We start from the raw sequence: 43,900 nt of genomic DNA, 5'->3' as shown, positions 1-43,900 counted from the left end.
CACAACTCGTCGGGCACCAATCGTCGCGACAACTCGTCCATCACAAGTCATGATCATGCTCGCACCTCAACCGCCATCCAAGTGAGACACGCTCTAAGCCGATTTCTGGGAATGTCGACAAGAGACTTGCCTTGTGCATCCGCGGTGCCGTCCTGGATGACTGCGACGTTGCCTTTGGCCGTGGCAGGTACCTCGTGCTCTCTGCCGGTCAGTGCGGCTGGGAAAGATCGCCGGGCCGGAAGGCGTCCGCTGTGGTGCTTACTGGCGTGTCGAGTTCGTTCTTGTGCTCGCGCGGGTAGATCCAGCGCAGCGAGGCCGTCGAGCCCGCTCCGGAGAAGCCTCGTTCGTAAAAGATCTTGCCGTCGCTTTGGTAGCCGGAAATCGAGTAGTGGTCGCCTTCGTCCTTGCGGTAGGTCACGCGGCCGCCATTTGCTTCTGCTTCGGCGGCTGCCTCGGCCAATGCCGCTGCGGAGGTTCGGCCGCCTGAGTTGGTGCCCCAAACGGTGAGGGTGGCGTCGAGGGCGGTGTTGGTGAACGTCATTCCGTCGCCGTTGTCCGGGCTGTAGGACGCGGCGGTGTAGCCCGGCGGCACGCGTGTCGTGAAACCGAACCGGGGGTTGGTGTAGGTGTTGCTGACCGCCGGGGAAGACGCGGAGGTTGGTGGGGGCGGGGACGAGGAAGCTGTTGTGGCGCCGAGCATTGTCACGAGTTTCGGCTGCAGCAGATCGGAGATTTCGGCGTACGGAACGGTCACGGTTTCTTTCCCCGCCGCCGTGATGCAGCCGAGGTCGTACCACAGGATTTCGAATTCGGCCCCGGCCTTGGTGAATCCGATCGAGGCTCCCGGAACGTGACCGCGGCCCGGGACCTGGTCGGCGGCGTCGATGGTGGCTTTCCGGCCGTTCTCGTCGACGGACGCCAGCTGGCAGAAACCGTTCCTGGTGTGCGGTTCGATGCGGTCGGTCAGCGTTTTCATCCCGGCCGCGGTCAGCGCTTCGGGCCGGAACATGTCCTGGGGGCCGAGCGGGTTTCCGGTGGTGAGGTCGACGGTGACGGTTTCCGGGAACCGCCACGTCGTGTGCCCCAGCACTTTCGAGTCGAGGTCGTGGTCGTAGCGGACGGAAAGCAGGCTCGGGGTCTGCAGGAGGATTCGCGCGGTCGATCGCGCGGCGGGCGTTTCTCCTGATTCGGCGAACTGCTGCTGCCAGTCCGGATAGGCGCGTGCGTCGCGGATGGCCTTCAGCCGCTTGTCGATCGGGGCGCGCAACGCGTCGTTGATGCGCTTCCGCACGGCGGCGTCCGGCCCGCCGGAGACTTGCGGGTACTGGAGGCTGTAGGTGATCGGCTGGGCCTGGTCGCGTCCGGAATCGGTCTGCATCGCGACGGTGAGCGCGGCGGGCGCGGGCGGGTCGTCCTGGCGGTTGAAGACCAGGATTCCGCCGGTGACCAGCGCGCCGACGACCACCAGCACGGCGACGACCTTGCCGACGATCACCGCGGTCGCGCCTGCTCCGGTGCCGGTGGCAGGCACTCCCGCCGCCGCCACCGCGCCGGCTCCGACCGGTGCGGCGGCCGTGCCCGCGGTGGTCAGGAGGGCTAACGGGGTGAGCGCGGTCAGGGCGGCGGCCGAGGCGGCCAGGCGCTTCCAGCCGCGTTTCTCCCAGTCCTTTCCGTAAGCCTTGCGTGCGACGGTTTCCAACTCGGCCACGAAAGCGTCCGCCGTGGACGGTCGCCACGCCGGATCCTTCGCCATGCCACGGGCGATCAGCGGACGCAGTTTGTCGGGCACCGTGTCGAGCGGCACTGGAGCCATCTGGTGCAGCGAACGCAATTCGTCAGTGGTCGTGGCCTCGAACGGCTGGTGTCCGGTGATGCATTGGTAGAACACGCAGGTCGCGGCGTACACGTCGGTGGCGGGCTGGCCTGGCTGCCCGGCCCACTGCTCAGGTGCCATGTAGGACGGGGAACCGGCGGTCAGTCCGTTGTGTCCGTCCAAAGTGGCCAGTCCAAAGTCGACCAGCTTCGACTGGCCTTCCCTTGACACCAGGACGTTTCCGGGCTTGTAGTCGCGATGGACGACTCCGGCGGCGTGCGCGTCGGCGAGACCGAGCAGCGAACCTTTGAGAATGGCCAGCGCGGATTCGGGGGCGAGAACGTTTTCCGTCGCCAGGAGCGCGCGCAAGGACACGCCGGGCACGGCCTCCATCACCAGCGCCGCTCCCTGCGGCGTCTCGATGAAGTCGAACAATCGCACGACATGCGGGCTTCGAACGCCGGACAGCAGCCACGCCTCGCGCCGGAACCCGGCGGCGAGGTCCGGGTCGGCGAGGTACTCCGCGAGGAGGTACTTGATCGCCACCATACGGCCGGATTCCTGGTGCTTGGCCAGCACGACGCGCCCGAAGCCGCCGACGCCGAGCACGTCGACCTCGGTGAACCCGGGCACCTGCCAGGTGTCGCTCATCCCCGCCGCTTCCCCTCTCCGCGAGGCCGGTCGCGGTCGGCGAGATCGTACTCCGGAAATGTGGCATCGGGTGTGGAGTTGTCACATTTGTGTTTCGGTCGAGGGAAGCGCGGGGTCCGGACCGTCTGGGTGCGGTTTTCGCGGATCGGAGGGGCTCGGCAGGCGCGTTCCGGCTGATGTTTCGCAGAGCGGGGGCGTCACACTTGCGGCTCGGGCGAGGGGTTCAGCAGGCGTATTCCCTGTTCGGTCGTGCGGTAGAGGACCGCACGACCGGACCGCTGCCCGGCGACCAGGCCGCTGTCGCGCAGGACTCGGAGGTGTTGCGAAACCGCGCTCGGCGACACGTGCAGGGCTTCGGCGAGGTCGGTGGTCGTGGCGGGGGAGCGCAGGGTCTCCAGGAGTTCGGCCCGGCGCCGGCCCAGGAGGCGGACCGCGGGTGCGGCGGGACGGCGTTCGGCGGCTGTCCACAATGCACCGCTGCCCCGGGCCGGGTAGCGGATCGTGGTCTGGGTGGTGGTGTGCAGTTTGATCATCACCCACGGCGGGCCGAGCACGACGGGCGAGAGCACCAGCCCGCCGGCGGGCCGTCCGGGCGAGGGCCGGTGGTCGCCGTCGAGAGTGAGATGGCCGCTGGACCAGTTCAGTCCGGTGTGCAGGTCGGCGAACAGGTGGCCCGCGCCGCCGTCGGCCCATTGTTTGGCTCGGTAGGCGATGTCCGCGTCGAGGACGGCGCGCAGCCGGGCCCAGTGCGGGGCGATCAGACGGTCGTGTGCCTGGCGGAGTTCCCCGGCGATCGCGCGGAGCCCGGCCGCGGGATCGGCGGCGAGTGCCCGGGCCGGGGCGGGCAGGCGGTCGCCGAAGACGCCGCGCAGGCTGCGCCGGACCTGGCTCGCGGTGGTCCGGCGCATCGCGGCCAGCGCCTCGTCGATCGTGCTCGCCGCGCGGGCCGGGGCGGGCAGCAGGAACTGCGGCCAGCTGGTCCGGCCGGTGACGAGCAGCGGCCAGGTCCAGGCCAGGTCCAGCGGACGGGCGGCGAGTTCGTTCGCGGCCCAGCGGGTCCAGCGTCCGTGGCGGGCCGGGCCCCAGCGACCGGCCAGGGCCTGCAGGCCGGAGACGGTCTCGGACAGCGGCGAGACGGCGAGCCTGGTGGCGGCCAGGTCGTCGGTGCTCAGGTCGAGGGTCAGCGACACGTCGCGATTATGCGGCACTCGGCGGTGGTCCGGGGGAGATCGGCGGGCTTGTCCGGCCGGTGGGGGTTGTGGCGGACTTGCCTGTGTGGTGTCTCCGCGGTGCGGCGGGTTGTTCGGCGGGAGCGGTGGGTTGTTGAGTCTGCGCGTGTGGTGTCTTCGTTGCGCGGCGGGTTGTTCGGTGGGAAGTGGAGGGTTGTCGAGCTCGCGCGTGCGGCGTCTCCGTTAGGCAGCGGGTTGTTCGGCGGCAAGTGGTGGCTTGTCGAGCCTGCCTGTTCGGAGTCTCCGTTATGCGGTGGGTTGTTCGGCGGGGAGCGGTGGGTTGTCGAGCTTGCGTGTGCGGTGTCTCCGTTGTGCGGCGGGTTGCTCGACGGGAAGCGGTGGGTTGGTCGAGCCCGTGCGGCGTCTCCGTTATGCAGCACTCGGCGGTCGCTCAGCCGAGCGCGTTCGGCTTGCCGAACCACCGGGCGAGATGGTGGTCGAGATCTTGCTGGTCCTCGCCGACCCAGGCGACGTATCCGTCCGGGCGCAGCAGGACGGCCGGAGCGTCCAGGGCCGCGGCGGAGTCCGTGACTAGGTCGACTCGGTCCGCCCAGCGGTCGGCGTTCAGTCGTTCGGTGCGGTCGAGCACCAGGCCTCGGCCTTGATGGAGGCGGTCGTAGAGGCGGCCTTGTTTCAGGTCGAGGTCGGGGAGGCGGCGGCCGAGCAGGTCGGGGCCTTCGCCGAAGTCGTAGCGGAGGTCGATCGCGGTGATTTTCCCGATCAGGCGGCGGTTGACTTCGTCGAAGTCCATCAGTTCGGCGAGCAGCCTGCGCACGGCGCGCGGGCCCGCTTCGGCGGACGACAGTTCCATCTGGGCGCGGGTGTTGTCGAGGACGTCCGCGGCGACCGGATGGCGTTCGGCCTGGTAGGTGTCCAGCAGGGGGTCCGGGGCCCAGCCGCGGACCTGCGCGGCGAGCTTCCAGCCGAGGTTGAACGCGTCTTGCACGCCCAGGTTGAGGCCTTGCCCGCCGGTGGGCGGGTGGATGTGCGCGGCGTCGCCTGCCAGCAGCACCCGGTCGATCCGGTACCGCTCGGCCAGGCGGGTGGCGTCGCCGAAGCGGGACAGCCAGCGCGGGGAGTGCACGCCGAAGTCGGTTCCGGCGATGGCGTGCAGCTGTTGCTTGAAGTCCTCGAGCACGGGCGGCTCAGCGCTGATTCCCGCGGCCGGGACCACTACGCGGTAGACGCCCTCGCCTACCGGGCTCAGCATGAACCGCTTGTCGGTCTCGCGGATCTCGGCCACCTTGGCGGCGATCTCCTCCTGCGGCGCGGTCGCGGGCATCTCGCCCATCAGGGTTTCGGTTCGCGAGGGTTCGCCGGGGAAGCCGACGCCGAGCAGCTTGCGCACTGTGCTGCGCGCGCCGTCGCAGCCGACGAGGTATCGCGAGCGCAGCCGTTCGCCGTCGGTGAGCTCGACGGTCACGCCGTCCTCGTCCTGCTCGAAACCGGCGACCGCGCGGCCGTGCCGGACCTCTGCGCCCAGCTCGATGGCGTGGTCTTCGAGCAGACGGACGACGACTGGCTGCGGGATGCCCAGCAGGTAAGCGGAATCGAGGCCCTCGGGCGCGGGTTTGGGGATGCCGGCGAAGATGCCGCCGACTGGACGCTGCCGTCCGCGTTCGAGGACCCGCTCCAGCAGCCCGCGCATGGCGAGCTGTTCGAGGCTGCGGATGTGCAGGCTGACGATGCGGGCGAGCGGGAGCGGTTCGGTTTCCTTCTCCAGGACGAGGACCCGCACGCCGTGCAGCCGCAGCTCGGCGGCGAGCGTCGCGCCGGTCGGTCCGCAGCCGGAGATGATGACGTCGATCATGAACCACCCGTTCGTTCGGTTCCTGTGGTCGCGGCGTGGCTGGTTGAGGCGTGTCGGGCCGATGGGGTCGCGGTGCGGTCGGTCGCGGGCCGGCTTGTGGTGGTTCGTCCGGTTGTTGTGGGTGGGGTTGTGGGACGGCTGGTTGCGGCTTGGCTTGCGGTGGTTCGCCTGGTTGTCGCGGTGCGGTTGGTTGCGGGCTGGCTTGCGGTGGTTCGCCTGGTTGTCGCGGTGCGGTTGGTTGCGGCTTGGCCTGCGGTGATTCGTCTAGTTGTGGCGGTGCGGTTAGTTACGGCCTGGCTAGCCGTGGTTCGCCTGGCCGACGTCATATGCGGGGCCGCGGTGCGTTCGGCCGCCGGGCCGGGGTGCGCGCGGTTGGCGTGCACCCGCCCGTCGTGCGCCTCGCTCCTGCGTGCCCTGCTGCGGTTCGCCTGGCCCAGGTACTCCTTGCCCCACCCACTCAGCCGGGGCGTGCGCGGCGGCAGTCGCGCGCTCGGCCACCCGTCCAGGTCGGCCGTGCGGCCGCGGACGGACGCTTCGGGCTGATTCCGGATTCGCGCAGGACTTGGCATCGGCGGGTCAGTCTGCGGCGCCGGAGATCCCTCGGCAAGCGAAATACCACGACCGCCCGAACCACCACACCACGAAACATTCGATGTAGCCCCAGCCTACATGATGGCGAACACATGTTCGAGCCGGGAACCATCCCGGGCCATGAACGAACGCGACTCCCGGGCCAAGCTCCCCGCCGCGTACTGGCGGTTGTGGTGGGCCTCGGCGGCGGACAACGTCGGCGACGGGGTCTTCGCGGCCGCCGTTCCGCTGCTGACGGTCACGCTCACCCGTGATCCGGTGCTGGTCTCGGTCGTCTCGGCGGCGACGTACCTGCCCTGGCTCCTGCTCTCCCTGCCCGCGGGCGCGCTCGTGGACCGGCGCGATCGGGTCGGGCTCTTGTGGCGGTCGCAGGCGGTGCAGGCGGCGATCGTCGCGGTGGCGGCGGGGCTGATCTGGCTGGGGCGGATCGACATCGCGGGTCTGGCGGTCATGGGGTTCGCGCTCAGTGCGTGCGAGGTCGTGTTCGCCAGCGCTTCGCTCGCGGTGGTGCCGGACCTTGTCTCCGAGACGCAGCTGCACCGGGCGAACGGCAGCCAGTACGCGATCGCCAATGCCGGGCAGTTGTTCGTCGGGCCGCCGATCGGGAGTCTGCTGTTCTCGGTCGCGGCGGCGTTGCCGTTCGGCGTGGACGCGGTGTCGTTCGTGGTGTCCGCCGTGTTGCTGGCGACCCTCCCGCGACACCCGTTGCCGCAGATCGCCAGGCCGCCGAACCGGGTCGCGGTGGGGGAGGGGGTGCGCTGGCTCGGGCGGCACCGGTTGTTGCGCACGTTGGCCGGGCTGCTGGCGGTGAACACATTCTGCTACCAGTTCGGCAACGTCGCAGTCGTGCTGCTCGCGACGCAGATCCTGCACGTCAGCGAGCGCGGTTACGGCGTACTGCTCGCGGGGGCGGCGGTCGGGAGTGTGCTCGGCGGGATGGTCAACGCGCGGGTCGTGGCGAGAATCGGGGCGCTGCAAGCGTTGCTGACCGCCTTGATCGCCAACGCGGTGATCTTCGTGCTCATCGGCACCAGCCCGAACGCGGTCGTTCTCGGTGTCCTGCTGGGGGTCAACGGATTCGCCACGACGCTCTGGAGCGTGGTCACGGTCAGCCTGCGCCAGCGGGAAGTGCCGACGGAGCTGCGCGGGCGGGTGCACAGCGTCTACCGGATGCTGGGCTGGGGATTGATGCCGCTGGGGTCGCTGGCCGGCGGGCTGGTCGCGGACGCGTTCGGCGTCCGGGCCGCCTATCCGGTGGCTGGCGCGGTGCGGGGGATCGCGTTGGCCGCCGCGTTGCCGGTGCTTCTTTCGGCGATGCGGGCCGGGAAGCCCGCTGAGTGACGGGCGTGCGGTAAATGCGGGGAAATGTCCTCAGTGGACGTATTCCGGCATCGCATGGGCCGAGAGTCAATCATCGGGCAACCGACCGTATGGTTTCCTTTACCGTCCTTTTTGGAATAGTCCTCTTATTGGCAGTTCGCCGACAACGGGCATTTCCTGCGCGCCGCAGAGAAGGCGGTTCCGCTGTTCGGTTATTGGTCGGGGAGAGGCTGCAACGTTTCGGACGGCGGGGGCGACTGTGCGGGCGGAGGTGCTTGTGACGGAATCGACAGAGGCGCTGCGGACTCGGGCTGGGCCGGAACACGGGAAGAGCGGCCGCGGGAGAGCGAGTTGCCGCATCGCGAGAGCTACTGGCGTCGCGCGCCATTCGTGTGGTCGCCGGACGGCGGTGAATTCCGCTCGGCGGGAATCCTCCGGAACCTTCCGGTGATCGGCTGAGGTTTAGCGGGCGGATTCGCGGATTCCCTGAGATCGACTTGTCGTGCTACCTGTCGGGAGTCTTTTAGGCGACGGGCGACCGTGATCTTTTCCCCGGATGCGGCCGAATCCGGGGCAGCGGCCGTGATGTTGCTGCGGTCGGGGTAACGGCGACCGCCGTTGGCACCACTTCTTTGGTGGTGATCGTCGATTCGGCGGCCCGCGAGACAGCGGGTTTACGCTGGTCGGCGCAAGGGGAATCGGTGCGGTGCGCGGGGTGAAGATCGTCCGAATGCGAAGGTGGATCATCCGCTTATCTGTGTGTTGCCCCGAGGTGTGAGTCCGTTGTTCATATTTTAGAATGGTCTCGGCAATGTGTGACGCTGGGTGTGAAGCGGCGTATGCGGGAGTCCTTCGTTTGGCGGTTGCTGGAGCGCGACGGCGCTAGGCAGGGTATGGATTCCAGCGCGGGTATGGGCTTGATGGCGTCCGCGTTGTGCTGGGGCTAGTGCCGCGCGAGCGGGGGGCAATTCCTCGAGCGGCTCCTACGAGTATTCGAAAGGCCTGGTCATGCACTCCCGGAAAGAAAGTTTCGAAGTCCCGAGACCGCGCCCGGTGCCTGGCGCCGGCAGTGCGGACCGGCTGGCCGCGGTGCTCGCGCGGCTGGCGGCGCGGCATCGGGTGCCGGGAGCGCAGGTCGCCGTCTGGTCCGCCGGCGAGACCGCAATGGTCCAGACCGGTGTCGAGAGCCGCGGAGTGCCGATGCGGGAGGGCTCGCGGGTGCCGATCGGCTCGATCACCAAGGTGGCGACCGCCACGCTGGCGATGATGCTCGTCTCCGACGGCGACCTCGAGCTGGACCAGCCGGTCGGCGAGGTGCTGGGCGACCCCGGGATTCCCGGAGCGCTGACCCTGCGCAGGCTGCTGAGTCACACCAGCGGGCTGCCCTCGGACCCCGCCGACGCCGCCGGCTCGGCCCGGAAAGAGGTGCGGTCCGCGGAGTTCGTCTGCGAGCCGGGGACCGCCTTCTCCTATTCCAACCTCGGCTACGCGCTGGTCGGCCAGCTGATCGAAGAGGTCACCGGGATGGGCTGGCGCGAGGCGGTCGAGTCGATCCTGTTGCGGCCCTTGGAGATCGAGCCGGTCTACGTGGACAGCCCGGGCATCGCGACCGGGCACGCCCGCGACGGCGGGCGTCCGCTCGCGCAGGTGCTGCCGCCGATGCTGGACCCGGCGGGCGCGCTCGCGCTCAGCGCCCGCGACCTCGTCGCGCTCGGGCGGGTGCACCTGGGCAAACCGGGGCTGCTCGACGTCGTGACCGCCACTGACCTGCATCGGCCGGTGCCGGCCGCGGAACCGTTCGGCCTCGCGGACGGCTGGGGGCTGGGGCTGGCCTGCTTCGGCGACGAGGAGTTCCGCTGGCTCGGACACGACGGAACGGCCGACGGCACCTCGTGCCACCTGCGGATCGACCAGGCCGGCGCCTGCGTGCTCGCGCTGACCGCCAACGGCGCCGGCGGCACCGACCTCTGGCACGACCTGGCCGGCGAACTGCCGGAATTCGGTCTCCCGCCCCAGCGCGCCCAGGCCGCGGATTCCTTCCCGATTCCGTTTCCAGAAGACGATTTCGGCAGCTATCGCAACGGAGCGATCGGATACACGATCCGGCCGGACACCCGCGGCGGCGCGTGCCTCGACGTGGACGGCGACGTTTTCCCCGAACTGACCCGGTACGCCGACGGCACGTTCACCGTCCGCGATCCGGCGACCGCCCGGGCCACCCCCTGCGGCCGGTTCCGCGGCGAACCCGGCGCGGCGGCCGCCGTCGAGATCGGCGGCCGGCTCGCGCGGCGGTGCTGAGCGCCTTCGAACCCCTCGTCCCCACCCGCGCCAGGCGGGATCCCTTGGTGTGCCCGGAAGGTAGCGAAAGACGATGACCGCCCAAGACATTCCGGCCGAACCGGACGCAGCCGCCAGCCTGCCGGAGCTGTTCGCCGCACAGGTGCGGTCGGCGCCGGACGCGATCGCCGTGGACGGCGCGTCGGCCCGGCTGACCTACGCCGAACTGGCGGGCGAGGCAGGCAGGCTGGCCGCGTACCTGATGCGGCTGGGGCTGCGCGCGGAGGATCGGGTCGGGGTGCTGGCGGAGCGGTCGGCCGGGCTGGTCGTCGCGGAGCTGGCCGTGGTCGCCGCCGGCGGCGCGTACGTGCCGCTCGACCGGCGCGCGCCGGACACCCGGTTGCGGACGCTGCTGGTCGAGTCCGGGGTGACGGTGCTGCTGACCGACGACCCGGTCCGCGCCGCGGAAATCCACAGTGGACAGATCGCGGTGCTCGGGCGGCCGTTGCCGGAAGCGGACTTCCCTTCGGCGGCAGTGCGTCCGGACAACCTGGCGTATCTGGTGCACACGTCCGGCTCGACCGGAAAGCCCAAGGGGGTCGCGGTCCGGCATCGCGACGTCGCGGCGCTCGCGGCCGACCGGAGATTCGCCGGGGACGCGCATCGGCGGGTGCTGTTGCACTCTCCGGCCGCTTTCGACGCCTCCACCTATGAGATGTGGGTGCCGTTGCTGACCGGCGGCACCGTGGTGGTCGCGCCGCCCGGGGACCTCGACGTCGAGAGCCTCCGCGAGGTCGTTTCCCGGTACGACATCGGTGCGGTCTGGCTGACAGCGGGCCTGTTCCGGGTCGTCGCGCAGGAAGCCCCGGACTGTTTCCAGGGCGTGCGAGAGGTCTGGACCGGCGGCGACGTCGTCCCGGCCGGTGCGGTGCGGCGGGTGCTGCGCGCCTGTCCCGGCGTCACCGTGGTCGACGGGTACGGCCCGACCGAGACCACCACCTTCGCGACGGCGCACGCGGTCCAGTCGGCGGACGTGACGGCCATGCCGATCGGCCGCCCGCTGGACGGCGTCCGCGCGTATGTGCTGGACGACGCGTTGAATCCGGTCCCGTCCGGGGAGCCCGGCGAGCTGCACCTGGCGGGCGCCGGGCTCGCGCGCGGGTACTGGGCGCGTCCCGGGGCGACGGCGGAGAAGTTCGTCGCCGATCCCGGCGTGCCCGGCGAGCGGATGTACCGCACCGGCGACGTGGTCCGCTGGAACGAGCAGGGCGAGCTGGAATTCCTCGGCCGCACCGACGATCAGGTCAAGATCCGCGGTTTCCGGGTGGAACTCGGCGAAATCGAAACCGTGCTCGCCGCGGACGGCACGGTCGCGGAGGCCGTGGTCGTCGCGCGGGAGGACGGGCCGGGGACGAAGCGGCTGGTGGCCTACGTCGTATTAACGCCGGGAGCACCGCGGAAAGACCTGAAAGCCGTTGTCGCGGCGGCATTGCCGAGCTATCAGGTGCCCTCGGCGATTGTCGTGCTGTACGAGCTTCCCCTGAGCGCCAACGGAAAGGTCGACCGGAAAGCGCTGCCCGCGCCGTCGATCGAACCGGAAGGCATCGAGCCGAGAACGGACACCGAACGCGCGGTCGCCGAGATCCTCACCGAAGTGCTGGGCTTGGACCGCATCGGCGTCGAGGACGATTTCTTCGCCCTGGGCGGCGACTCGATCCTGGCCGTGCAGGCGTTGTCCAGGTTGCGCCGCACGTTCGGCGCGGATCTCTCGGCGCGAGCGCTGTTCGACGCGTCCAGCGTGGAAAAACTCGCGCAGGCCCTGGAAAACGGGCCGCGCGCCGAGCAGGCGATCCCGGTCGCGCCGCCGACGGGGCTGCTTCCGCTGTCCCCGGCACAGCGGCGATTGTGGTTCCTCGACGAAATGACCGGCGGCAGCACCGAGTACAACACCGGCGTTGGGATCCAGCTGTCCGGCCCGCTCGACCTGACCGCTTTGCGCATCGCGTTGGCCTCCCTGTGCGCCCGGCACGAATCGCTGCGCACGACCTTCGATTCCGTTGCCGGGCAAGGGATGCAGCGGATCGCGCCGACCGGGGAAATCCCGTTGCGCACAGCGGAGTCCGCCCCGGACGACGAGACGCTGAAGGCCGCCCTGAGCGAACCGTTCGACCTGCGGACGGGACCGTTGACCCGGGCCGTGCTGTTCCCGCTCGCCGCGGACGAGCACTTGCTTCTCCTGTGCCAGCACCACATCGTCACCGACGGCCGGTCGATCGCCGTGCTCACCGAAGAACTCCTCGACCTGTACGGCGGCAAGGCCCTTCCCCCGCTGCCGCTCGGCTACCAGGACTACACCCGGTGGCGCTTGGCGTCCGAACGTCTCGACCAGCTCGGCTACTGGCGCGAGACGCTCGACGGCCTCGAACCGCTCGCGCTGCCGACCGACCGTCCCCGGCCTCCGCAGCGCACCACCGAAGGCGCGGTGCACCGGCACGACCTGCCCTCCGACCTGGTCCGCCGGGTCGCGGAAGCGGGCCGGGCGCAGGGCGCGACGCTGTTCATGACCCTGACCGCGGCTGTCCAGGCCGTCCTGTCCGCTTACAGCGGCCAGCGCGACGTCGCAGTCGGCACGGCGGTGTCCGGCCGCGACCGGGCCGAACTGGAGCCGCTGACCGGATTCTTCGTCAACACGCTCGTGCTGCGGTCCTCAGTGGACGGTGCGCAGCCGTTCGACCGTTTCCTGTCGGAGTTCCGCGAAACCGTGCTGGCCGCGTTCGCCCACGGTGACGTCCCGTTCGACCGCGTCGTAGAAGAAGTCCAGCCCGAACGCGACCCGTCGCGGACGCCGCTGGTGCAGGCTGTCGTCGTCCTGCAGCGCCCGCTGGTGTCGGAGCGCACGGTCGCCGGGCTGCGGGTCAGCGAATACGCGCTGCCCCGGCCTTCGGCACGCTTCGACCTCGTAGTGGAGTTCTGGCCGGAACCGGACGGCCTGCGCGTCACCGTCGAGTACGCCACCGCGCTCTTCGACGCCGCCACCATCGAACGTCTCGCGCAGAGCCTGGAAGTGCTGCTCGCCGGGATCGCCGCCGACCCGGCGCGGCCGGTGGGCGACCTCCCGCTGCTCACCGCCGAGGACCGCCGGTTCCTGCTTCCCGGCCCGCCCGAAGGCACGCCAGCCGAGACGGTTCCGGCACTGTTCGACCGATGCGCCGAGCAAAGTCCGGACGCCACCGCGCTGGTGTGCGGCGACTTGAGCCTGAGCTACGCGGAGCTGCAGTCCCGGGCGAACCGTCTCGCGCGGCACCTGATCCGGCGCGGCCTAAGGCCAGAGGAACGGGTGGGCGTGTTGCTGGACCGTTCGGCCGACCTCGTCGTGGCCGTGCTGGCGATCCTCAAGGCCGGTGGAGCCTACCTGCCCCTGGACCTGCGCGCCCCGGCCGACCGCCTGCGCCGCGTCCTCGACGGAGTGTCGCTGGTACTCACCGACCAGACCTGGCACGACACAGCGGTCACTGTCCACAAGGGAACGTCGGTGGTCGTGGCGGACGTCGACGAGCCGCCCACCGCGCCGGAAACCGCGCTGAGCCCCCAGAACCTGGCCTACGTCGAGTACACGTCGGGCTCCACCGGCGTCCCGAAGGGCGTGGCCGTGCGGCACGCGGACGTCACGGCCCTCGCGACCGACCCGTGCTTCACCGGCCACGAGCGGGTCCTGCTGCATTCCCCGCTGGCCTTCGACGCCTCCACCTACGAGCTGTGGGTCCCGCTGCTCAACGGCGGCACCGTGGTCGTCGCGCCGCCCGGGGACCTGGACGCCGACGTGATCCAGCAGCTGGTCACCCAACACCGGCTCACCGCACTCTGGCTGACCGCGGGCCTCTTCCGGCTCTTCGCCGAGGAGACGCCCGAATGCTTCGCCGGACTGCGCGAGGTCTGGACCGGCGGCGACGTCGTGCCGCCGCCCGCCGCGCGAAGGGTCCTCGACAGCTGCCCCGGCATCGCCGTCGTGGACGGTTACGGCCCGACCGAAACCACCACTTTCGCCACGTCCTTCCGGATCACGACCGAGGTTCCCGACGGCATCCCGATCGGCACGCCGCTGCGGGACGTCCGGATCCACCTCGTCGACGATCGGCTCCGCCTGCTGCCGCGCGGCGCGGCCGGCGAGATCTGCATCGCCGGGGCCGGGCTGGCCCGCGGTTACTTCGACCAGCCGGGAATGACCGCGGACCGCTTCGTCGCCGACCCCTCCGGCGACCCCGGAGCCAGGATGTACCGGACCGGCGACCTGGGCCGGTGGCGCACCGACGGGACGCTCGAATTCCTCGGCCGCGTGGACGACCAGGTCAAGATCCGCGGCTTCCGGGTCGAACCGGCCGAGATCGAACGCGCGCTGGCCGCCGAGGAAGAGGTGGCGCAGGCGTTCGTGACGATCCGGTCCACCGGCGGACGGAAGCAGCTGGTCGGTTACGTGGTCCCGGCGACGGTGGACGCCGAAGCGCTCCGCCGGGCCGTCGGCCGCACGCTGCCGGACTACATGGTGCCGTCTGTGCTCGTCCCGCTGGCCGAGCTGCCGCTCACCGCCAACGGCAAGGTCGACCGCCGCGCCCTGCCGGAGCCGCAGACCTCCAGCGAGCGGACCGTCGCACCGCGCACCGAGCGGGAGGCGGTGCTCGCCGGGATCTGGGCCGACGTGCTCGGCCTCGACCGCGTCGGCGTGGACGACAACTTCTTCGCCCTCGGCGGCGATTCGATCCTGAGCATCCAGGTGAGCGCCCGCGCCCGGCAAGCGGGATTCAGCGTGACCACCGCCGATCTGTTCCGCCACCAGACGATCGCCGCGCTCGCCCCGACGGTCGGCGAGGCCGCCGCGATCCCGGCGCGCGGCCCGGAAAGCGGCGATGTCGTCCTGACCCCGATCCAGCACTGGTTCTTCGGGCTGGACACGGACCGCTTCGACCAGACGATCGCCGTCGAGCTCCCTGCCGACGTCGACTTGGCCGCGCTGATCTCCGCGCTGGCCGCGTTGTCCGAGCAGCACGACGCGCTGCGGATGCGGTTCAACCACGACCGCGACGCTTGGCACCAGCACAACACCGCCGTCGGCGATGGGCACACGCTGCTGCGGTGGTCCCTGTCCGGCGAACCTCGCACGCTGCACCTGGCCGCGCATCACCTCGTGGCCGACGGCGTGTCCTGGCGGTTGCTGCTCGAAGACCTCGACCGCGCCTATCAGCAGGCCGTGCGCGGCGAACCGATCGATCTCGGCCCGCGGACGACCTCCTTCCGCGAATGGGCACACCGGCTCGCCGAGCACGCGGAAGCGGGCGGCTTCGACGACGAACTCGCGCACTGGTGGGAACTGCCCACGCCCACACCGCTTCCGGTCGACGGCACGGCGGAGAACACGTTCGGCCGGGCCCGCGTCGTCACGGCCCGGCTCACCGCGGACGAGACGCACGCATTGCTGCGCCGGGTGCCGCAGGCGTACCGGACGCAGGTCAACGACGTGCTGCTGGCCGCGCTGGGCCGGGTGCTGGGGGACTGGACCGGGAACCGGCCGGTCCTCGACCTCGAAGGGCACGGCCGCGAGGAGCTGTTCGACGGCGTCGACCTGTCGCGGACGGTCGGCTGGTTCACCAGCATGTTCCCGGTGGCGCTGGACGTCCCGGACGGCTGGGGCGCGGCGCTGAAGGCGGTCAAGGAGCAATTGCGCGCGGTCCCGCGAAGGGGGATCGGCTACGGCGCGCTGCGGTATCTGGCCGGCTCGGCGCCGGTGATCGAACCGCAGGTGAGCTTCAACTATCTCGGCCAGTTCGACCTGCCCGGCGACCTTTTCCCGGCCCTGCGCCGCGAACTCGCGCTGGACGTCGCGCCGGACACCGTCCGTCCGCATCTGCTGGAGGTGGTCGGCCGGGTCGAGGGCGGGGAGCTGGAACTGGCCTGGCACTACGCCGAGGGCGTCCACGAGAAGTCCACTGTGGACTGGCTGGCCGCGGCGATGGCCGGAGCTTTGCGCGAGATCGTCCGGCATTGCGCGGAGCCGGGAGCGGGCGGCCGGACACCGTCGGACTTCCCGCTGGCCGGGCTCGACCAAGCGGGGGTGGACGACCTAGTCGGCGACGGCCGGGACGTCGAGGACATCTACCCGCTGACGCCGATGCAGGCCGGGATGGTGTTCCACGACCTCGCCCAGCCCGGCGACCGCGTCTACTTCGAACAGGTTTCGTTCACTGTGGACGAGGTGCCCGATCCGCAGCGGCTCGGCGAGGCGTGGCAGCGGATTGTCGAGCGGACCCCGATCCTGCGCAGCCGGATCGTGTGGGACGGCGTTCCCCAGCCGCTGCAGGTGGTGCAGCGCGCGGTCGAGCTTCCGGTGTCCTATCTGGACTGGTCCACTGTGGACGTCGAGAAAGCTTCGCGGCTGTTGCTGGAGCAAGACCTGGCCGAAGGATTCGACCTCGCCAAGGCTCCGCTGGCGCGGCTGGCCGTCGCGCGGGAATCCGCCACGAAGGTGCGCGTGCTCTGGACCTTCCACCACGTCCTGCTCGACGGCTGGAGCGTCTTCGGCATCCTCTCCGACGTCGTCGCCCTGCTGCGCGGCGAAGAACCGCCCGTCCGGCAGCCGTTCCGCGACTACGCGGCCTGGCTCGCCGGCCAAGACGACGAGCGCGCCGAGGAATACTGGCGGGCCGAACTCGCCGGGGCGGCGCCGACTCCGTTGCCCCTCGAGCGTCCCGCCGTCCGCACGCACACGTCGAGTTCCACCGGCCGGATTCCGGTGGAGCTGGACGACGAGACGTCCGCCGCGGTGTACGCCTTCGCGCGGCGGCACCGGTTGACGGTCAACACCGTCGTCCAGGGCGCCTGGGCCGCGTTGCTGGCGCGCTACAGCGGCGAAACCGAGGTGTGCTTCGGCGCCACGGTGTCCGGCCGTCCGGCGGAATTGCCCGGCGCGGACGACATTCCCGGCATTTTCATCAACACCCTGCCGGTGCGGGTCCGGCTCGACGGCACTCGCGCAGTAGCGGACTGGTTGCGCGATCTTCAAGCGGCACAAGCGGAATCCCGCCGGTTCGGGCACGTCGGCCTGACCAAGCTGCAGGCGTGGAGCGGCGGCGGAAGCCTGTTCGAGAGCATCGTCGTCTTCGAGAACTATCCGATCGACGAGGTGTCCGAGCTGCGCGACGTCCGTGCGGCCGAGCGGACCAGCTACCCGCTGGGCGTCGTCGCCTATCCCGGACGCCGGCTGTCGCTGATCCTCACGCACGATCCCGCGAGGATCGGCGACTCCGCGGCGGCGAGGCTCGCGGCGCACCTCGAAGCGCTGGTCCGGGGCATGATCGCGGCACCGCACGAGCCGGTGTCCCGAGTGCCGATGCTGTCCGGCGCCGAGATCGAGCACCTCCTCGCCGAGCGGAACGGAACCGCCCGCCCGGTCCCGGACGCGGCGGTGCCGGAACTGTTCGAGGCCCAGGCCCGCCGTACCCCGGACGCCGTCGCGCTGGTGACCGACGACGAGCAGATCACCTACCGCGAACTCGACGTCCGTGCGAACCGGCTGGCCCATCGGTTGATCGGGGCAGGCGTGCGGGCGGAGGACCGGGTCGCCGTCCTGATGGACCGCTCGCCGGAACTCGTCGTCGCGGAACTCGCGATCATCAAGGCCGGCGGCGCTTACCTGCCGCTGGACCTGCGTGCTCCGGCCGAGCGGTTGCGACTGCTCCTCAACGAGGCCGAAGTGACCGTGTTGGTAGCCGACGCGGCCTGGTCGGCGACCGCCGAGGAAGTCCACCCCGGCACCATCGTCACCGGCGAGAGCAACGCGCCGGAGACGTCGCCAGCCGTCCGCGTCGATCCCGAACAGCTCGCGTACGTCATCTACACCTCCGGTTCGACCGGCCGTCCGAAAGGCGTGTCGGCGCGGCATCGCGACGTCGTGGCCCTGACCGGCGACCAGCGGTTCGCCCGGCACGACCGGATTCTGCTGCACTCGCAACAGGCCTTCGACGCCGCGACCTACGAGCTGTGGGTGCCGCTGCTCAACGGCGGCACGGTCGTGCTGGCCCCGCCGGGAGACGTGGACGTCGAGACGCTCGGCCGCTCGCTCACCACGCACGGCGTGACCGGCGCGTTCCTCACCACCGGCCTGTTCCGCCTGGTCGCGCAGGAATCGCCGGAGGTCTTCGCGGGAGTGCGGGAAGTCTGGACCGGCGGCGACGCCGTGCCCGCGGCCGCGCTGCGCCGGGTCCAGGCAGCCTGCCCGGACACACTGGTCGCCGACGTCTACGGCCCCACCGAGACCACCACCTTCGCGACCGTGCACCCGCTGCCCGGCGAGGTGCCGGACGTCGTCCCGATCGGCGGGCCGCTCGACCACACCCGCGTGTACGTCCTCGACGACGACCTCCGGCTCGCCCCGCCCGGCGCGCCCGGCGAACTGCACATCGCCGGCGCGGGACTGGCGCGCGGCTACCTCGGCCGGTCCGGGCTGACCGCCGAACGGTTCGTCGCGGATCCGTTCGGCCCGCCGGGGGAGCGGATGTACCGCACCGGCGACCTGGTGCGGTGGAACGACGAGGGCGCGCTCGAATTCGTCGGCCGGGCCGACGAACAGGTCAAGATCCGCGGGTTCCGGGTCGAGCCGAGCGAGATCGAGGCGGCGCTCGGCGAGCATCCCGGCGTCGAGCAGGCGGCCGTGCTGGCGCGTTCCGACGGCGGGGTGAAGCGGCTGGTCGCCTATGTCGTCGGCGAGACCGCCGGTCTGGCGGAATTCCTCGGCCGGACGCTGCCGGACTACATGGTGCCCGCCGCGTTCGTCCGGCTGGAGCGGTTCCCGGTGAACGTCAACGGGAAGCTCGACCGGCAGGCGCTGCCGACGCCCGAGTTCGGCGCACGGGACCACGTCGCGCCGCGGACCGAACGCGAGCGCACGATCGCCGACATCTGGGCTGACGTGCTCAGCGTCGAACGCGTCGGCGCGACGGACGACTTCTTCGAGCTGGGCGGCGATTCGATCCTCAGCATGCAGGTGGTCTCCCGTGCTCGCCGAGCGGGCCTGGAACTGCAGCCCGGCGACCTGTTCGCGCACCGCACCCCGGCCGCGCTCGCCGCGGCGGCCCGCACCGCGACGACGGCCGTCGAGCGCGGCCCGGTCCACGGGCCAGTGCCGCTCACCCCGATCCAGCGCTGGTTCTTCGCGACGCAAACCGCCGAGCCGGACCATTTCCACCAGTTCGTCCGCCTGGACGCCGTCGACCCGGACGCGGCGCGCGCGGCCGTCGAGGCGCTGCTGACGCACCACGACGCGCTCCGGATGCGCTTCGCCCGCGGCGAAACCCACTGGCTCCAGGAAAACGGCCCGGTCGGCGCTGAGACACCGTTGGTCACCTTCGACCAGAACCGGCTTTCGGTGCACCATCTCGTGGTCGACGGGGTCTCGTGGCGCGTGCTCATGGAGGACTTCGAGCGCGCGTACAACCAGGCGTTGCAGGGCGAACCGATCGACCTCGGCCCCCGGACGACGTCCTTCCGCGACTGGGCGATCCGGCTCGAAGAGCACGCCGCCGAAGGCGGGTTCGACGACGAACTCGGCTACTGGCGAGGCATCTCCGGCACGACCACGGTGCCGGTCGACGGCCGAGGCGGCGCGACTGTCGCCTCGATGCGTTCGGTGACCGTCCGGCTGTCCGCGGCGGAGACCGGGGCGTTGCTGCGCGACGTCCCGAAGGTCTATCGCACGCAGGCCAACGACGTGCTGCTGACCGCGCTCGGCCGCGTCCTGCGGGACTGGACCGGCGGGACGCCCGTGGTCGATCTGGAGGGCCACGGCCGCGAGGAGCTGTTCGGCGACGTCGACCTTTCCCGGACAGTCGGCTGGTTCACCACGGTCTTCCCGGTGGCGCTGGACGTCCCGGACGACTGGGGTGCGGCGCTCAAATCCGTCAAGGAGCAGCTGCGCTCGGTGCCGCGCCGGGGGATCGGTTACGGCGCGCTGCGGTACTTGACCGGCACCGCGCCGGAGCTCGACCCGCAGGTGAGTTTCAACTACCTCGGCCAGTTCGGCTCCGGCCGTCTGGAATCCGACGAGAGCCCCCGTTCGGCTCGCGCGCATCTGCTCGACGTCGTCGGCCGCGTCGAGGCCGGCGAGCTGGAATTGACCTGGTACTACGCCGAAGGCGTGCACGAACGGTCCACTATGGACACACTCGCCGCCGCGATGACGACGGCCCTGCGCGAGATCATCCGGCATTGCGCGGAGCCGGGAGCGGGCGGCCGGACGCCGTCGGACTTCCCGCTGGCCGCACTCGCCCAGGCAGAAGTGGACGAATTGGTCGGCGACGGCCGGGAGGTCGAAGACGTCTGCCCGCTGACGCCGATGCAGTCCGGGATGGTGTTCCACGCGCTGTCCCAGCCCGGCGAGCGGGTCTACTTCCAGCAGGTCGGGTTCGTGCTCGACGGCGTCGGCGATCTAGCCGCGCTGGAACAGGCGTGGCAGCAGGTGGTCGACCGGACGCCGGTGCTGCGCACGCGGATCGCCTGGGAGGGCGTGCCCGAGCCGGTTCAGGTCGTGCAGCGGCAGGTCCCGGTTCCGATCGCCCGGCTCGACTGGCGCGACCGGACCCCGGACGAACGCGACCAGGCGTGGCGGGACCTGCTCGCCGCTGACCGGGCCCAAGGGCTCGATTTCACCGAAATGCCGTTGCTGCGACTGGCTTTCGCGCGGCTGTCCGACACCGAGGTCCGGGTGCTGTGGACGTTCCATCACGTCCTGCTCGACGGCTGGAGCGTCTTCGGCGTGCTGTCCGACGTCTTCGCCGCCTACTCCCGCGCCGAGCTTCCCGAGCGACCGCCGTTCCGCGACTACGTCGCCTGGCTGGACCGGCAGGACGACGCGGCGGCCGAGGAACATTGGCGGCGCGAACTCGGCAGTCTCGTCGCGCCCGCCCGGCTGCCGTATGACCGGGCCCCCGCGCAGGCGCACACGAGCCGGTCGTCGGAATGGCTGCGGGTGCCGGTCGAAAACTCCGGACGGTTAAAGGACTTCGCTCGCCGAGCCGGTCTCACCCTGAACACCGTCTTGCAGGGCGCGTGGGCGCTGGTGCTGGCGCGGCTCAGCGGCGAGCGCGACGTCTGCTTCGGCACCACGGTTTCCGGCCGTCCGGTCGACCTCCCCGGCGCGGACGACATCACCGGCATCTTCATCAACACCCTGCCGGTACGGGTCACCGTGACCGGGACCGACGTGACCGAGTGGCTGGCTCAGCTGCAGTCCGCTCAGGTCGAATCGCGTCGGTACGGCCATCTGCCGCTGACCAAACTGCAGGCATGGAGCGGTTGCGGCGGAAGCCTTTTCGACAGCATCGTGGTGTTCGAGAACTACCCGATCGACAAGGCGGCGACGCGCGGGTTGCGGCTGCGCGACGTCGATGCAGCCGAGACGACGAACTACCCGATCAGCGTCGTCGCCTCGCCAGGGGAGCAGCTGACCCTCGACGTCGGCTACGACCCGGACCTGTTCGACGCCGGGACCGCCGAGCGGATCACCCGGCAGCTCACCGCTGTCCTCGACGCTTTCAGCGCGGGCCCGGGATCGTTGGAAGACATCGAACTGCTCACCGAGGCCGAACGGCGCACGGTGCTCGTCGACTGGAACGACACCGCCCAGCCGCTTCCGGAGGACGACCTGACCGAGCTGTTCGCCGCGCGGGTCCGGCAAGCGCCGGAAGCGGTCGCGGTGGCGGGCGACGGGATCCGCCTGACCTACGCGGAGCTGGACCAGCAGTCCGACCGGCTCGCCCGGTACCTGGTCTCGCGCGGCGCCCGGCCGGAAACGCTCGTCGGCGTGCTGATGGACCGCTCGCCGGGGCTGGTCGTCGCCGAATTGGCGATCATCAAGGCCGGTGCGGCGTACCTGCCGCTGGACACCCGTGCCCCCGAACCCCGGCTCAAAACCCTCCTGTCCGGCGTAAACATCCTGGTCACCGACGAAACCTGGGGCGGCACCGCCGAGAATGTCCACAGTGGACTCACAGTCGTGCCCGGCGACCAAACGGCCGATGTGCCGCTCCCCAAGGCGGATCCGGGAAACCTGGCGTACGTCATGTACACCTCGGGTTCGACCGGCAAGCCAAAGGGTGTCGCACCCAGCCGCCGCGACATCGTGGCGCTGGCGGCCGACCGGCGTTTCACCAAGCACCACCGGGTATTGCTGCACGCGTCGCAAGCCTTCGACGCCTCGACGTACGAGCTGTGGGTGCCGCTGCTCAACGGCGGCACGGTCGTCGTCGCCCCGCCCGGGGACCTCGACCTCGAAACGATGGACCGCCTGTTCGCCGAACACCGCGTCGGCGCCGCGTTCCTCACCACCGGCCTGTTCCGGCTCGCGGCGCGCGAAGCGCCGGAGATCTTCCGCGGGCTGCAGGAGGTCTGGACCGGCGGCGACGCCGTCCCGTCGGCAGCCGTGCGGCGGGTGCGGGAAGCCTGCCCGGACACGACCGTCGTGGACGTCTACGGCCCGACCGAAACGACGACCTTCGCGCTGTCGCACCCGGTTCTCGGCCCGGTGCCCGACGTCGTGCCGATCGGGAAGCCGCTGGACAACACACGGGCCTACGTCCTCGGCCCGGACCTGCGGCCGGTGCCGCCGGGCGCGCTGGGCGAACTGCACCTCGCCGGCGCGGGCCTGGCGCGCGGGTACCACGACGCCCCCGGACTGACCGCCGAGCGGTTCCTGCCCGATCCGTTCGGGCCGCCGGGGGAGCGGATGTACCGCACCGGCGACCTGGTCCGCTGGAGTGCGCGGGGCGAGCTGGACTTCGCCGGACGCGTGGACGAGCAGGTCAAGATCCGCGGCTTCCGGATCGAACCCGGCGAAGTCGAAGCAGCGCTGGCCGCGCACCCCGGCATCGCCCAGGCCGCTGTGCTGGCGCGCGAGGACCACGGCGTCAAGCGGCTCGTCGCTTATTACACCGGTGAAGCGGACGAGCTGCCCGCCTTCCTCGGCCGGACCTTGCCGGACTACATGGTCCCGGCCGCGTTCGTCGGGCTCGACCGATTGCCGTTGAATGTCAACGGAAAGCTCGACCGCGCCGCCCTGCCCGCCCCGGACTTCGCCGCGACCGGCGACCGCACCGCCCCGGCGACGGAAGCCGAACGGGTCCTGGCCGGGATCTGGTCCGAGGTGCTCGGCGTCGAGGACGTCGGGGCCGAGACGAACTTCTTCGAACTCGGCGGCGACTCGATCCTCAGCATCCAGGTCGTCTCCCGGGCTCGCCGCGCCGGGCTGATCCTCCTGCCGCACGAGGTGTTCCGGCATCCGACGCTGGCCGCCCTGGCCGCGCACGCCGGCGGCGACCACGGGCCGAAAGCCGAGCAGGGCCCGGTCGTCGGCGAAGCGCCGCTCACCCCGATCCAGCGGTGGTACTTCGAGACCCAGCCACAGCGGTTCGACCAGCGGGTGGTACTGGAATTCGCCGAGGACATCGACGCACCGGCGTTGCGCCGGGCCTTGGAGACGGTCTGGGCACACCACGACGCGCTGCGGCTGCGGTTCGATCAAGCTCAGCACAGCGACCCGCCCGGCCCGGTCGAACTGCTCGTCGGCGAGCCCGTTTTCGACGTCGAACGCGGCCCGCTGCTGAACGCGGTGCTCGACGGACGGCGGCTGCTGCTGGCCGCGCACCATCTGGTCATCGACGGCGTTTCGTGGCGGATTCTCTTGGAGGACTTGGAAACCGCGTACCGAGGCGAAGACCTCGAACCGAAGACGACGTCGTTCCTCGCCTGGTCCCGAAGGCTCGCCGAACACGCCGAGGCAGGCGGCTTCGACGACGAACTCGCGCACTGGCAGTCCCTCCCGCCGGTGGCCGCGGGCGACCCGGGCCGCATCGCCGACACCCACGAGGTCACCGTCCGCCTCACCGCCGAGGAAACCCGCGCGCTGCTGCAGGACGTCCCCGAGGTCTACCGGACGCAGGTCAACGACGTGCTGCTGACCGCGCTGGGCCGCGTTTTGCGGAATTGGGCCGGCGAAGTCCCGGTGATCGACCTCGAAGGCCACGGTCGCGAAGACCTGTTCGACGGGATCGATCTGTCCCGGACAGTCGGCTGGTTCACCACCATGTTCCCGGTCGCGCTGGACGTCCCGGACGACTGGGGTTCCGCGCTCAAGGCCGTCAAGGAACAGCTGCGCGCGATCCCGCGCCGGGGCATCGGTTACGGCGCACTGCGTTACCTGACCGGCACCGCGCCGGAGATCGACCCGCCGGTGAGTTTCAACTACCTCGGCCAGTTCGGCACGGCAGAAGGCGGACTGTTCCGCGTCGGCAGCCTGGACGCCGACGTCGATCCGGCCGCACTCCGGACCCACGTGCTCGACGTCGTCGGCCGCGTCGAAGCAGGCGTTCTGGAACTGACCTGGTCGCACGCCACCGCCGGCGACACCGTCGAAGCCCTGGCCGAGCAGATGCTGACGGCGCTGCGGGAAATCATCGCGCACTGCGCCGAACCGGGCACCGGCGGCCGCACCCCGTCCGACTTCCCGCTGGCCGCGCTCGACCAGGCAGGAGTGGACCGGCTGGTCGAGGGCCGGGCCGTCGAGGACATCTACCCGCTGACGCCGATGCAGGGCGGGATGGTCTTCCACGGCCTCTCGCAGACCGCGCAGGGCATGTACTTCGAGCAGGCGACCTTCGTGCTCGAAGGAGTCACCGATCCGCAGCGGCTCGGCCGGGCGTGGCAGCAGATCGTCGACCGCACACCGGTTCTGCGCACGTCCTTCGTCTGGACCGGCGTGGACGAGCCGGTCCAGGTCGTGCACCGCGAAGCCGAACTGCCGGTCCGGCACCTCGACTGGACCGGCCTGGACGGGCACGAAGCAGAGCTGGCGCGGCTGCTCGCCGAAGACCGCGCGCAAGGCCTAGACCTGGCCGTCGCCCCGCTGGCCCGCGTCGCGCTGGCTCGGCTTTCGGATACGGAAGTCTTGGTGCTGTGGACGTTCCACCACGTCCTGCTCGACGGCTGGAGCGTCTTCCAGATCCTCTCGGACGTCTGCACCGCCTACGCCGGCCAGCCGCTGCCCTCCCGGCCGCCGTTCCGCGACTACCTCGCCTGGCTGGGCGGGCACGACCAGGCCGCGGCCGAACAGTTCTGGCGCACCGCACTCGCCGGGATCGAAGGCCCGACGCAGCTGCCGACCGATCGGACCCCGCCGTCCGGTCACGCCCCGTGCTCGGCCGAGTGGCTGCCCGTCCGCCTGGACCGGCCCGCCACCGCCCGGCTGGACGCGTTCGTCAAACGCCACGGCCTCACGCACAACGTTGTCCTGCAAGGAGCGTGGGCGCTGCTGCTGTCGGTCTACAGTGGACAGAACGACGTGGTGTTCGGTGCCACCGCTTCCGGTCGTCCGGCCGAAGTTCCCGGAGTGGACGACATTCCCGGCATCTTCATCAACACCCTGCCGGTCCGGGTCGCTGTGGACCGGGGCGCTCCCGTCGCGGACTGGCTCGCCGGGCTGCAAGCGGCGCAGGCCGAAGCGCGCGGGCACGGGCACGTCCCGCTCGCGCGGGTCCAGGGCTGGGCGGGCCTGCCGGGCGGGGTGAACCTGTGCGACAGCCTGGTGGTGTTCGAGAACTACCCGATCACCGGTGCCGCGGCCGGGCACGGCCTGAACGTGCGCGACCTGTCCGCCCGGGAGACCACGAACTTCCCGGTCACCGTGGTCGCCTCGCCCGGTGCGGAGCTGTCGGTGGACGTCGGCTACGACCCGGCGCTGTTCGACCCCGAGACGGTGACGGACCTGGCCGCCCGGCTGCTGGAAATCCTCAGCGCCCTGACCTCGGACGGAGACCGCGCGCTCGGTGCGGTCCCGGTCATCACCGCGGCGGAGACCCAGCTCCTCGCCGAACGGGCCGGCGGCTGCGGCGAACCGGAACCGCGGTCGCTGCCCGAACTGTTCGCCGAACAGGTCCGCGTCCGGCCGAACGCCCTCGCGGCCGTCCTCGGCGGCGAGCCGGTCACCTACGCCGAGCTGAACCGGCGGGCCAACCGGCTCGCGAACCGGCTGGCCGGGCTCGGGCTGCGGCCGGAGGAACCGGTCGGGCTCGCGGTGGACCACGCGGCCGCGGTGGTCGCCGAGCTGGCGGTGGCCAAGGCGGGCGGCGCGTACCTGCCGCTCGACGCGCGCGCCCCGCTCGAACGGCAGCGGGTGCTGCTCGACGGAGTCCGGTTCATCGTCGCGGCGGAAGAACATCCGCTCGCCCAGACCGTCCTGCTGTCCTCTGTGGACGACGAGCCGGACAGCGATCCGGATATTGCCGTCGACCCGGACCAGGCGGCCTGCGTGATGTACACGTCCGGCTCCTCCGGGGTGCCGAAAGGCGTGGTGGTGCGCCACCGCGACGTCGCGGCGCTGGCCGCCGACCGCCGGTTCCGCGGCGGGGCGCACGAACGGGTCCTGCTGCACTCGCCGCTGGCGTTCGACGCCGCGACCTACGAGCTGTGGGTGCCGCTGCTCACCGGCGGCTGGGTCGTCACCAGCCCGGACCCGGGCCTCGACGCCCCGCTGCTGCGCGGCCTCGTCCGCGAGCACGGCCTGACCGCGGTGTGGGTCACCGCCGGGCTGTTCCGGATCCTGGCCCAGGAGACGCCGGAGTGCTTCACCGGCCTGCGCGAGGTCTGGACCGGCGGCGACGTCGTCCCGGCGGAGGCGGTGCGGCGGGTGCTGGCGGCGTGTCCCGGGCTGCGGATCGTCGACGGCTACGGCCCGACCGAGACGACGGTGTTCGCCACCGCCCATCCGATGGACGCGCCGCCGCCGGACCGGATCCCGATCGGCCGCCCGCTGGACGGCGTCCGCGCCCGGGTGCTCGACGCGGACCTGCGCCCGGTGCCGCCGGGCGTGCCCGGCGAGCTGTGCCTGGCCGGCGCGGGCCTGGCCCGGGGCTACCGGGACCGGCCCGGGCTGACCGCGGACCGGTTCGTCGCCGATCCGGACGGCCCGCCGGGGGAGCGGATGTACCGCACCGGCGACCTCGTCCGCTGGCGCCCCGACGGGACGCTGGAATTCCTCGGCCGCCGCGACGACCAGGTCAAACTGCGCGGGTTCCGGGTCGAACCGGGCGAGGTCGAGGCCGTGCTGGCGAAGCATCCGGACGTCGCGCAGGCCGCGGTGCTGGTCCGCGAGGACCAGCCGGGTGCGAAACAACTGGTCGCCTATGTCGTCGCGGCGACCGGGAACACCGCAGAAAACGTGCTCAGGGAGTTCCTGGTCCAGTCCCTGCCGGACTACCTGGTGCCGTCGGTCTTCGTCGCGCTCGACCGGCTTCCGGTGAGCGCCAACGGAAAGCTCGACCGACGTGCGCTGCCCGCCCCGCGGGCGACGGAGACCGGGAACGTCGAGCCGCGGACGGAGACCGAGCGAGCGCTCGCCGGGATCTGGGCCGAGGTGCTCGGCGCGGACCGGGTCGGCACGCAGGACAGCTTCTTCGCCCTCGGCGGCGATTCGCTGCGCAGCCTGCACATCTCCGCCAAAGCGAGCGCGCTCTTCGACATCCGGCTGACCCCGGCCGACGTGCTGGCCGCGCGCACTGTCGCGGCGCTGGCCGAAACCGTCGAAGACCTCGTGCTCAGCGAACTGGAACGCCTTGCCGCAGAACTGGAATCGTGAAGGACTCCCCATGACGTCGTCCCGTGAGGACCGCATCGCCGCGCTGCCCGCTCACCTGCGGGAAGCGCTGCGCCGCCGGATGGCCGGGACGGCCGGCCGCGCGCCGGAGATCCCGGCGGCCGCCGACCGTTCCGGCCCCGTGCCGCTGTCGTCCGCGCAACGCAGGCTGTGGTTTTTCAGCCGGCTCCGCCCGGACGATCCCGAATACAACAGCGCGTTCGCCCTGCGCCTGACTGGCGAGCTGGACGTCGAGGCGCTGGCGACCGCGCTGCGGCTGCTGGTCGCCCGGCACGAACCGCTGCGCACGACCTTCCACGAGGTCGACGGCGAACCTCGGCAGCTCGTCCAGCCGCCGTACGAGGTGGCGCTTCCGGTGGCCGATGCCGCGCCGGAGGATCTCGACGCGGTTTTGCGGGCGGAGTACTCGCGGCCGTTCGATCTCTCGCACGGTCCGCTGTTGCGCGCGGTACTCGTTCGGCTCGGCCTGGCCGAGCACGTGCTGCTGGTGTGCGTGCACCACATCGCCACCGACGGCGCGTCGATGGGCGTGCTGACCGAAGAGCTCGGCCTCCTCTATCGCGACGGCGAGCGCGCGGACCTGCCGCCGCAGCCGTTGCAGTACGCGGATTTCGCGGTGTGGCAGCACAATCGTTCGACCCGCGCGGCAGGTCTGGAACATTGGACCCGGCAGCTGACCGGGGTGGCGCCGCTCGACCTGCCGACCGACCGTGTGCGCCCGGCCGCCCGAAGCACGGCCGGTGCGGTGCGCGAGTTCGCCGTCCCGGCGGACGTGGCCGACCGGCTAGCGGAACTGGCGCGGGCCTCGGAAACCACGTTGTTCACCGTGCTGCTCGCGGCCTGCCAGGCGCTGTTCGCGCGCTACACCGGGCAGGAGGACATCGCGCTCGGCACCGTCGTCTCCGGCCGGGACCGGCCGGAGCTGGAGCGGGTGGTCGGGTTCTTCGTCAACACCGTCGTCCTGCGCTCGGAGGTGGACCGGTCCGCGTCGTTCGCCGACCACCTGGCGGTCGCGCGGCAGACCGTCCTCGACGCTTTCGCCCACGATGACGTGCCGTTCGAGGAAGTGGTCGACGCCGTGCGCGCGGGCCGGGACCCGGGCCGCAACCCGTTGTTCGACGTCATGGTGCTGCTCCACCACGCCGCCGGGACCGGGCCCGCGTTCCCGGGGCTGGCCGCGGAACCGGCCGGAGTGGCACGGGATTCGGCCAACTTCGACCTCACTGTCGAGTTCGAGGAATCCGACGGCCGCTTGGCCGGGCTCGTGGAGTACAGCACCGAACTGTTCGAGGTCGGGACGATCGACCGGCTGATCGCCCACCTGCTGCGGCTGCTGGCCGGGATCGGCTCCGATCCGGACCGCCGGATCGCCGATCTGCCGCTGACCACCGAGACCGAGGAGGCCCAGCTGCTCGGCTGGCGCGGCCCGGTGCTCGACATTGCCGACGTCACGGACGCCACCATCGTCGACCTCCTCGACCGCCAGGCCCGGACCCAGCCGACGGCGACCGCGCTGGTCTGCGGCGACGTCCGGCTGAGTTTCGCCGAACTCGCCGCCCGCACCGACGTGCTCGCCGCGGATCTCGCCGGCCGGGGCGCGGGGCCGGACCGGGTGGTGGCCGTGCTGCTCCCGCGCTCGGCCGACGCGATCATCGCGCTGTTCGCCGTTCTCAAGGCCGGGGCGGTCCACCAGTCGATCGATCCCGGCCTGCCTGCCGAGCGGATCGAGATGCTGCTGGCCGACACCGAACCGGTGGTGGTGCTGGACCGCGTCGGCGGTTTTACCGACGGTCCGCGCCCGGCCGCGCCGCAGCCGTCGGATGCCGCCTACATCATCCACACCTCCGGTTCGACCGGCACGCCCAAGGGCGTCGTGGTGGAACACGCGGCCTTGACGAACCTCCTGGTCAACCACCGCGCGGCGTTCGGTCGCGAGCGGTTGAGGGTGGCGCTCACGGCGTCGCTGTCGTTCGACACGTCGTGGGAAGGGCCGCTGCTGCTCGCGGACGGGCACGAACTGCACCTGATCAGCGACGAAACCCGGCTCGACCCGGCGGCATTGACCCGCTACGTCCGTGAGCAGCGCATCGGCTTCCTCGACGTGACCCCGTCCTACCTGCGGCAATTGCTGCCCGCCGGACTGCTTGAGGGCGAGCAGCGGCCGCGGTTCCTGATGGTCGGCGGCGAGGCCATCGGCGAAGGTCTGTGGCAAGAACTGGCCGGATCCGGGGTAGCCGCCGGAAACTACTACGGCCCGACCGAGTCCACTGTGGACGCGACGTGGGCGCCGGTGACCGGCGAGAGGCTGTCGATCGGCCGTCCGCTGGGGAACGTCGGCGCGTACGTCCTCGACGAAGCACTCCGGCTCGTCCCGGCCGGCGTCCCGGGCGAACTCTGCCTCGCCGGAGCGCAGCTCGCGCGCGGCTACCTCGGCCGGCCGGGCCTGACCGCCGACCGGTTCGTGGCGAATCCCTTCGGCGCGCCCGGAACTCGCCTTTACCGGACCGGCGACCGCGCGCGCTGGACCGCCGACGGCCAGCTGGAACACCTCGGCCGGACCGACGACCAGGTCAAGGTCCGCGGCTTCCGGATCGAGCCCGGCGAGGTCGAGACCGCACTGCGCGCTCAGCCGGGCGTGGTCGACGCCGCCGTGGACGCGCGGGACGGCCGGCTCGTCGCGTATATCGTCGGCGACCCCGCCGACTTGCGGAGCGGACTGGCCACGGTTCTGCCCGCGCACTTGGTTCCGTCGGTGTTCGTTCGCCTCGACCGGCTTCCGCTGACCCGGCACGGCAAACTGGACCGCCGGGCGCTCCCGGAACCGGAGATTTCCGCGTCCGCGCGGTACACCGCCCCGCGAGACGAGCGCGAGCAGCTGGTGACCGACGTCTGGGCCGAGGTGCTCGGCCTGGAACGCGTCGGTGTCGACGACGATTTCTTCGCTCTAGGCGGCGATTCACTGCTCGGCATCCGGGTGGTCGCGCGGCTGCGTGCCGAACTGGGCGCCGACGTCCCCGCCCGGCTGGTTTTCACCGCGCCGACCCCGGCGCTGCTGGCCGCACAGCTGCCCGCCGCGTCCGCGCCGCAGGAGGCGATCCCGCTCCTGCCTCGCGGCGACGGTCCGTTCGAAGCCCCGCTTTCCTTTGCCCAGCAACGACTCTGGTTCCTTGACGAATTCGACCCCGGCAGCACCGAGTACGTGTCGCCGACCGCACTGCGGTTGCGCGGCGAGCTGGACGGGCACGCACTGAACCAGGCGCTCACCGCACTGGTGGCCCGGCACGAATCCCTGCGCACGACCTTCGCGACGGTCGACGGCCGCGGCGTGCAGATCGTCCACCCGCCGCACGCCGTCGATCTGCACGCGGCCGACGGCGACCTGGAAACCGCGCTGGCCGCCGCGACCGGACCGGTCGACTTGCACACCGGCCCGTTGCTGCGCGCCGCGCTCACCCGGCTCGGCCCCGGCGACCACGTGCTCACGCTGGTGCTGCACCACATCGTCACCGACGGTTGGTCCTCGGGCGTCCTCCTGAGCGAACTCGCGACCTTGTACGCCGCGTTCCTCCGCGGCGAGGAACCGGGATTGCCGCCGCTGCCCGTGCACTACGCCGATTACGCCGTCTGGCAACGAAACCGCACCGACTTCGACAGCCAGCTCAGCTACTGGCGGCACCGTCTCGCCGGACTCGAACCGCTGGAACTGCCGACTGACCGCCCGCGCCCGGCCGTTCGCACGAAGAACGGCGCGCTGCACGAGTTCAGCGTCCCGGTCGGCACCACCGCGCGGCTCGCCGAGCTGTCCCGGCAGCAGGGCAGCACGCTCTTCATGACCCTGCTCGCCGCCTGCCAGGTGCTGTTCGCGAGGTGGTCCGGGCAGGACGACGTCGCGGTCGGCACCGTCGTGTCCGGCCGGGAACGCACCGAGCTGGAAGGCCTGATCGGCTTCTTCGCCAACACCCTCGTCCTTCGGTCCACTGTGGACCTGACCCGCGGCTTCGACGCCTTCCTCGGCGAAGTCCGCGATACCGTGCTGGACGCTTTCGCGCACCAGGACGTCCCGTTCGACCGCGTAGTGGACGACGTCCAGCCCGAACGCGACCCCAGCCGCACCCCGCTGTGCCAGGTCATGGTCGTGCTGCACAACACCCCGGACGCCCGGCCCGCGTTGCCCGGGCTCGCCGTCGAGGAGGTCGCGCCGCCGATCGTGACCGCCGGATTCGACCTGGCGCTCCACTTCCAGCAGACCGCCGGGCGGCTCGACGCGGTCGTCAACTACAACACCGACCTGTTCGACGCGGCCACGATCGAACGGCTGAGCAGCTGGCTGCGGCTCCTGCTGGCCGGGATCGCGGCGACCCCGGAGCAGGCGCTCGGCCGGTTGCCGTGGATCACCGCCGACGAGCGCGACCGCGTCCTGCGGAACTGGAACCCCACCGCCGTCGCGGCCCCGGAACCGACGCTGCACCGGCTGTTCGCCGCGCAAGCCGCCCGCACCCCGCACGCCGTCGCGGTGACCTGCGAAGGTACCGAACTGACCTATCGCGAGCTGGACCGGCGGGCGAACCGCCTGGCGCACCGGCTGATCGCCGACGGCGCCGGGCCGGAGCGGCTGGTCGCGCTGCGGCTGCCGCGTTCGGCGGACCTGGTCGTCGGGATCCTCGCCGTGCTGAAGTCCGGCGCGGGATACCTGCCGATCGACCCGGACTATCCGGCCGCGCGGATCGAGGCGATGCTGGCCGACGCGCAGCCGGTGTGCGTCGTGGACACGGTCGCGGCGGACGACTGGCCGGAGACCGACCCCGGGGCGCAAGTGCGTCCGGAGAACACCGCGTACGTCATCTACACCTCCGGCTCCACCGGCGTGCCCAAGGGCGTCCTCGTCCCGCACGCGAACGTGACCCGGCTGTTCTCCTCGACCGAGCATTGGTTCGGCTTCGGCGACCAGGACGTCTGGACGCTCTTCCACTCCTACGCGTTCGACTTCTCGGTGTGGGAGCTGTGGGGCGCGTTGCTGCACGGCGGCCGCCTCGTGGTGGTCCCGTCCGAGACGGTCCGTTCGCCGGAGGAGTTCCTGGCCCTGCTGGCCGAACAGCGGGTGACCGTGCTCAACCAGACGCCGTCGGCGTTCTACCGGCTCGGCGCGCTGCCGTCGGCGCCGTTGAGCCTGCGGTACGTGATTTTCGGCGGCGAGGCCCTGGATTCGGTGCGCCTGGAGGAATGGCGACGGCGGCATCCGGACGGACCGCAGCTGGTCAACATGTACGGCATCACCGAGACCACCGTGCACGTGACGTACCGCGTGCTGGACGAGCGCGCGACCGTCGGCGTACCGATCCCGGACCTGCGCGCTTACGTCCTGGACGCCTGCCTCGAACCGGTGCCGCCCGGCGTCACCGGAGAGCTGTACGTCGCGGGCGCGGGCCTGGCGCGCGGCTACTTGAAGCGGCCGGGCCTGACCGCGTCCCGGTTCGTCGCGGACCCGTTCGGCGCGCCGGGCACCCGGATGTACCGCACCGGAGACCTGTTGTGCTGGACCGCGGACGGCGAACTGGCCTACCGCGGCCGGGCCGACCATCAGGTCAAGATCCGCGGTTTCCGCATCGAACTGGGCGAGGTCGAGGCGGCGCTGTCCGCGCATCCGGACGTGACCGGGGCGGTGGCCGTCGCGCACGGCACCGGCGACGCCCGGCGGCTGGTCGCGTACCTGACCGGGACGGTGCCCGGGACCACGGCGCTGCGGGAGTTCCTCGCTCGCTCGCTGCCCGCGCACATGATCCCGGCGGTGTTCGTCGCACTGGACGAACTGCCGCTCAACGCGAACGGGAAGCTCGACCACCGAGCACTGCCCGCACCCGGCGCACGCGTCGAAAACCGTTACGTGGCACCGCGTACCGAGATCGAGACCGTCCTCGCCGAGGTCTGGTCGACGGTGCTCGGTGTCGACCAGGTCGGCGTCGAGGACAACTTCTTCGGCCTCGGCGGCGACTCGATCCTCAGCATCCAGGTCGTCTCCCGCGCCCGCCAGGCCGGGCTGACGGTGACGTCCAAAGATCTTTTCCAGCACCAGACCATCGCGGAGCTGGGCCGGGTCGTCACCACTGGCGGACCGGTCGCGCAGGCGCCGGAGCAGAGCGGACCCGCGCCGCTCGGGCCGATCCAGTCGTGGCTGTTCGAGCACCTGGCCGAGCCGTGGCGGCTGACCATGTCCGTCCACCTTGTACTGTCCGCTGTGGACGTTTCGCGGCTGACCGCCGCGATCGCCGAGGTCACTGCTCGTCATGCCGCCTTGCGGATGCGGTTCTCCCAAGCGGACGGAAGCTGGCAGCAGGAACCGGTTGCCACCGAACCGGCGGACATCCTGCGGCACGCCGATCTGTCCGAAGTGGACGACGTGGCAGCGGCGACGCACGCCGAGGCGGTGCGCGCACAGACCTCTTTGGACATCGTCGACGGCCCGGTGTGGCGCGCGGTCCTGTTCACCTTCCGGGACCGTTCGCCGCAGCTGTTCCTCACCGCGCACCACCTTGTCATGGACGGCGTCTCCTGGCGCGTCCTGCTGGGCGATCTGGAACGCGCCTACCAAGGCGAACCGCTGGAACCGGCGGGCAGTTCGTTCGCCCACTGGGCCCGGACGCTCGCCGACCACGTCCGCACCGGCGGGCTGGACGGCGAGGCGGAGTACTGGGGGAGCGTGCTGCGCGGCGTCGAGACCGGGCTCCCGGTCGACCGCGCGGGGCGCAACACGGCGGAGTCGGCGCGCTCGGTGTCGGTTTCCCTTGGCCGGACCGAGACTTCCGCGCTCCTGCAGGACGTGCCCGGCGCGTACCGGACCGAGGTCAACGACGTCCTGCTGAGCGCCCTCGCCCGCGTGCTGGCGCGCTGGACGGGCCGGTCGCGGGTCGTGCTCGAGATGGAAGGCCACGGCCGCGAGGAGGTCGCCGCACCGCTCGAGCTGTCCCGGACGATCGGCTGGTTCACCGCGCAGTACCCGGTCGCGCTGACCGTTCCCGGCGACGGCTGGGACGAGATCCTCAAGTCGGTCAAGGAACAACTGCGCGCCATCCCGAACAAGGGGGTCGGCTACGAAGCGCTGCGCTACCTGAGCGACTCCCCGCTGCGGAACGACCCGACACCGCAGATCTCGTTCAACTACCACGGCCGCTGGGACGTCGGAACCGCCGAGGACGGGTTTTACCGGGGCCGAGGGGAAAGCCTCGGCCACGATTCCGCGCCGGACAGCGTCCGCCCGTACCTGCTGGACGTCGTCGGCGTGGTCGAATCCGGCGAACTGCACCTGACCTGGGAGTACTCCGCCGAGGTGCACGAGGAGTCGACCGTCCGCCGGCTGGCCGGGGCGACCGTGGAGGCATTGCGGGAGATCATCGCGCACTGCGCCTCCGCCAGCGGCCGCACGCCGTCGGACTTCCCGCTCGCCCGGCTCGACCAGGCGACGGTGGACCGCCTCGCCGGGGACGGCCGCGAGGTCGAGGACATCTACCCGCTGACCGCGCTGCAGGCGGGCATGGTGTTCCACAGCCTGGTCGACAGCGGATCGAGCGCGTACTTCGACCAGTTCCGGCTGCGGCTGGCCGGGGTCCGGGACCCGCGGGCGCTGGCCGAGGCATGGCAGCGGACGGTGGACCGGACGCCGATCCTGCGCAGCAGCACGGTGTGGGACGGCGTCGACGAGCCGGTGCAGCGCGTCCATCGCGGGGTCCGGGTGCCGGTCGGGCAGCACGACTGGCGCGGCCTCGCTCCGGAAGCGCAGCAGGCCGAGCTGGCGAAACTGCTCGAAGCCGACCTGGCCGCGGGCATGGATCTGACGGCCCCGCCGTTGATGCGCCTGGAGATCGCCCGGCTGACCGACGACGAGGTGCAGCTGCTCTGGACCTCGCACCACGTCCTGCTCGACGGCTGGAGCGCCGCCAAGGTGTTCGGCGAGGTCTGCGAGCAGCACACGGCGATTGTCGAAGGCACGCCAGCGAAACTGACACCGCGCCGGCCGTTCCGCGACTACCTCGCGTGGCTGGCCGCGCAGGACCGGGTCGCGGCGGAGGAGCATTGGCGCGAGGTGCTCGACGGCTTCGCCGCGCCGACGCCGCTGCCGTACGACCGCCGTCCCCGCGAGGCGCACCGCGCGGAATCCGGGGCGACGCTGCTGGTCGAGCTGTCCGAGGAGGAGTCGGCGGAGCTGCGCGAGATGGCGAAAACCGCCGCGCTGACGGTCAACTCGGTCGTGCAGGGAGCGTGGGCGCTGCTGCTCGCGCGCTACAGCGGCGAGCCGGACGTCTTGTTCGGCACCACGGTTTCCGGACGGCCGCCCGAACTGCCCGGCGTCGAAGCGATGATCGGGATGTTCATCAACACCGTCCCGACGCGCGTCGAAGTCCGGAATGGACAGTCAGCCGCCGAATGGCTGCGCGCGATCCAGGCCGAGCAGGCGGACGCGCGCCGGTACGACTTCCTGGCGTTGTCGCAGCTGCAGACCTTCACCGGGGTGCCGGCGGGCGCGGCGTTGTTCGACAGCGTGGTGGTCTTCGAGAACTACCCGATCGAAGACAGCGGGCAGGACGGCGTCCGCGTGCTGGACGTCGAATCGCTGGACACCACGAGCTACCCGCTGAACCTCACCGCCTACCTCCACGACCGGCTCGGGCTCGAACTGTCCTACGACCCGAAGCTGTTCGACGAAGCCACCGCGCAGCGGCTGGCCGGGCACCTCGCCCAGCTGGTGCGGGCCATCGCCGCCGACCCCGAGCGTCGCGTCGGCTCGCTCTCGCCGCTCACCGCCGACGAGCGAAACCACGTGCTGGCGCTGGGACACGGCGACACAGCAGACCTCCCGGCGGAGACCGTCCTGGACGTGTTCGACGCGACCGTCGCGCGAATGCCGCACGAGACCGCGCTGATCTTCCACGACACCGTCCTGGACTTCGCGGAGGTCGACGCCCGCGCCACGCAGCTGGCGGAGGAACTGATCGAGCGGGGCGCCGGGCCGGAGCGGGTGGTGGCCGTCATGCTGCCGCGGTCGGCCGAAGCCGTCATCGCCGCGCTGGCGATTTTCAAGACTGGCGCGGTGTATTTGCCGATCGACGCGGATCTGCCGGAGAAACGCGTCCGCTTCCTGCTGAACGACGCGCGCCCGGTGGTCGTGCTGGGCAGGCCGGACGAGAGTTACGCGCCGCCAGCGCCGCTCTCGAAGCGGCCGGACGCGGACACCGCCGCGTACGTCATCTACACCTCGGGTTCGACGGGCACGCCGAAGGGCGTGGTCGTGGAGCACCGCGCGCTGGTGAACCTGCTGGTCGCGCACCGCGCGATCTTCCTCGACCGCGGACGGGAACGGACGGCGCTCACCGCGTCGCTGGCCTTCGACGCGTCCTGGGAACCGTTGCTGGCCATGATCGACGGCCACGAGCTGCACGTGCTGGACGACGACACCCGGCTCGACCCGCGCGCACTGGTCCGCGCCGTCCGCGCGCACGGGCTCAACCTCCTCGACCTCACCCCGGCCTACCTCCAGCAGCTGCTGGACGCCGGACTGGCGACCGGCGAGGTCCGGCCGCGCACGGTGATCACCGGCGGCGAGGCGGCCACCGAAACGCTGTGGCGGCAGCTGGCCGCCGCGGACGTCACCGGCCACAACTACTACGGCCCGACCGAAGCGACCGTCGACTCGATCCACGCCCCGGTCACCGGGGACCAGCCGCTGATCGGCCGTCCGCTGACGAACTTCCGCGCCTACGTCCTCGGCGACACCGGCGAACCCGTGCCGCCCGGCCTGCCCGGCGAACTGTTTCTCGCCGGACCGCAGCTCGCGCGCGGCTACCTCGGGCGGCCGGGACTGACCGCGGACCGGTTCGTCGCGGATCCGTTCGGCCCGCCGGGGGAGCGGATGTACCGCACCGGCGACCAGGTCCGCTGGACCTCCGACGGCTCGCTCGACTACCTCGGCCGCGTCGACGACCAGGTCAAGATCCGCGGGTTCCGGGTCGAACCGGGCGAGATCGAGACGGTCCTGCGTCGGCATCCGGCGATCGCCGACGTCACCGTCATCGCCCGCGAAGGCCGCCTCGTCGCGTACGTCGTCGGCGAAGCGGACGGGTTGCGCGAGTGGACGCGCGAGCGGCTGCCGGAGCACCTGGTCCCGTCGGCGTTCGTGTCGCTGGACGTGCTCCCGCTCAACCGGAACGGCAAGCTCGACCGCCGCGCGCTGCCCGCCCCCGGGCGCGCCGGGGCCGCCGAGTACGTCGCGCCGCGGACCGCCGCCGAACAGCGGCTCGCCGCGATCTGGGCCGACGTCCTCGGAATCGACCGGGTGGGCTCCGGCGACAGTTTCTTCGAACTCGGCGGCGATTCGATCCTCAGCATGCGGATCACCTCGCGGGTACGGGCCGAGTTCGGCGTGGAAGTGTCGCCGCGGATGTTGTTCTCCGCACCGACGCTGAGCCAATTCGCCGCCGAACTCCCTGCCCGGCAAGCTGATGCGGAAGCGATCCCGGTCGTCGCCCGGGACGGCGCGCTGCCGTTGTCGTTCGCGCAGCAACGTTTGTGGTTCCTGGACGAATTCGAGCCCGGCGGCCGGGAATACATTTCTCCCACCGCATTGCGCTTGCGCGGCGAACTCGATATCGATGCCCTGCGGAAGGCGTTGACCACGGTCGTCGCCCGGCACGAATCGCTCCGCACCACCTTCGACGCGATCGAGGGCCACGCCGTTCAGATCGTCCACGCGCCCGCGCCGGTCGAACTCCCGGTCGAGGACTTCGACGAGGCGGTGCTGGTCCGCGAAGCACTCCGGCCGTTCGACCTGCGCACTGGGCCGTTGCTGCGCGCGCGGTTGTTCCGGGAGGAGTCCGGCGACCACGTCCTGCTGCTGGTGCTGCACCACATCGTGACCGACGGCTGGTCGGCCGGAGTTTTGGCCGCCGAACTGGACACCTGTTATTCCGCCTATGTCCGCGGCGAGGAGCCGAAGCTGCCCGAGCTGCCGGTGCAGTACGCGGATTTCGCCGCCTGGCAACGGGATTTCCTCGACAGCCCCGACCTCGACGAGCAGCTCGACCACTGGCGGGACCGGCTCGCCGGCCTCGCGCCGCTCGAACTGCCCACCGACCGGCCGCGTCCCGCGGTGCGCGCGAGCGAGGGGGACTGGTTCGGCTTCGACATTCCCGCCGAGGTCGCCGCGAACCTCCGCGAACTCGCGGGCGCGCAGCACGGAACCCTGTTCATGACACTGGTCGCCGCCTTCCAGGTCGCGCTCGCGCGGTGGTGCGGGCAGGAGGACGTGGCGGTCGGCACCGTCTCCGCCGGACGCGAGCGGGCCGAACTGGAACGCCTGATCGGCTTCTTCGTGAACACTCTCGTCCTTCGGTCCACAGTGGACTCCAGCGGGCCGTTCCGGGAGTTCCTCGGCGGGGTGCGCGACACGGTGCTCGACGCCTTCGCCCACCAGGACGTGCCTTTCGAACGCGTGGTGGACGCCGCCCAGCCAGTCCGCGATCCGAGCCGGACGCCGCTGTTCCAGGCGATGGTGGTGCTGCAGAACACCGGCGACCGGCCCGGCGGCGGAGCGCTGGTCGCCGAGGAGGTCGCCCTGCCCGCGACGACCGCGACGTTCGACCTGCTCGTGCAGTTCGAGCAGGACGGCGGCGAGCTGCACGCCGCGATCAACTACGCCACCGGCCTGTTCGACGCCGAGACGATCGAACGGTTCGCCGGCCGGTTGCTGACCGCGCTGACCGTTCTCGCCTCGCGGCCGGACCAGCCGATGGCTTCCCTGCCGCTGCTGCCGCAGTCCGAAGTGGACCAATTGCGGCGGTGGAACGACACCGCGGCGGAGGACTCGACGGCGTCCCTGGCACAGCTGGTCGAAGCACAGGTCGCGCGGACGCCGGACGCGCCCGCGCTGGTGTCCGCCTCCGGGGAGATCACCTTCGCCGAGCTGAACGCGCGGGCGAACCAGCTGGCCCGGTTGCTCGCCGAACGGGGTTGCGGCCCGGAACGGGTCGTCGCCGTCCGGCTGCCGCGCTCGACCGCGCTCGTCGTCGCCGAGCTGGCGATCTCGAAGACCGGCGCCGCGTTCCTCCCCGTCGACCCGGGCTATCCCCCCGAGCGCATCGAGTTCATGCTGCGCGACGCCGATCCGGTCCTCGTCGTGGACGAAGAACTCGACGCAGCGGAGTACGCGGACACGAACCTCGGCGTCCCGGTCGACCCGGACCGGCCGGCGTACGTGATCTACACGTCCGGTTCGACCGGGCGGCCCAAGGGCGTCGTGGTGCCGAACGCCGGGCTGGCCACCCTCGCCGCCGCCACGATCGGCCATTTCCAGATCCGCGCCGGCGACCGGGTGCTGGCGTTCAGCTCGCCCAGCTTCGACGCCTCGGTCGTGGAAGTCTGCCAGACGCTGTCCGCCGGCGCCGCGCTCGTCGTTCCGCCCGAAGGGCCGCTGCTCGGCGCGCCCCTGGCCGAGGTGCTGACCGAACACCGGGTCACGCACGCGGTGTTCCCGCCCGTCGCGCTGGCGACCGTGCCGGACGTGCCGCTCCCGGCGTTGCGCACGGTGGTCGTGGCGGGCGACGTGTGCCCGGCCGAGCTGGTCGCCCGCTGGGCTCCGGGGCGGCGGATGATCAACGCGTACGGGCCCACCGAGTGCACGGTCGCGGCCTCGTGGAGCGAACCGCTGACGCCGGGCGGCCCGCCGCCGATCGGCAAGCCGATCCGGAACACCGAGACGTACGTGCTGGACGCCGGTCTGCGCCAGGTGCCGATCGGGGCGACGGGCGAACTGTGCCTCCGCAGCGCCGGACTGGCCCGCGGATATCTGTCCCGGCCCGGCCTGACCGCGGACCGGTTCGTGGCGAACCCGTTCGGCCCGCCGGGATCGCGGATGTACCGCACCGGCGACGTCGTGCGGCAGACGGCGGCGGGGGACCTGGAATTCGCCGGACGCGTGGACGACCAGGTCAAGATCCGCGGGTTCCGGGTCGAACTGGGCGAGATCGAGGCGGCGCTGCGGCGGCACCCGGCGGTGCGCGAGGCCGTCGTGGTGGCCCGGGAAGCCGACGGGCACAAGCGATTGGTCGCCTACGTCGTCGGCGAAACCGCCCAGCTGCGCGCTTTCCTCGGCGAGACGCTGCCGGACTACCTGGTCCCGTCGGTGTTCGTGCCGCTCGGCGCGCTTCCGGTGAGCCCGAACGGGAAGATCGACCGCGCCGCGCTTCCGGCGCCGGACCTGTCGGAGCTGCAGACCGCCGAGTACGTCGCCCCGAGCACCGAGCGGGAGGAACTGCTGGCGAACGTCTGGGCCGAGGTGCTCGGGATCCCGCGGGTCGGCGCGGCGGACAACTTCTTCGAGCTCGGCGGCGATTCGCTGCTCAGCATCCAGGTCGTGCACCGGGCCCGGCAGGCCGGGCTGGCGATGCGCTCGAAGGACCTGTTCACCCACCAGACGGTCGCGGAGCTGGCGAGCGTGGTCCAGCCGGCCGGTTCGGCCGAGGACGACCGCGAAGCCGTGGTCGGGGCGGTTCCGCTGACCCCGATCCAGCGCTGGTTCCTCGACGCCTCGCCGGCGAATCCCGCGCATTTCAACCAGTCCGTGCTCATCGAGTTGAACGGCCCGGTGGACGAGGAGGCCCTGCGGCAGGCGATCGACGCGCTGGTGGCCCAGCACGACGCCCTGCGCCTGCGCTTCGAGCGGACCGCCGACGGATGGGCCCAGCACAACGACCCCGTCGATTCCGGTTCGGTGCTGCGCCGCGTGTCCACTGTGGACCTGGAACGGGCGGCCGACGACGCGCAGGCGAGCTTCGACCTGGCCCGGCCGCCGCATCTGCGGGCGCTCCTGTCGGAGGCCGGCGAGAACCCGCTGCTGTTCCTGGTCGCGCACCACCTGGTCGTCGACGCCGTCTCGTGGGGCATCCTCCTGGAGGACCTCGAACGCGCCTACCGGCAGATCGAAGCGGGGGAAAAGCCCGATCTGGGCCCGAAAACGACGTCCTTCCGGGACTGGGCGCGCCGGCTGCGCGAGTTCGCCGAATCCGGCGCGCTGGACGGCGAACGCGCGCACTGGGCCCGCGACCTGCCCGGCTGCGAGATCCCGGTGGACCGGACGGGCGCCGCTCCGGAGCCGCAGGAGCTGATCACGGTCCGAGTCGGCGAACGGGACACCGACGCCCTGCTTCATCTCGCGCCCGGGGCGTATCGGACGCGGATCAACGACGTCCTGCTGACCGCGCTGGCCTGGACGCTCACCCGCTGGACCGGCGAGTCCGCGGTGGCGATCGACCTCGAGGGCCACGGCCGGGAGGAGATCCTGGACGACGTCGACCTGACGCGGACGGTCGGCTGGTTCACGACGCTGTTCCCGGTCGCCTTGGCGGTCGATCCGGCCGCGAGCTGGCGGAACCTGGTCAAGTCGGTCCGGCGGCAGCTGCGGGCGGTGCCGGGGAACGGGTTCGGGCACGGGGTGCTGCGGAGCTTCCGGTTCCCCGACCTCGGCCGGTCTTCCCCCCGGGTGGCGTTCAACTACCTGGGACAGGGCGAGAACACCGGGGCCGGGGACGGATTGTTCCTGCGTTCGCTTCCGCCGCTGGGCCGGGACCAGGACCCGGCGAACCGGTCGCTGCACGCGCTCGAGGTGGTGGGCGGGGTGCGGGAGGGGCAGTTGGAGTTTTCGTGGTTCTACCAACCGGATCTGCACGCGCGAGCGACGGTGGCCGGGGTGGCCGAGGGGTTCGCGGACGCGTTGCGGGCTATCGCGGCGGATTGCCGGGGGGACAAAGGATGAGCGGGACGCCTGGCAGTCGTGCGGGCCGGCTGGTGCGCGGAGTTGTCTCCGGAGCCGGATGTGGCGGAGGTGGGGCATGAGCGGGATCGCGGGCAATCGCGACTATCGGCTTCTCTGGACCGGTCAGGTCGTCTCCGAAGCCGGGTTCAGCACGACCACCATCGCGTTTCCGTTGCTGGTGCTGGCGCTCACCGGGTCGGCGGCGCAGTCCGGGCTGGTGCTCGGGGCCGTGGCGATCAGCCAGCTCGTCGCTGGGCTGCCCGCCGGGGCGTTGGTGGACCGGTGGCATCGCAAGCGGATCATGCTCTGGTGCGAGGCCGCGCAGGCGGTCGCCGCGGGCGGGCTGGTGCTCGCGCTGTACTGGGGCGTCGCGGATGTGTGGATGCTCGTCGTGGTGGCGATTGTGATGGGGCTGAGCCGGGCGTTGTTCGAACCGGCCGAGGAGGCTAGTTTGCCGCGGCTGGTGGCGGAGGAGCAGGTGCCTTCCGCGGTGGCGATGAATGCCGCCAGGACCAGCGCCGGGCAGTTGTCCGGGACCGCGCTCGGCGGGTTTCTCTTCGCGGTGGGGCGGGTTGTTCCGTTTCTCTTCGACGTGGTCGCGCATGTGTTCGCGTTCGTGTCGTTGTTGTTCGTGCGGTTGCCGCGGCAGCCGGAGCGGGCGGAGGACGCTCCGGCCCCGCATCTCGGACGGGAGATCGTCGAGGGGCTTCGGTGGGTGTGGTCCCGGCCCGCGTTGCGGACGACGGTTCTTTGTGTGGTCAGTTTGAATCTGTTCTTTTCGGCTTATTATCTGGTGATCATCGTGCTGGCCAATGAGCGGGGCGTGCCTGCCGGGGAGATCGGCGTGATGGCGGCGATGCTGGGGGCCGGGGGGATTCTGGGGTCGTTGGCCGCGCCGTATCTGCATCGGTGGCTCAGTGCGTATGGGTTGGTTATCGGGGTGTTCTGGGCGTTGACTGTGTTGACGCCGCTTGCTGTGTTTGTCCACAATGGGTATGTGATGGGGGCGTTGTTCGCGGCTATTGCGTTTTTGCCTCCTGCTGCCAATACTGCTATTGCTACTTATCAGCTGCTGTCCACTCCGGACGAGTTGCGGGGGCGGCTTGGGGGAGTGCTCGGGGTGACTGGCGGGTTGGCGGCGGCTGCTGGGCCCGCGCTGGGCGGGTGGTTGGTCGAGGCGTTGCCGAGTGTGCCGGCGGTGTTGGCTTGCAGCGGGTCTATCGGGGTGGTGACTCTTTTGACTACGTTCAGCGGGACTTTGCGGAGGTTGCCCGCGGGGACTCGGGTTCGTGAGCTGGAAGAGACTTCTGAGCGGTGATGGACGAAGGGAGTGTTTTTTTATGGGTGACGGTGCTGAGTTTCAGGTTTTGGTCAATGAGGAGGAGCAGTATTCGCTCTGGCCGGGGGACAAGGAGGTTCCGGCCGGGTGGCGGGCGGACGGGGTTCGGGGGAGCCGGGAGGAATGCATGAGGCATGTGGACGAGGTGTGGACGGATATGCGGCCTCGGAGTCTTCGGGAGCGGATGGCGGCTGAGTAGTCGTCGGGTTTCGGCTCGTCGCCTGGCGGCGACATTGCTTTGGGGGTTGCGTGGGGCACCCCGAAGCTTGATTGTGACGACGGCGCGGGGGGGGTTTTTTCAGGGGGAAAAACGACCTTTCCAACACCCCCCCGCCGTTTTTTTTTTTTCTTCTTTGGGGTTTGGGGGGGTTGGTTTCTTGTTTGTTTGGT

At 71.1% G+C, this 43,900-nt stretch carries 9 protein-coding genes; 6 read left to right on the top strand and 3 right to left on the bottom strand.

Annotation, left to right across the window (positions count from 1 at the left end):
- Positions 1-208: 208 nt before the first annotated feature.
- The 3 genes from ACZ7SW_RS35565 to ACZ7SW_RS35555 all read right to left on the bottom strand — a co-directional run bounded on the left by ACZ7SW_RS35565 (position 209) and on the right by ACZ7SW_RS35555 (position 5,503).
- Complete coding sequence (locus ACZ7SW_RS35565) at positions 209-2,464, bottom strand: protein kinase domain-containing protein (RefSeq protein WP_470234751.1); 2,256 nt, start codon at positions 2,462-2,464, stop codon at positions 209-211.
- 197 nt (positions 2,465-2,661) lie between these two features.
- Positions 2,662-3,654, bottom strand: a complete 993-nt coding sequence (locus tag ACZ7SW_RS35560; RefSeq protein WP_470234750.1) for an ArsR/SmtB family transcription factor — start codon at positions 3,652-3,654, stop codon at positions 2,662-2,664.
- A gap of 430 nt (positions 3,655-4,084) precedes the next feature.
- On the bottom strand, positions 4,085-5,503 hold the full coding sequence (locus ACZ7SW_RS35555; protein ID WP_470234749.1) for an FAD-dependent monooxygenase: 1,419 nt from the start codon (positions 5,501-5,503) through the stop codon (positions 4,085-4,087).
- A 711-nt stretch (positions 5,504-6,214) separates the two neighbouring features.
- Here ACZ7SW_RS35555 and ACZ7SW_RS35550 point away from each other — a divergent pair.
- The 6 genes from ACZ7SW_RS35550 to ACZ7SW_RS35525 all read left to right on the top strand — a co-directional run bounded on the left by ACZ7SW_RS35550 (position 6,215) and on the right by ACZ7SW_RS35525 (position 43,709).
- On the top strand, positions 6,215-7,435 hold the full coding sequence (locus tag ACZ7SW_RS35550; RefSeq protein ID WP_470234748.1) for an MFS transporter: 1,221 nt from the start codon (positions 6,215-6,217) through the stop codon (positions 7,433-7,435).
- A 1,032-nt stretch (positions 7,436-8,467) separates the two neighbouring features.
- Positions 8,468-9,712, top strand: coding sequence for a serine hydrolase domain-containing protein (locus tag ACZ7SW_RS35545; RefSeq protein ID WP_470234747.1), 1,245 nt, complete (start codon positions 8,468-8,470; stop codon positions 9,710-9,712).
- A gap of 73 nt (positions 9,713-9,785) precedes the next feature.
- On the top strand, positions 9,786-27,359 hold the full coding sequence (locus ACZ7SW_RS35540; RefSeq protein ID WP_470234746.1) for a non-ribosomal peptide synthetase: 17,574 nt from the start codon (positions 9,786-9,788) through the stop codon (positions 27,357-27,359).
- Between the two features lie 10 nt (positions 27,360-27,369).
- Positions 27,370-42,171: a non-ribosomal peptide synthetase gene (locus ACZ7SW_RS35535; RefSeq protein WP_470234745.1), complete on the top strand. Its 14,802-nt coding sequence runs from the start codon at positions 27,370-27,372 to the stop codon at positions 42,169-42,171.
- Between the two features lie 76 nt (positions 42,172-42,247).
- On the top strand, positions 42,248-43,489 hold the full coding sequence (locus ACZ7SW_RS35530; protein ID WP_470234744.1) for an MFS transporter: 1,242 nt from the start codon (positions 42,248-42,250) through the stop codon (positions 43,487-43,489).
- A 22-nt stretch (positions 43,490-43,511) separates the two neighbouring features.
- Entirely contained in the window at positions 43,512-43,709 is a 198-nt protein-coding gene (locus tag ACZ7SW_RS35525) for an MbtH family protein (protein ID WP_470234743.1), read from the top strand.
- Positions 43,710-43,900: the final 191 nt, after the last annotated feature.

This window comes from Amycolatopsis sp. NPDC114484 (genome assembly GCF_055633755.1).
The sequence above is the reverse complement of the archived record's forward strand: the minus strand, read 5'-3'. Positions and strand labels throughout refer to the sequence as shown.

Bases quoted from the DNA above. Each gene is read 5' to 3' on its own strand.
- ACZ7SW_RS35565 (WP_470234751.1), bottom strand. From the start codon at position 2,464: ATGAGCGACACCTGGCAGGTGCCCGGGTTCACCGAGGTCGACGTGCTC.
- ACZ7SW_RS35555 (WP_470234749.1), bottom strand. From the start codon at position 5,503: ATGATCGACGTCATCATCTCCGGCTGCGGACCGACCGGCGCGACGCTC.
- ACZ7SW_RS35550 (WP_470234748.1), top strand. From the start codon at position 6,215: ATGAACGAACGCGACTCCCGGGCCAAGCTCCCCGCCGCGTACTGGCGG.
- ACZ7SW_RS35540 (WP_470234746.1), top strand. From the start codon at position 9,786: ATGACCGCCCAAGACATTCCGGCCGAACCGGACGCAGCCGCCAGCCTG.
- ACZ7SW_RS35535 (WP_470234745.1), top strand. From the start codon at position 27,370: ATGACGTCGTCCCGTGAGGACCGCATCGCCGCGCTGCCCGCTCACCTG.
- ACZ7SW_RS35530 (WP_470234744.1), top strand. From the start codon at position 42,248: ATGAGCGGGATCGCGGGCAATCGCGACTATCGGCTTCTCTGGACCGGT.
- ACZ7SW_RS35525 (WP_470234743.1), top strand. From the start codon at position 43,512: ATGGGTGACGGTGCTGAGTTTCAGGTTTTGGTCAATGAGGAGGAGCAG.